Below are 45,836 nucleotides of genomic sequence, written 5' to 3'. Positions count from 1 at the left end.
TCATCGTGATGCTCCGTTCGAGAGTGCTGTGGAAGGTTCACTCGAAGGATCACGCGGTGACCGCGCCTACATCAGCAGGACACGCTCACCACCGTGGTCGTCGTACACCACTCTGGTGGACTCCACTCGGTGGTGTGGCCACCAGCCTGCGGTGCCACGCCCGTGCTGCGGCAACGTACTGGCGCCGCGAGGAGCCCTCGCCACCGCGACTCAAGGGCACGGTCACCATTTCCCGCACGGCTCAGGGGAGTAGCGTCAGTCACTCGGGCATCCTGCGAGTTGCCGCTTGCACCGCCTCCGGAAAGGAGGGCCCAGACGGGGTTGCACGTGGCCACCAGTTGGCCACCACAGCATCGCCAGCGCCGGTGGGGCCGAACAGCCAATGAGGACGGTCAACGGCCCCGCGGTCGGCCTGTGGAAACCCGTGCGGCGTGACTCGCTGTAGGTCGGGCCCTGCGCCCGCCGGCTGTCCGCATACACGGGGCATCAGGGGAGGGCGACGGTGTCGGTCGCCCAGCCTGCGGTCGGTTCTTTGAAGGCATTCACTTTGCTACTTCGAGCGCTCTGCCTTCAAGGAGTTCGGCCCGCCCGTCTCCAGGAGACAGGTTCCGTACATCGCTGTCACGCCGATCAGAGGGAGTTGGCCACGCTGACACGGCCGACAGAAGTCCCGACGGCGGTATCGCGGACAAGTCCACCATTTCCGCACCTGATGGACGGCATGGCAAGGGCTCGGGTGCGCATCGCGGTGCGCCGTCAACTCAGGCAATGACGCTGGTCGGTACGTCCACCACCTCCACCTGGACGCCAGCGGCAGCAAGAACCGCCGCCAGCGGGCTGTCCGGCTCTCGGGTTGTCACGAGGATATCGACGAGGGACAGTTTCCCCAACGAGTAGCTGGACTCTCGTCCGAGCTTGGTGTGATCAGCCACAAGGACGACCTCCGACGCCCGCGCGATAAGTGCTCTCCGAAAAAATGTCTCATTCACCTCGTGAAAGGTCACACCTCGAGCGACGCTGAGGCCACCGCAGCCAAGAATCACTTTGTCCAGAGCGTACGGCTCAAGGGCCGCTCCGGTGTCATGCGGAATTATCGACCCCTCGGCATTGATCTGACCGGCGACACACAGTCGCTGGACCGACGTGTTCCGCAAGACGTGCAGTGCTTCGAGGGAGTTGGACAAGACTGTGACACTGCCCCGGGAATTGAGCTCCTGGGCGACGGCCGTGCACGTGCTCCCGACATCGAGGCCCAAGAATTGGTCGTCTATCACGGACTGGGCGACCCAGCGAGCCATCGCTCGTTTCTCTTCGCGCATGACACCGGCCCGGACAGACGGCTCTTGTCGGCTCGTCGCACCACCGTGCACTCGGTTGATCAGTCCGCGGCTACTCAGGTCTGCCATGTCGCGCCGGACGGTCATCGGCGACACTCCGAGCGTCATTGCGAGGGCACTCACGTCAACCCGCCCCTCCCGGCTGATCGCTCGCAGGATGACCTCTTGCCGCGCTGTCTTACTCGTCGCCATCAGCGTCGTCCACCTCTCCCCGGGCTGCGCGAACGAAGAAGTCAACGCTTCCGATCTGCCCGCCCTTGAGGACGACCTCCAAGCCTCTGTCCTCGCTGATGCCGTGGACCAAGCACAGACAGGTGTCCCGGTCGAGGACCGCCAGAGTCGTCAAGTTGGTCGCGCTCAGGCGGGTGAGGACATCGCCCGAGGTGTCGCCACCAGCGATCACGAGCCTGGCAAAGCGACCTAGCGCTGACCGGACAATGTCCGCGAGCCCTCGAGGGACGCGATCGACCAGGTCAGCCCGGTGGACGTCCGCCGCCGACGTGGCGCCACTGCTGTGCACCAGCACGTGCTGGCCGCGATCAAGCAACCGGCTGGCCTCCGCTGCCACCGCCGCCGCGGGTTGCTCCGGGTCCCAGGTGAGTGTGGTCCACTCGACCAGGTCGGCGACGTGGTCGATCTGGGCTGCTGTGAGCTCCGAGCACGAGCCGGCTACCACAAGGACCGGCCCGGCCGAAGCCTCTGCTTGCGCGTGGTGCATCGACCCCTCCTGCCACCCCAACCCGGCAGCGACGGCCAGGGTGGCCCCACCGGAGCCGATCACGTATGCCGGATGATCGTGGGTCAACACTAACCCGTGGGTCGCGAGGTCTTCGGTGCGCACCACGTCCAGAACGACAAGGCGGCGCCCCGCGTTCGTCTCTCGATCCCAGGCCGCACTGAGGGTCTCGTCCTGGCGCATGTCCTCCAGTGTGATGCTCCCGACGTCCTGGCCGATCTGCTCGGCGAAGTGCAGGCGCAGGTCCGCCTCGTGCATTGGAGTGCTCGGGTGGTTGGCCATCGTCGGTTGTCGGTCCAGGCGGTAGACGGTGCCCCTGTCGTTGGCGAAGTGGTGCGCGAACGCTGTGTAGCGCCGTAACCCTGGCTGACCCACGAGGAGCGCGACCCGCCCAGCACCGCGTTGCAGGAACTGCTCGAACGGGGGTCTTACCGAGCCGCGGGTCGGAGAGGAGTCGGCCGTGCTGCAGATCTTGTACTGCACAACCCGTGGTTCTGTCCTGGCGGCATGCTCCAGGATCCGGAACAGGCCGTCCTCGACCTCGGTCGGCGCTGAGCTGCGGAACGTGGTCGCGACACCCGTGCACGCCCGCAGTTCGCTGCGGTCGGCCGCCAGGAACGCTTGCTCCGACAGGAACATGGTGGCTGGCTGGCCGTACCGAGCCGCCTGGAGCAGCACGTCGACACCGCCGGTGAAGTCGTCCGCGACGAAGAAGATGTCCATCAGCGGCGCTCCGAGAAGTGCTCCACCGCTCTGGCGAGTTCGGGCTCACGCGCTGCCACATCCTCCAGGGGCGTGCCGGCTATGGCGGCGTCCCACGCCAGACGGAGGCTTCGCACCCCCGCGACCGGGCCGTCGGGGTGCCCGTGGATTCCTCCACCGGCGAGCACGAGCAGGTCCTGGGTGTCCAGTGCCTGGTAGGACTCGGCCGCGGTGAGGACCGTCTGAGCCGAGGACAGCACAGGTAGCACGGGAGGGGACACTGGATCCGGGGCGGTCAGGGCCTCCACCGATCCGCAGATGCTCGCGGTGTGCTCCCAGAACTTGCTGCGTAGTCCTCCGACGTGCACCTGATCGGCTCCGAGGAGTCGAAGTACCCTCGCGTAGGCGCGGAAGGACACGCCGACGTCCGCGGAGCGGTCGAGCGCGCCCCACCCGGCACGGTGGGCCTGTAGCACCAGGGACGTGTGGCGTCGCACCTCGGCGAAGGCCTCCAGCCCGACCCAGGGGACGACCACCATGGCGGTGGTACCTCCGAGCGATTCGATGTGCTCTGCGGCACGTCTCATGTGCTCGACCGTGCCCGTGATGTTGTAGGCGTACTGCGTCCCGGGGTTGCCCCGCCGCCCCAGCTCGGCCTGGACGCGGGTGACGCGGTCCAGCAACGGGGCGTGGGGCAGGTCCGCATTGAGCTCGTCGTCCTTGACGAAGTCGAGGCCGGCGGCGGCCAGGACGCCGGTGAGTTCGCTGATCTGTCCGTTGTCCAGGCCGATGGACGGCTTGACGATCGTGCCAAGCATCGGCCCCTCGGGCCGCTTCATCGCCTGACGGCTGCCAGGAACGCCGTGAGGCATCGGCCGCTGGATCCGCCGAGCCAGCGACTCGGGGATCTCCACGTCCTCCAGGCGCACGCCGGCGAGTGCCTTCAGCTCGAACAGGTTGCCGGCGACGACTGTCATCAGGTGGCTCGCCGAGGCGCTGAAGTTGCCTGCCGGATAGGCCACGCGCACGTCGTACTCGGGCACCTGCCTGGCGCCATCGCCCCGATCGTAAGCACGTGCCGCTCCCCGGCCCCGCCCCGTCGCGCGCACGTCCAGCACCCGGGCACCGAAGGTCTCCTGCAGGGCCGGTGTGTCGCCTTCCACACGTGTGAAGGTGCCCGCGGACTGCTCACCGGCGAGCACCAGCGCGGCTGCTTCTGGGTCGCCGTCAACCGCCACGCTGTAGGTGGCGACGACGTAGGTCTGGTCAATCACGATCCACTCCCTGCTACGTGCGAACGAACATTGACTCGCACACGAACGCTACACCCACAGGCGGGTTGACGCAGGAAGCAAACGTTGCTACGGTCCAGAGAGATGTTCGATCGAACAGTCGAACTGCTACCCAGTACACCGCTGTATCCGGAGTAGATTGCGAGGAGTCCGTTGCAGGCCATCGAATTCGCCCAGAACGGCACCGCCAGCGTGGTGGACATGCCCAGGCCCACCGCAGGCCCAGGCGAGGCCGTCGTCCGGGTCACGTCGGCCGGAGTCTGCGGGTCCGACATCTCCGCGCTGCACGGGACACACCCGTTCCGCAAGCCTCCGCTCATCAGCGGACACGAGGTCGGCGGTGTCATCGAGGAGATCGGGCCCGATGCGCCAGAGCCCCTGAAGGTCGGCGCCCGGGTGGTCATCGATCCCCAGTGGCCCTGTCAGACGTGCGAGCTGTGCGTCCGCGGCGACTATCACCTGTGCACCGACAAGACCATGCTGGGCGTCCCGACGTGGCCCGGTGGTCTTGCGGACCTCGTGAAGGTCCCCACGTTCACGCTCGTCCCAGCGCCCGACTCACTGGACTCCAGCCTTCTGTCGTTTGCGGAGCCGGTCGCAGTCGCGGTCCACGCGGTCCGGCGCGCCGGGCAGCTGGGCGGCGTCCGCAAGGCGCTCGTGCTCGGCGGTGGCACCATCGGCACGCTGATCACCGCGGTCCTGTCGACCCAGGCTCCGCACCTCGACATCACCGTCGCCGAGCCTCGCCGGCCCCTGCACGACCTGCTGAGCACCGCCGGGGCCACCACGACCGTGGAGGACGCCGAACAGCTGCCCGGCAGCACCTACGATCTGGTGTTCTTGGCCGCCGGTGTGCCGTCCCTGGTCGGCACTGCCGTCAAGAGCGCGGCCACCGGAGGAACCGTCGTCCAGGTCGCCGTGTTCGGCTCGGCCCACCCCACTCCGATCGGTGACCTGCAGATCCGTGAGATCACGATGACCGGCACCGCAACCTACACCAAGGACGACATCGCCGCAGCTCTGCAGGTCATCGAGGCCAAGCCCGACCTCGTCCAGCGCATGGTCACCTTCACCGAGGACTGGACCGACGCCGCGCGCCTGATCACCAAGTTCGCCGCCGAGGGCCCCGGTGACGTCATGAAGCTCATCGTGCGCCGGAGTGCCGAGCAGTGAAGCGGATCACCGACTTCGTCGCCAACACATTGCTCCTGGTCGCCGGCACGCTGATCACGATCTCGACGGTGTCCCTCCTCATCCAGGTGGTCAGCCGCTACTTCCTCAACTCCCCGACCGTGTGGTCAGAGGAGCTGGCCATCTTCTGCTTCGTCTGGTCCACCATGCTCGTGGTCCCGGTCGCCTTCCTGCGACGGGAGCACATCGTCATCAGCTTTGCCGTCGACGCCCTCCCACACACTCTGCAGCGCATCGTCAACCCACTGACGGACCTGGTCAGCGCGGTGACGCTCGGCGTGGTCGGCTTCTATGCCGTGCGGCTCTTGTCCGCGGCCGAGCGCCAGTCGATGTCCGGCCTGACGATGCTGTTCAACACCACCGTCCCGCTCAGCTACCTCTACCTCGCGGTGCCTGTCGGGTGTGCCCTGAGTGTTGTCCTGATCATCTACCGCATCGTGGTGCCGATCCCCGTGCCGGACCCCGTCGCTCATGCCATTAAGACTCCAGAGACGGATATCTGAACCATGCCCGTGATCCTTGGTGGCGGCTTCGCCGCCCTCCTCCTCATCGGGGCTCCCGTCGCGATCGCCATCGGCGCCGCCAGCCTGCTGTCGATGTGGCTCTCCGGTGGCATCCCGCTCGAGATCGGCGCCCAGCGCCTCGTTGCCGGACTGCGCAGCTTCCCCCTGATGGCCATCCCGCTGTTCGTCATGGCAGGTGCCCTGATGAACAGCGGCGGCATCACACGCCGGCTCATCGACTTCGCCTACGCGGCGGTCGGCAGCATCCGAGGAGGCCTGGCGGCCGTCAACATCCTCACCAACATGATCTTCGGCGGCATCTCGGGATCATCGGTCGCCGACGCGTCTGCCACCGGCAAGATCCTCATCCCGCAGATGGTCGCCCGCGGCTACCCCGCGGGGTTCGCCGCCGCACTGACAGCCCTCGCCTCCACCATCGCCGTGATCATCCCCCCGAGCATCAACCTGATCATCTACGGCGTCACCGCCGAGGTCTCCATCGGGTCGCTGTTCTTCTGGGGCCTGTACATCGGCCTCGGATTCGGGGCCGTCTACATCCTGACCGCCTACGTGATCGCCCGGGTCAAGGGCTACCCCGCCGAGGACCGGGTCAGTTCTCGGCAACTGTTGCGGAGCACCAAGGACGCGTTGTTGGCGCTCCTCATCCCGATCGTCGTGCTCGGGGGGATCCGCTTCGGCGTCTTCACAGCCACCGAGGGCGGCGCCGTAGCGGTGCTCATCGCACTGATTCTCGGCGGGCTCGTCTACCGCGAGCTGACCTGGGGCAGGATCAAGCATGCGATGACCGAGTCGCTCATGCTGATCGCAGCGATCATGCTGATCATCTCCATGGCACAGCTCTACTCCTGGGCCCTTGTCACCGGCGGCATCCCGAGTCTCATCGCCGACTTCGTCCTCGGGATCAGCGCCAACCCCGTGGTGATCCTGCTCGTGGTGAACGTCCTGTTCCTGTTCATCGGGATGGTCCTGGAGGGCAATGCGGCGATCATCATCTTCACTCCGATCCTGCTTCCGGTCGCGGTCGCCGTCGGCATCGACCCCATCCACCTGGGACTGATCATCGTCATCAACCTGGCGATCGGGCTGCTGACCCCGCCCGTGGGCATCTCGTTGCTCATCACCACCCGGATCGCCGGGGTCCCACTGCACGAGTCCGCGCGTGCGGCCCTTCCGCTGCTAGGGGTCGCCCTCGGCCTGCTGGCCGCCGTGACCTACATCCCGTTCCTGTTCTAGAAGCCCTACCCAAAGGAAACCCCATGAAGAACCGTTATGCCCTTGTCAGCGTCCTCGCTGCTGGTGCCCTCGTCACCACCGCCTGCGGCGGCGACAACGGGGAGACTGCAAGCGAAACCGGAAACGAGGAGGCTGGAGGCGCAGAGAACGTCACCCTGCGTCTTGGCCACTCCTACGGCCCGGACAGCCTGGAGAACCGCGCCGCCGAGCGCCTCGCGGACAGTCTCGAGGAGTCGTCCGACGGGCAGCTCACGATCGAGGTCTTCCCCTCCTCGCAGCTCGGCAGCTGGGAGGAGATGCAGGAGGGGCTGGAGCTGGGCTCCGTGGACATCGTGATCGAGTCGATCGGTTCGCTGGAGCGCTACTCCGACCTGGCTGGCATCGAGGGTGTGCCATTCCTGTACGAGGATGCCGACCACTACTTCAGCACCTGGGACAGCGACCTGGGCGAGGAGATGATCCAGGCCATCAAGGAGGACTCCGGGTTCTACCTCGCTGGTCACATCTACCGGGGGCCGCGGGTGCTCAACAGCACCATGCCCATCAACAGCCTCGAGGACGCCAAGGGACTGAAGATCCGCGTGCCCAACCAGGAGACGTACATCCGCACCTGGCAGGCCCTCGGCACCGCACCCACCCCCCTGTCCTTCAACGAGGTGTTCTCCGCACTCGAGCAGGGCGCCATCGAGGCTCAGGAGAACCCGGTCAACGTGGCCCGCTTCAACTCCTTCTACGAGGTCGCGCCCTACATCGCGCACACCAACCACCTCTACGGCAGCAACCACTTCCAGGTGTGGGCCGAGACCTACGACGGCTGGGACGAAGAGACCCGCACCCTCTTCGACGACTCTGTCGCCGAGGTCTCCGAGTGGGCTCGCGAGGTGGCCGTGACGGAGGAGGCCGAGAACATCGCCTTCCTGGAGGAGAACGGTGTCACGTTCGCCGACGTCGACCGCGAGAAGTGGGTCGCGGCCACCAGTGATGTCGTCAACGACGCCGACCCGCAGGTCCAGGAGTGGGTCGAGCAGATCCGCGAGGGCTGATGTCGGCACACGTGAGACGGGGAGCCGTCGCCGACGACTTCACCGGAGCGACCGACCTTGCCGGCAACTGGACGGCCCGAGGCCTCCGGACCTCGGTGCTGCTCGGGCTACCGGACGACACGACGGCGACCGAGGTCAAGGAGGACGACGCCGTCGTGGTGGCGCTCAAGACAAGGTCGGCACCTTCCGCGGTCGCCCGCGACCAGTCCGTTCGGGCGGGACGATTCCTCTTGGACCTGGGAGTCGAGCAGATCTACGACAAGTACTGTTCGACGTTCGACAGCACGCCCGAGGGCAACATCGGTCCAGTGATGGACGAGCTCCTGGCGCTGACCGGCGCCTCTCGGGCGGTCGTCGTCCCCTCCTTCCCGGACAACGGGCGGACCGTCTACCAGGGGCACCTCTTCGTCGGGTCGCAGCTGCTTCACGAGAGCCCGATGAAGGACCACCCGCTCAACCCCATGCGGGACTCGTCCGTGCCACGGCTGCTCGACCCGCAGTCCCGGCACTCGACCGGTCTGGTCCCGCTGCAGGTCGTTCACGAGGGCCCGACGGCGGTGCGTCGGGCGCTGGAGCAGCAGGAGGCGGACGGGCACCGGCTGGTGGTGGTGGACGCCGTGACCAACGAGGACCTGACCGTGATCGCCACCGCGACGCAGGACGACCCTGTCGTCACCGGCGGCTCTGGGCTCGCGCTGGGCCTGCCCGCTCGACCGAGCGAGCCGCGCCTGCTCCCTCGGGTCCCTGGTCACCGCATTGTTCTCTCCGGAAGCGCCTCCCGGGCCACTCAGCGTCAGGTGGCGCAGGCCCAACCGCACATGCCGTACGCCCGGCTCAACGTCGCTGCATACGTGGAAGACCCGGACTCGGAGGTCGATCGCATCGTGGAGCTCGTGCAGGACGCCTGGCGTCGGGACGCGGACCGCCCTGCGCTCGTCTACTCGGTGAGCTCCTCCGACGATGTCTCGACCGCGCGCGCCCTGGGCGAGAACGTGTCACAGCGGATCGAGACGGCGTTCTCGGATCTGGCCATGGCGCTGTCGGAGGCCGGCGCTACCGAGTTCATTGTCGCCGGAGGTGAGACCTCTGGCTCGGTGCTCGAGTCCCTCGGTGTCAGGCGTCTGGAGGTTGGGCAGCAGCTGAGTCCTGGAGTGTCGTGGCTCGCTGGAATGACCTCGGGGGGTCGGCGGCACAACTTCGTCCTGAAGTCCGGGAACTTCGGCACCGAGGACCTCTTCGTGACCGGGTGGAACGGACTGATATGAGTGATCTGCTGACCGAGGCGTGCCAGGGCGGACGCCGCCTGGAGGAACTCGGACTCTCCCCCGGCTCTTCAGGGAACATCTCCGTGCGCATCGGCGACCACGTCCACATCAGCCCCACCGGGCAGCCGCTCGGTGGGCTGGTGAAGGACGGGCTGGCCGTGATGGCTTTGGGGCCTGACGGACTGGAGCACGTCTCCGGGCCACGCCCGTCCAAGGAGCACGGGCTGCACGGTGCGCTCTACCTGCGTGATCCCGAGGCCCTGTGCGTGATCCACCTGCATTCCACCCACGCCGTAGCCGCCTCGTGCCTGCCCCCGTGGACGGAGCACAGTGCGCTGCCCCCGCTGACGCCGTACCTGCTGATGCGAGTGGGCAACCTTCCGCTCATCCCCTACCACCCGCCCGGCGACGCCGCCCAAGCGCAGCTCCTGCGCGAGCTCAGCATCGAGTGCCACGGGGCGCTGCTGCAGAACCACGGCCCGGTGGTCGCCGGGCGCACCGTCTCCGAGGCGGTAGATCGAGCCATCGAGATCGAGCTTGCGGCCCAGACGACGATGCTGGTGGGACAGGTCCCAGGTGTGCGTGTGCTCACCGACCGTGAGACCGAACACCTGACTTCGGCCTACCAGCAGCCCTGGAAGGTTGCGCTGTGAGTGTGCAGGGTCCGCCCATGGACCAGGTCCGGTGGGTGGCGAACCTGAGCGTGCTGTTCACCGAGCTGCCGCTGCTGGCGCGCCCCGCGGCGGCGCGGGCGGCAGGCTTCACCGAGGTGGAGTACTGGTGGCCTTTTGATGGTCAACCGCGCCCCTCGCAGGATGCGGTCGACGATCTTGTCCAGGCGATCAGCGCTGCTGAGGTGCAGCTCACCGCCATGAACCTGTATGCCGGCGCCATGGCGAAGGGGAACCGCGGAGTCGTCTCCCACCCCCACCGGGGACAGGACTTCCGGGACAGCGTGGACATCGCCATCGGCATCGGATCACGACTGGGCACCCGACTCTTCAATGTCCCCTACGGGCGCCGGCTGACCTCAGTCTCCGAGCAGGAGCAGGACGCGGCCGCAACCGAGGCGCTGACCTTCGCCGCGCGCGCCGCAGAGGCGATCGACGCCACCGTGCTAGTCGAGCCTCTCAGTGGCTTCCCGGACTACCCTGTCAAGACCAGTCGCGCTGCGCTCGAGGTCATCGACCGGGTCCGCCGCTACGTCGACCCAGCCAGCATCGGGTTCCTCCTGGACCAGTACCACCTGGCCACCAACGGGGAAGACGTATTGGCGGACCTGGAGTTTGTCGTGCCCTACCTCCGCCATGTACAGGTCGCCGACGTTCCCGGCCGAGGTGCGCCCGGGAGCGGTGACGGTGCGGTCAAGCGCTTCGTCGGGGAACTCCTGGCGAAGGGATACGACGGCGCGGTGGCGCTGGAGTTCGTCCCGAATGGCAGCACAGAGGAGTCGTTGGTCACTTGGCGAACTGAATTCGATCTCACCTAGTCCGGAGCTCACGACGCCCTCATCTTCGAGTCAGGCACGCGATGGCAGGAAGGGCGCTGCCCCGTCTCGGAACACTTCGATCGGGGGGCGGGCCAGCCGTTGCGATACCTGCCAAGCCCCAGCGCGGAAGCGACCACGAGGTCGTCCACAGCAGCTCCTGGCGACGGAGAACAGGTAGTCCCAAGGAGCGACTCGGACAAATTCAGTGTTGACCGTTCGGACATATGCCGTTCCCCAAACAGGATGACTAGAAATGGAGAAGTTGATGCACACTCGGACTCTTGGGCAGGGACTAGAAGTCTCAGCCATCGGACTGGGCTGTATGGGCATCTCCTCGAACTACGGGCCCACGGCGGGCACCCGTGGCGACATGATCACCCTCCTGCGTCATGCCGTCGAACGGGGGGTAACGATGTTCGACACGGCCGAAGCATACGGCCCTTACGTCAACGAGGAACTGGTGGGCGAGGCGCTCAAGCCGCTTCGTGCCGAGGTGCAGATCGCCACCAAGTTCGGCTGGCAGATCGAGAACGGCAAGAGCGTCGGCCTCAACAGCCGACCTGAACAAATTCGAAACGTCGCGGAGTCCTCATTGCGGCGGCTCAAGACCGAGACGATTGACCTCTTCTACCAGCACCGCGTTGATCCGAACGTTCCGATCGAGGAGGTGGCGGGCACCGTCGGGATGCTCATCCAGGAAGGAAAAGTCCGCCACTTTGGCCTATCGGAGGCATCAATCTCGACCGTTCGACGGGCGCATGACGTGTTTCCCGTCACTGCACTCCAAAGCGAGTACTCTTTGTGGACTCGCGATCCAGAAGCCCAAGTTCTCACGACCCTCGCGGAGCTCGGTATCGGATTCGTCGCTTTCAGTCCGTTGGGCAGAGGATACTTGACAGGGACGGTCAACTCCAAGACTCGTTTTGCAGAAGGCGACATACGTGCCACTATCCCTCGTTTCTCAGAGGAGAACCGTGCTGCGAACCAAACGCTGATAGACCAGATCGCACGACTCGCCCACGAAAAAGGGGCGTCGCCGGGACAAATAGCTCTAGCGTGGTTGCTGGCACAACATCCTTGGATTGTGCCGATCCCCGGCACTCGCCACATTTCCCGCCTCCAGGAGAACAGTGACGCAACCCGGGTGCCACTGTCTGCGGACGAGCTTGCAGAGCTTGACACGCTAGCTCAGCGGATGGGTGTGCACGGCGACCGCTATGACGACGCGCTCGCAAGCTATGTGGACCGAAGCTAACGGTCCGCCGGCTACGCTGCGCTGCGGGGGTCAGTGCCGAGCACGTCGCTATAGCAGCCATGGACCCCCACGGATTACCGGATCGTCGAGATTGTCGCCGTGTGGCGCGGCCAGCACATACCTCTCTACGTGCTAGCACCATGCAGTCACTGTCGCGAGTTCATCCGCCAGTCGTCCCTGGATTCTCGGCATGGAGGCCCCCTGCGACGAGCCCGCCCTGCCCCGACTGCTCCCTCAGCGTAGGGGGCAAGGGGGTGGCCACTCGATCGCCGCGCCACCGCACGGAAGTGCCGCGTCCGGCGCTTCGTTCCCTCGGAGGCCGGGAGTGTCGGGCCTCGACAATGGAGGTCACGGCCCTGGGTTCACCGAGCATCGTTGCCCCCTCAGCCCGCAACGGTAGGAGTAGCCACATCCGAGGGCTCCCTGGCTCCCAGGTGCGTTCGCCAGCATGGTCCAACTCCCCCGAAGAAGCTGGAGCGGGCGCCGTGATCCGTCAATAGGTCGGCGTGACCCGCGTTGGCACGGCGCATCGACCACCGGGCTCTCGTCGATGCCCTACCGTCTGTGAATGAGTGCTGGGACGTCTTCGGTCACCCAAGCGACGGGGTCGTGCCGAAACCGCGAACTGACTCAGCTCGCGTCGCGCCACTACAGGCAAGAAGGGTACCCAGTGACCGTCGCCATCGACGTTCAACACCGGCACGTCATCCTCACGCACGCGTGTGGACCACTCGGCAGGGCATCAACGTGATCTCAGGGTTGGCTCGTCCGTCCATGACCGACGAGCTGGCCGAGCAGATCCTGCAGTGGCACAAGTGGCTGGACCAGCACCCCGAGCGTGCGTGGCAGGAGCAGGTCACCACTGCATACCTCGTCCACCAGTTGGAGTCCATGGGGGCACGGTGCCACCAACTGGAGGGTCGCACCGGGGCGATCGTCGAACTTGGGGCCGGTCCCAGATGGGTCGCTCTTCGCGCTGACCTGGACGCGATCTGGATGGGCGGGGAGGACGGGTACGCGGTGCACTCCTGTGGCCACAGCGCCCATATGGCGATCGTCCTCGGCGCCGTCCACCTACTGACGCAGGCCGACCTGCCCGAAGGGGTCGGCGTCCGAGTATTGCTGCAGCCTGCGGAGGAGCCAGGCACCGGCGCACTCGACCTGATTCGGCGGGGGGCACTGGAGGGGGTGTCGCACCTCTTCGGCCTCCACCTGCGGCCCGCCGACGAACTTGGCAGCGGCGACTTCGCCCCGGCCCTGCACAGCGGCGCATCGGAGACCGGCCTCGTCACCGTCGTTGGCCAGGACGCCCACGGGGCTCGGCCGCACCAGGGATGCAATGCGATAGACCCTTTGGTGGCGCTCCACCAGGTGCTACCCACTCTGCGCTTCGCCCCTGGGGAGTCCTACTCGGCCAAGATCACGCGGATCCGCGCCGGCGGCGGCAGCACCAACGTGATCCCGGGTCGGGCCGAGTGCGCGATCGACCTGCGCTCCCAGCGCAACGAGGTCTTGCGGAGCCTGCGGGAAAGGATCACCGCCGCGGCAGCGGGCATTGCCCTCACCTATGACGTGGAGATCGCCATCGAGTGGTGCGAGGACACTCCCGGCGCCGAGGTGCACCCCGAGGCCGCAGAGATCTTCGCATGGGCGATCCGGGACGTAGCCGGTGAGGAACACCTCGCGCCGGAGATCGTCACCCCCGGCGCCGACGACTTTCACCACTACTCTCAGGGCCGGCCAGAGCTGCGGAGTGCCATGCTCGCGGTCGGTGTGGGTCTGCGACCCGGCCTGCACCACCCGGACGTCACCTACGACACCGCGCCACTGCTCACAGCCGCCGAGATCATGGCTCGTGCTGTTCTTCTGGCTGCTCAGCCTCCCCTGCACATCTGACCGCCTCACGTCCCCGCACAGCTCGGTGAGGAGCAGTCCGACGATCTACGGGGCGCACAGGGCCGGAGGTTGGTCACGCTACGGCGGGCAGCCCGGGTCGTCTCGGCCGGTCCAGGGAAGAGAGTGTCTCGGCCACCCTCTCAGGGTCGGACCTCCACGAGGTTGCCCTCCCGCAACCCGTCGATGACATTGTGGTCGACCCGGATTCCCAGGCCTGCTCGCGTAGGCAGATGCACGATCGGCGGCTCGTAGGCGAGATCGCCGACGTCGCGACGGAACAGCAGGGGCCCGGTCAGCTCGGTGGACGTCACGTGTCGGCGTGCACCTGCCACCTGAAAGCCGGCGGCGGAACCGATCGAGGACTCGACCATCGACCCGATCTGCACGGCCAGACCGGCGGCCTGGGCCGTGGCGATCATGGCGAGTGCCGGTTGGATGCCTCCCGTCTTCATCAGCTTGATGTTGACCGCGTCCGCGGCGCGCTGTCGGATGATGTCCAGCAAGGACCGCATGCCGTGCACGGACTCGTCGGCCATGACGGGGATGGACGTTGCGCTCCGCACCTCCGCCAGCCCGGCGACGTCGTCCATGTAGACGGGTTGCTCGACCCATCGGATGTTGAGGCCCTCCAGCTGGCGGATGGCGGGGACCGCCACTGCGGGGGTGCCCCAGTGCTGGTTCACGTCGACGCGCACGCTCGCACGGCCGGCGAGGGCCTCGCAGACCGCGCGGATCCTGGCGATGTCGGTCCGGACGTCCTCAGCGCCAACCTTGAGCTTGATCTCCTCGTAGCCTTCTGCGAGCGCCGCTTCGGCAGACTCCGCCATGGCGGTCGGCTCCCCGAGGCTGATGACGCGCGGGTAGGTGGGTGCCTGACTGGGGTGGCCACCCAGCAGCCGGTGCAAGGGCATGCCGGCGTCCTGGGCGAGGAGGTCCTGCAGAGCGATGTCGACGGCCGCCTTCGCGGCGCTGTTGCCCCTGAGGGCCGCCGACATGCGGTGGTGCACGAGGTCGATATCTCCGGCATCCTTCCCGAGCACGACCGGCACCAGCAGGTGCTCCAGGATGTTCGCCGTCGCTCGGGCGTGCTCGCCCGTCACGGTCTCGTCGGGGACGGCTTCGCCCCAGCCGATCTGGCCGGTGTCGGTCTCCAGCTCCAGGAGCACGGACGGCATGTGATCCCAGCGTGCGTAGGCAACGACGAACGGTTGGCGCAGCGGCAGACGGACCCGGTGTATCCGTGCCCTCACGACGTGCATGGCTGGGCCTGCCGGTCCGGCTCGACATCGGGGGGCCGCAGGACGTAGGAGGAGTCCGCGAAGTCGATGATCTCCCAGCCCTCTGCCATGAGGTCGCCGAGGACCATCCGGACGGCGTCGCGCCATTGCCGTGCCACGTGGGGGTCCTTCGCGCGGAGTATGTCGATGTCCCTGGGGATGGCGACCCGGCAGTGCCTGTTGGGGGTTGTGCTGCTCAGCACAGGTTCGCCGGATGGACCGACGGAGAGCACCGCTGCGGCGGGGTCGGGCGCCGCGGTGGCCGTCCCCCCTGCTTCTGGGGCTTCGAGGTCCCAGTGCACGAGGAGACGGTCGGAGCCGAACTGGCGGTTCAGGCCGTCGCGGAGCTGTCCGTAGTAGTCCCGGTGGTAGTGGATGGGTCGGGCCGCGAGCCGGTGCACGTTCAGCCTGGCGTTGCGGGCCTGGAGCGGGTCGAAGGTCCATCGGACACCGGTGATGTGCCGCTCGAGACACCACACCCGTTGGTGATACTTCAGGGCGGTGCCCGTTCCCGCGGCTGCCGTGCTCGGGTCGACGCCGGTGACGTGGGAGTACAACGTGGTGGGGAACGGTTCGCAGCGAAAGCCGGCTGTCGCCCCCACAAGGGTGCCGTTCCGGTAGGCACCGGCCACGTAGTTGCCGGTGCGACCCAGGGCTGCGAGGAGGGACACGTCCAGCTCGACCGAGCCTGGTGGGTGCCTCCAGACGCGGGCCAGGAGGGCCTCGACGTCGGCCAGGGCGGAGGTTCCCAGCACCGGGCGTACCGTCACGTCGGCTCGCTCCGAGGCGACCTGTGACGCACGGAGCGCTGTTGGGAACTGTCTCGAGGCCCCGTTCATCGATGCGGTGCTACGGGAATCCGGGTGTACGGGTCGGTGCACGGGCGGCCCAGGCACAGGTCCATGCTCCTGTTGACCGGGTCGAAGATAGCGGTGGAGATGGTCTCGGCCTTGAGGTCCTTCCCGTGCTGGCACAGTGAGCCGGCGCGCGTGGTCGAGTTCTCGAACCCGACGTGCGAGCCCGCCAGTTCCCGGACGGCGACGAGGGCGGCGTCCGGGTCGGACGCGACGCTCGCGGTCTTGGAGAGGTGGTCCGCGACGACCGTGGCACGGGCCCGCGAGTTGGCACCAGGCGTCCCGTCTTCTGGTTCGAGCAGGCAGGCGGACAGGACGGGGTGGATGTGGTGGTTGGTGGTGACCACACCGTTGCCGCCCGGGTCTTGGCCGGGACCGGCCCTGGCGACGACCTTGGTGTGGCGGTAGCCGCACTCGACGACGGCGGCGCTGCCTGCGCCGTCGAGGAGGGTGAGGTTCCCCAGTCCCATCTGCGGGGTGCGCCCCAGGTAGTCCAGGGCCTCCTCAGTGGTAGCGCACAGCTCCAGCAGGTGCATCATCGAGGCGAACCGGGGAACTCCTGGACCGACGTCGCTGGAGGGTACGTGCGTGTCGGCCACGCACAGCCCAAGGGCATTCATGCCGGAGGAGTGCACGCCGGGGGCCCCGGCGGTCGTCAGGGCGACCCACGGGTGGCCGGACTGGGGGCGCACCCGAAGGACGGTCTGCATCGGCAGGAAGTGGCGGTCGTTGTCGCGGTTCTTCACCAGGAACGGGTGCTCCCCCGTCACCGCGAACGTGGTGCATCCCTCCGCCGGCCCGCGGGTACGCGCGAGGCTGCGCAGGTAGGTGCCCAGGACGGCTGTCAGCAGACTGTCCCGCGGGATCTCGTAGACCTCGGCCATGCCCTCGATCTGCTCCAGCGTGCCCGGGGTCAGGTCACGCCAGGCGGTGGCCACCTCGTCGATCCTCCGTCGAACGGTCTCGTCGTCCGAGGGGTAGTCGGACACCGCAGCCTGAGCCCACTGGAGAACGTCGTCCCGCATGGCCAGGGATCCGCGGGCGTGCTGGCGGCCGATCTCCAGGTTGCTGCCGTGCGCGTCGATGATCAGCGGTTTCATCCTGGGTTCCTTACGTCAGGAGGAGAACAACGGTGACGTGGGCTCACACCGGCACGTCGTCGGTCCGCAGCTTCTCGTGGCGCGGGTCGAGGGCGTCGCGCAGTGAGTCACCCAGGATGTTCACGGCGAGCACGATCCCGAAGATCGCCAGTCCGGGCAGCGTGGCGAGCCACCACGCGCGCGTCAGGTAGGCGCGCCCGTCGGACAGCATGGCGCCCCAGCTGGGCTCGGAGGCTGAGGCACCCAGTCCGAGGAACGACAGGGATGCCTCGGTGACGATGACGACGCCCACCTCCAGGGTCGCTACGACCAGGATGGGCGCCATGCAGTTGGGCAGGATGTGCTTGAGCATGATCGTCATCGGGCTGGCTCCCAGCCCGCGGGCCGAGAGGACGAACTCGCGTTCTCTCAGCGACAGGGTCTCGCCCCGGACCAGGCGCGCGTAGAGCACCCAGCCGGTGATCACCAGGGCGATGACGATGTTGTCCAGGCCTCGACCGAGCACCGCGACGATGGCGATGGCGAGGAGCAGGAAGGGGAACGCGAGCCACGCGTCCACGATGCGCATGAGCAGGCTGTCCACCCACCCGCCGACGTAGCCGCTGACGAGTCCGACGGCGATCCCGATGACGGCTGAGAGCAGGACGGCGCTGAAACCCACGATCAGCGAGATCCGGGTGCCGTGGATCAGGCGGGAGAGGACGTCCCGGCCCAGGCCGTCGGTCCCCAGCAGGTGTCCTTCCGACAGCGGGGGCTGCAGACGGCCCGCGAGATCCTGCAGGTTCGGGTCCTGCGGAGAGATCCACGGCGCGAACATGCCGACGAGGACGAAGAGGACCACGACCGCCAGGGCGGACATGGCGAGCCAGGAGCTGCCGAGGAACCGGAAGAGCTTCTGCAGACCTGTCATCGGGAACCACCCCCCGTGAGCTTGACGCGTGGATCCAGCCACGCTTGCATGATGTCGGTCAGGAAGTTGACCAGGACGAAGAGGACGGCGAGCACCAGGACGGCGCCCTGAACGAGGGGGAAGTCGCGGTTCTGGATGGCGTCCACGACCAGCCGTCCCAGTCCAGGCCACCCGAAGACGACCTCGATCACGATGGCCCCACCCAGGAGTGAGCCGATCCGCACGCCCATGACGATGACCGTGGCCGGCAGGGCGTTGCGGAGCATGTGCCGCAGGACGGTGGAGAACCTCAGCCCGCGTGCTTTGAGCGCGTCGACGTAGTCCTGGTTCTTGACCTCGAGGAGCCCCGACCTCAGCACGCGGGAGAGCGTGGCGGTGATCGCGGTCCCCAGGGTGACGGCTGGGAGCGCGATGTGGACCAGTCCTGACCTGAAGGCGCCCCAGTCGCCCTGCAGCACGGCGTCGACGAGCACGAACCCCGTGATCTGCGTCAGGCCGGACCCGGCGCCTATCCGCCCGCTGGAGGGCAGCCACTGCAGGCCGACCGAGAAGACGAGGATGAGCATGATCCCCAACCAGAAGCTGGGCATGGAGATGCCGAACAGGGCAAGGACGCTGCCGCCCCGGTCCCAGACGCTGCCCTGGCGGAGGGCCGAGACGACTGCGACCGGGACGGCGATGACGACCGCGACCACCAGTGCGGCCAGCGTCAGCTCGACCGTCGCGGGCACGGTCGAGGCGATGATGCCCGAGACGGACGTGCCACGGCGGATGGACGTGCCGAGGTCGCCCTGGAAGGCACCCAGCATGTAGTTGAAGTACTGCTGCACCAGTGGCTGGTCCAGCCCCAGCTGCTGGCGGTACACCTCCCGCTGCTCGGCACTGACGTTCTCGCCGGCGAACATCACGTCCACCGCGTCCCCGGGCGTGATGTGGATCAGCGAGAAGACGATGATCGACACGCCGAAGAGCACGAGGACGGTCTGCCACAGCCGTCGGAGGATGAACGCAAGCATGACGCTCCCTGCTGTCGGAAGGTGCCCGGCCGCGGCCGGGTCCTGATACGGGCTAGGCGGCGATCAGGAGTCCAGCGACACGCCTGCGACGTTGAACCGACCGATCGGGGACGGCTCCCAGCCCTGCACCCGGGTCGAGACGCCGTAGATCTCCTCGGGGTTCACCAGCGGGACCCAGGGCGCGTCGTCCATCACGATCTGCATGGCTTCTGCGTACAGCTGCTCGCGCTCACCCTCGTCCACCGTGCTGCGGGCCGAGACGATCAGCTCATCGAGGGCGTCGTTGGTGTACCCGGTGTAGAAGGCGCCCTCACGGGAGGGGCTCCAGAAGTGCCTGGCCATGATGACGTCGGCGTCGCCCTCGGCCACTCCCCAGGAGGAGACGTATGCGGTGCTGGCGCCGGACTCGACCCCCTCCACGAACGCCTGCTCCTCCACGACGTTCACCTGGGCGTCCAGGCCGGCGGTCTGCAGCTGACCGGCCACTGCCTCGGCCAGCATGCGCGTGGACTCGGTGGAGTCGATCTCCACGCTGCCCTCCACCGCTCCCAGCACCTCGGCCGCGGCGTCGGCGTCGAACTCGTAGCCCTCGATGCCCTCGGTGTAGCCGACCATCTCCGGGAAGGCCGGCTGGTCCAGGGCCCGGGCCCGCCCCTCGTAGAGAGCGTCGACCAGCGTCTGCTTGTCCACCGCCTGGTTGGCGGCGACGCGGACCTCGAGCTGGTCGAACGGCGCCTCGGTGACGTTCATCGCGAGGAAGAAGATCCTCGTGCCCGGCACGCTCACGGCCTCCGTCTCCCCGCTGAGCTCACCGCTGAGGTCCGGGGGGATCTCCGCAGCGATCTGCACGTCGCCGGACTGCAGCGCAGCCATGCGCGAGGAGACCTCTGGGATGGGTCGGAAGATCAGGGTGTCGACCGAGGGCGCGCCACCCCAGTAGTCCTCGTTCGCGGCCAGGGTCACCGCCTCGTTCGGGACCCAGTCACCGAACGTGAACGGACCGGTCCCGACCGGGGAGGAGGCGAACTCCTCGTCACCCACCTCGGCGACGTACTCCGAGGGGACGATCTCGTTCACGGCCAGCCCGGCCAGGAGCGTGGGCGCCGGGTTGGCCGTCGTGATGAGCACCGTGTGCTCGTCCTCCACCTCCACGCTGTCGATGACCTCCAGCATGGACGCCCGGGGGGACGCCTGCTCAGGGTCCAGGATGCGCTCGATGCTGAACTTCACGTCCTCGGCGTCGAACGGCTCACCGTTGTGGAAGGTGACGTCCTCCCGCAGCTGGAAGCGCCAGGTGAGGTCGTCGACCTGCTCCCACTCGGTCGCCAGCTCCGGTACCGCGTTGAGGTCCTGGCCCTGGTTGACGAGGGACTCGAAGACGGTGTGGATGACGTTCTGGGTCGGACGGTTGCGGTGCATGTGCGGGTCCATCGTGAGGATGTCAGAGCTCTGCGCGATGACCAGCTGACCCGACGCTCCGCCCGCGGCCTCGGTCTCACCACCGGCCTCGTTCCCGTCGAAGGTCTCGCCGTCGCCGGAGCAGGCGGTCAGCGCCAGCCCGGCGATGGGCAGCAGTGCCAGGCGGCGGAGCAGTGAGTGGCGTGAAAGGTTCATGTGAACGATTACCTCCGAGGTGATGGGTTGTCCCGGCGACGCGGGTCTGGGATGGGGATGGCACTCAGAAGAGTCCTGGTGTACTCGTGCTGCGGGTTGCTGTAGAGCTCTCGCGGTCTGCCCTGTTCGACGATCGTCCCGTTCTGCATCACGGCCAGGTGGTCGCAGAACCTCTCGACGATGGCCAGGTCGTGGGCGATGAAGAGGTAGGTGAGTCCCAGGTCGTCCTGCAGCTTCACGAGAAGGGTCAGGATCTGGGCCTGGATGGAGACGTCGAGAGCAGAGACCGGTTCGTCCAGGATCAGCAGTTCCGGTTCGACCGCCAGCGCCCGGGCGATGCCGATACGTTGCCGCTGTCCCCCGGAGAACTCGTGGGGGAAGCGGCGCGCGGCGCTGGCCGGCAGACCGCACATCTCCAGCAGCTCCTGGACCCGGGCACGGTGTTGGACCCTGGTCTTGCCGCGATGGTGGATGCGCAGCCCTTCCCCGACCAGGCTCCCCACCTTCCACCGGGGGTTCAACGAGGCGAACGGGTCCTGGAAGACCATCTGCACCTGACGGCGGGCCCGGTGCAGGTCGCGCCCACGACGGCTGAGCAGCTCGGCACCGTCGAGCTTGACGCTTCCCGAGTCCGCCTCGAGCAGGCGGGCCACGATCCGAGCGGTGGTCGACTTGCCCGACCCCGACTCTCCCACCAGCCCGAACGAGGAACCAGCCGCGACCTCGAAGGAGATCCCGTCGACCGCCACGGCCCGCTCGGCGTTCCCGAACAGGGAGCGGCCCGACTGGAAGGTCTTGACCAGGTTCTCGACCTGCAGCAGCGCCGTCACAGCTCGCCCCTTCCCACGCGCACGCAGCGGTGCCGTCGCTCGCCCTCGCGGAACTCCGGTGGCACGCCAGCGGTGCACACCGCCTCGGCATGCTCGCAGCGAGGCGCGAACGGGCAGGCGTACAGGCCGATGTAGATCTGGGCGGGCGAGCCGGGGATCGCCTGGAACGGGGTGTCCTGCCCGAGACGGGGCACGGACCGCAGGAGCGCGCTGGTGTAGGGGTGGCGCGGGCCGTCGAAGAGGGTGAACACGTCGGCCTCCTCCACCAGCAGACCGCCGTAGAACGTCGCGACGCGGTCGCAGGTCTGGGCCACCACGCCAAGGTCGTGGGTCACGAGCATCACGGAGGCTCCACGACGCTGGCAGACCTCGGCGAGCAGGTCCAGGACCTGCTTCTGCACAGTCACGTCCAGGGCGGTCGTCGGCTCGTCGGCGATGATGAGGTCGGGTTCGGCGATGAGAGCGGCGGCGATGATGATCCGCTGGCGCTGCCCCCCGGAGAGCTGGTGCGGGTAGGAGTCCAGCCTCTCGGCGGGCTTGGGGATCTTGACCTCGCCGAGCAGGTCCGCTGCAACCTTGCGGGCCGCCCTCTTGGAGATGTCGGTGTGCGCCCGCAGCGCCTCCACCAGCTGATCACCGATCGTGTAGACCGGGTCCAGTGCGGCCAGAGCGTCCTGGAACACCAGGCCGATGCGGTTGCCCCGAATCCCGCGCATCGTCTCGGCGGACGCACCGAGCAGCTCCTCACCCTCGAGCTTGACGCTGCCCCGGATGTCGGCGCTGTGCGGCAGCAGGCCCAGGATCGCCTTGGCGGTGACGCTCTTGCCCGACCCGGACTCGCCCACGATGCCCAGGAACTCGCCGCGGTGGACGTCGAAGGACAGGTCGGTCACTGCGGCCACGGGCCCCAGCCGCACGCTGAGGTCGCGCACCTGCAGCAGCGGGGCGGTCGCCGGGTCCTGGGCCGTCAGGCTCACACCGGCCTCCTGGAGAGAAGAGCACGGGAGTCGCGCCCGGGCAGGCCGGGGCGAGGTCCTGACGCACACCGCGAGGTCTGTCGGTCCACGCATCCTCCGTTGGCTTGAGTGGGCGGCCCGGCAAAACTCTGGATATAACCGGGTCCGGTCAACCTAGCATCCGAGAGAATCCGTGGCAAGGGTTTCCCGTCAACACGAGCGCACGGTGGCCTCACCTCCTATGCTGTGGTCCTGACCAGCGGCCAGTGATCCAGCCCAGCAGGCACGGGGCCGCGCTGACGATCCGACGAGCCGAAGGGATGACTGCCCATGGTGTCTCGCACCAGCGCCCAGCCTCTCTACCACCAGGTCCTCGAGCAGATCCGGGCTCGGGTCGCGACCGGGGCGTGGGTAAGGGGCGACCGCGTGCCGTCCGAGCGGCAGCTGGCGGACCTGCTGGGGGTAAGTCGCATCACGGTCAGGCACGCCGTGCGCCTGGCCGCGGCCGAGGGGCTGGTGGAGCAGAGGCGCGGCGTCGGCACCTTCGTGGGGGCTCCGGACCGGCTCGAGCAAGACCTGTCCGAGGTGCGCAGCTTCGAGCGCACCCTCGCTGAGCAGGGCCATGTGGCCAGCACCGAGATCCTCGCCAGCGAACGCCTGATCAGCGACCTCATCCTCGCAGGGACGCTGGGGGTGGACCCGGCCACACCGGTCTTCAACCTCCGACTGCTGGGCCGGGGCGACTCCAGCCCGGTGGTGTACTACGACAGCTACTTCGCCCTGCCGCTCGGGCGCGAGATGGCGCAGGCCGCCCAGCTGCTGCAGCAGGACGGATGCCCCTTCTCCACCCTGGACCTGTACCGGCAGGAGTCCGTGACTCGGGTCCCGAGCACGCTGAGTCAGACCATCGAGGCCGCCTCCGCGTCCCCCGAGCTGGCCAGGTACCTCGCCGTCCGGGAGGATTCCGCCGTCCTGGCCATCGAGTCCGTGATGTCCGACGAGCAGGGACCGCTGGAGTTCCGCCGCGCGTACTACCGGGCCGACCGCTACAAGTTCGCAGTGAAGCGGCGTCTGGTGATCCCGGACTCACCGACGGGGTGTTGACCGCGGACCCTGTTGGTTGGTATATCTGGGTATAACCACCAGACCACCACGTCAGGAGTGTTCCGTGAAGGAACAGCTACGCATCGTCAGCCCCAACGGTCATCTCGGCTTCGCCCCCACCAAGGAGGAGAGCTTCCGTCTGGCCGTCGCCACCCGCCCGGACTACTACTGCGTGGACTCCGGCAGCGACGACATCGGCGCCACCGCCCTCGGGGCCGACCGCTCGGTCAGCATGGAGAGGTGGCAGCGCCACGACCTCGAGCTCATGCTCCTGGCCTCACGTGAGCAGGACGTCCCGATGCTCGTCGGATCGGCCGGCGACTGCGGCAGCAACAGCCGCGTCGACCTGTTCGTCCGCATGATCAAGGACATCGTCGCGGAGCACAACCTCCCCCCGTTCAAGCTGGCCTACTTCTACTCCGAGGTGGACACCGCACAGCTGCGGGAGATGCACGAGTCCGGAGTCAGCATCGAGGGCCTGGACAGCCGTGCTGCGCTGACGCTCGAGGACATCGACGCCACCACCCGCGCTGTGGCAGTGGCCGGTGTCCACCCCTTCATCAAGGCTCTGGAGCTCGGAGCCGACGTCATCATCGGCGGTCGCTCGAGCGACTGCGCGGTGTTCGCGGCGCCGGCCATCTTCGAGGGGTTCCCCGAGAGCCATGCCTACTACGTCGGCAAGGTCCTGGAGTGCGCCTCCTTCTGTGCGGAGCCCTACGGCGCCAAGGAGTCGGTGATCGGGACCGTGACCCACGACGACGTCAAGGTCACGGCCATGGCGCCCTGGCAGCGCTGCACCATCGCCAGCGTGGCCGGACACGCCATGTACGAGCGCTCCAACCCCTACTTCGAGTACTTCGCCGGCGGGCTGCTCGACATGACCGACTGCGTCTACGAGCAGTTCGACGAGCGAACCACGCGCGTCACCGGACACCGCTATGTGCCCGTCCAGGGTCCGGTCACCGTCAAGATCGAAGGATCTGGATGGGTCGGCGAGAAGTATCTCGGTGTCGCGGGCATCCGCGACCCGTACACCATCGCCCACATCGACAAGGTCATCGAGCTCTCCCGGCAGCAGGTGGCCGACGAGTTCCCGGACGTCGACTACCACCTGTCCTTCACGATCTACGGCAAGAACGGCGTCATGGGAGACCTGGAGCCGGTCAAGGAGATCCGCTCCCACGAGCTCGGCATCGCGATCGAGGGGATCGCCGACACCAGCGAGCTGGCCGAGGCGGTCACGCTGTTCGCGACCCGACAGCTCTTCTACGCACGACTTCCCGAGGTCAAGGGGACAGCAGGGACCGCTGCATTCCTGACCGACGAGGTGTTGCCCGCCTCGGCGTCCTACCGCTGGACCATGAACCACATCATCCCCGTGGAGGACCCCATGTCCCTGTTCGAGCTGCACGTGATCGACGTGGAGAACCAGGCATGAGCGACCAGAAGGAGACCCCCGTGCCCGATCAGCAGACCACCACGCTCGGCGAGCTCGCCAAGACCGTCCGCAGCAAGAACGCCGGCACGGACCGGATCACGTTCGACATCATCTTCGCGGACCGGGCCACGTACGACCACGTGCGCACCAGCGGAGCCCTGACTCGCCGGACGGTCCGTGAGCTGTTCGACGTCACCGACGAGCGCATCACCGACTTCGTCGAGTTCGACCCCGCGTTCGCCATCAAGTTCACGCTGCAGCGCACCTCCCCCAGCGGTGGCCCGGGCGAGCGCGACGTGTTCGGCTGCCAGCAGTACCCGCCGCTGCTGTCGGTCCCGGTGCCGCTCCCGAGCACCACCGGCGCCACACACTAGGGTGCGCATGACGGTCGGCCCAGACGACCCGTACCCGGGCGCTCTCGCCGGGGTACGGGTCGCCGACTTCTCCCGGGTGCTCGCCGGTCCGTACGCGACCATGCTCATGGCCGACATGGGAGCGGACGTGATCAAGGTCGAACCACCCGGCGGCGACGACACCCGCCGCTGGTCCCCGCCCGTCGACCCGTCCGGTCGGCCCACCTACTTCGCCGCCGCCAACCGCAACAAGCGCTCGATCGTGCTGGACCTCACCGATGACGGGGATCTTTCCCGGGCACTGGACCTGGCGACCAGCGCCGACGTCGTCATCGAGAACTTCCGGCCAGGCGTGATGGACAGGTTCGGGCTGGACCACCAGTCCTTGACCGCCACCAACCCACGCGTCATCAGCTGCTCGATCACGGGCTTCGGCAGCGGCCCCGGAGCCACCATGCCCGGCTACGACGTGCTCGTCCAGGCCATGGGCGGACTCATGAGCATCACAGGCCCGGTGGACGGTCCCTCCACGAAGGTGGGCGTGGCCGTCGTGGACGTGATCACAGGACTGCACGCCCTCACGGGGATCCAGGCGGCCCTGCTCGAGCGCTCAAGCTCAGGCATCGGCCAACGCGTCGAGGTCAATCTCCTGTCCTCGCTCCTGTCCGGTCTCGTCAACCAGGCGTCGGCAGCTGCGGCCACGGGGGTCTCCCCCACGCGCACCGGCAACGCCCACCCGTCCATCGCGCCCTACGAGACGTTCGCGACCGCCGAGGGCGACCTTGTCCTCGCGGTGGGCAACGACCGCCAGTTCCACCGGCTGGTCGAGGTGCTCGGACAGCCGAGTCTGGGGTGGGACGAGCGTTTCACGAGCAACAGCAGCCGCGTCCAGCACCGGGGGGCGCTCAGGCAAGTACTGGAGCTGCTCCTCGCGGACCGCTCGGCCGTCGAGTGGGGCGACCTCCTGCGGGCCGTCGGCGTTCCGGCCGGACCGGTGCAGAGCATCGGCGAGGCGTTGTCGATGGCCGAGGGGCTCGGGCTGAGCCCCGTCGTGACTCTGACTGCGGAGGGCAGGGAGAGCCGGCAGATCGCCAACCCGGTGACCTTCTCACGGACCCCGGTCCGCTACGAGCGTCCTCCGCCGGACCTGGGAGAGCACCAACCAGCAGACTGGTGGTCGTAGGCCGCCCAGCTCCGCGGAGCTCGCGTCACAGACCCGCCGTCGCGGGAGGACACGCCGGCGCCCGAGTGGTTCGGGGCGCCGGCGTTCGCGCTGGTGTCAGCGGAAGGCGGACTGGCCGGTGAGCGCCTGACCGATCACGAGCTGGTGGACCTCGGACGTGCCTTCGTAGGTCAGGACCGACTCCAGGTTGTTGGCGTGGCGCATCACCGGGTACTCCAGGGTGATGCCGGCAGCGCCGAGGATGGTCCGGGCCTCCCGCGCGATGGCGATCGCCTCACGGACGTTGTTGAGCTTTCCCAGGCTGACCTGGTCCGCGGTCAAGGATCCCTCGTCCTTTAGGCGGCCCAGCTGCAGGGCGAGCAGCATGCCCTTGCCCAGCTCCAGGGTCATGTCGGCCAGCTTGGCCTGGGTGAGCTGGTAGGCGGCCAGAGGCTTGTCGAAGATCTCGCGTTCCTGGGCGTAGCTGATGGCCGTCTCCAGACAGTCGCGCGCGGCTCCGAGGGAGCCGAAGACGATACCGAAGCGGGCCTCGTTGAGACAGGACAGCGGCCCGGACAGACCTCGGGCCCCCGGCAGCATCGCCGTGTCGGGCAGGCGCACCCCGTCCAGGACGAGCTCACTGGTGATGGAGGCTCGCAGGGACAGCTTCTTCTTGATCTCGGGGGCGGAGAATCCGGGTGTGTCGGTAGGCACGACGAACCCTCGTATGCCCTCCTCCGTCTGGGCCCACACCACGGCCACGTCGGCGATGGAGCCGTTGGTGATCCACATCTTGTTCCCGGTCAACACCCAGTCCGCACCCTCACGGACCGCGCGGGTACGCATCCCGGCCGGGTTGGAACCGAAGTCCGGCTCGGTCAGCCCGAAGCACCCGATCGCCTCACCGGCAGCCATCCGCGGCAGCCACTCCTGCTTCTGCTCCTCCGAACCGTGCTTCCAGATCGCAAACATCGCCAGCGACCCCTGCACGCTGACCAGGGAACGCAAACCGGAGTCACCGGCTTCGAGCTCCATGCAGGCCAGCCCGTAGGCGGTCGCAGACGTACCCGCACACCCGTACCCTTCCAGGTGCATCCCCAGCACTCCTAGCTGGCCCAGCTCGGGCGCCAGCTCGCGCACCGGCATCGTCCCCGCCTCGTACCAGTCCGCGATGTGCGGGGTGATCCGGTCCGCCACGAACCGACGGACGGTGTCGCGGATCGCTCGGTCCTCCTCAGAGATCAGCTGGTCCGTGCTGAACAGGGCCAGAGGAAGGGTGGGTGCTGTGCGCTGTGCCATGGATCGCTCTCCCGTTGATGCGAACAAACCTAACAGTGTTAACCAGATAACCATACGGTGTATGGTTAATGCAAGCGGTGCAGCCCGCCAGCCCAGACGCACCGGCCCGACCGCGCCGGCCAGCACGCAGGAGAAGACCATGGCACGACCCTCGACGCCCCTGCTCAGCAGGAACTTGATCCGAGACGGCGCCCTCGCACTCATCGACGCGGAGGGGCTGGAGTCCTTCTCGATGCGCCGCCTAGCCACCTCGCTCGGTGTCACCGCCCCCTCCTTGTACTCCCACTACGCGACACGTGAGCAGGTGCTGGACGACGTGGTCAACCTCGTCATCGCTGACGTGGACACCTCTGCGTTCGACGCGGGCTGGCGCCAGGGTCTGCTCACCTGGGCGCGCTCCTACCGCGCTGCGCTCTCCGCTCACCCCGGCGTCGCTCCCCTGGTCGCCTCCGGGGCCCAGCACCGCGAGCACTTCCTGACGATGGCGGACGCCGTCCACGGCGGTCTCGTCGCCGCCGGGTGGCCCCCCCGCCGGGCCACCGAGATCGCCGGCGCCGTGAAGTTCCTTGTCATCGGGGCTGCCTGCACCCCGTTCGCTGCCGGATTCTCCGACGACGCCACCATCTACCGCGATCACTACCCTCACCTGAACCAGGCCCACCGACTGCGCGCAGAGGCAGCCCGCATCGACCACGACGCCTTCGAGGTCGGTATCACCTCGCTCGTGCGAGGCCTCGAACCCGGCCCTCCGCGACACTGAGCGCAGGCAACCACTCCCCCCCGTCGCTGTCCCTCACCGGCATGGCTGACGGTCGTGACGTCACTCAAGCGCCAAGACTCGGGTGCAGCCAATCAGGTGCCACGGCGCCGCCGCCAGGATTCGGGTGTTGGCCTGCGATCTAGGCGTGTCTCCTAATGCTGCGAACCAGATGGTGACGGCGCGCAGGAGGACGCCAGCTCGGTAGGTGAGCAAGCGCTCCACCTCGTCCTGGGCCGACCCCACGTGGTCCATGCTCAGGATCCGCCGACCCCGCTTGTGCACGATCTGCACCGCCGTCGCCCCCGACTTCGTCCTCACCCGGCGCATGAACGTCCCCACCGGGCAAGACTACCCAGGTGGTTAGTAACCACCCCGCAGCAGCAAACCCGCAGGTCAACAAGTCACGCCCCCACGAAATGCTCGCCCGTGATCAACCTCAGGTCATTGGCGATCACTCCGCCCAGGCCCGCCCGCAGAAGGACCTGTTCTGTCGCGCTGAGGACGGCTGCGCTCGTCCGACTCGATCGCCCCGTGGACGGGGCGAGCGCGCGGGCCGCGGAAGGCTCGCTCCGCCCCGGTGAGCTGTCCCTAGGTCACCCCCGGACCAGGTGCTGCCCCGCCGACACCGCGACGACGGTGTCGCCCGTCGCGACTGCGTCGGTGGCCCAGGCCAGGGCCTGCGCGGTGGCGACATCCAGGACGACGAGATCGCCGTCCACGTCGCTGCCCAGGAGCGTGCCCTGGCCCGAGAGCCGGTGGCGCACACGGCTCGTTGACTTGCGATCGACGGCGACGAACTCTGCTTTTCCCTGGCGGTGTCCAGGCTGTCCTCACCGGACCTCGCGGCAGGCATCGACGTCGGTGTCCGCGCAATCAGCCCGACCCCGTCCTCGTGACGTTCAACGCCTAATGGCTGTCCTGCGTGGCCGCTGCCGGCTGCGCCGCGGCCAGCCGAAGGAGAGTCCCGAGCAGCACGTCGGCACCGTGCACCACGTCCCGATCCCTGGTCAGTTCAGAGGGACTATGGCTGCGGCCGTCCACGCTCGGGACGAAGATCATGCCTGTCGGGGCAATCGTCGCGAGGTTCTGCGAGTCGTGACCGGCTCCCGAGGGGATGTCCCGCGTGCTGCAGCCGAGCGCGGCCGCGGACTCGCGGATCGCGTTGCGGACCGTTTGGTGCATCGGAGCGGCCGGGACCAGGGGTTCCCAGTCGAGGTTCACCTGGAGTTCCCGCTCGCGAGCGACGTCCAGCGCCGCGGCGGAGATGAGTTCCTCGAGCTGTCGAGCCTTCTCGGTAGCGGGGTGGCGGAAGTCCACGACCACCTCCGCCTCTTCCGCTACGACGTTCGACCCCCCGGGGCGAGCGCGGACGATCCCCGTGGTCACGACCGACGCCGCACCTGCCCGGGGAACGAGCGCGGGTAGGCGCGTGATGAAGTCGGCAGCGGCGAGGACCGCGTCCTTCCGCGCGTCCATGGGCGTGGTGCCCGCGTGGTCCGCGCGACCCATGAATCGGACCGTGCCGCCACCGATGGAGACGATGCCGCTGACAACTCCGACGTCGACGCCTTCGCGCTCCAGGACCGGTCCCTGCTCGATGTGCAGCTCGACGCTGGCGTGGACGCTGCCCGGGGTCAACCGGACGGCCGCGGCAGCCTGCAGGTCACCGCCTGCCGCCGCGAAGGTGTCGGCGAACCGGTCGCCGTCCCTTCCCCTGAGCTCCTGCAGCTCGTCGGCCACGAACCCGCGGGTCAGGGCGCTGGAGCCAAGCAGGTGCGCGTAGTTGCCCTCTTCGTCGACGTACACGATCGCGCGAACGGGTCGCTCGAGCGCGACGTGTTCCTCGTGCAGCCGGCGCAGGCACTCGATGGCGGCGAGCGATCCGAGCGGGCCGTCGTACATCCCGCCGTTCGGCACCGCGTCGATGTGTGAGCCCGTCCAGACTGGCGCACGATCGGCGATCCCCTCCTCCAGCGACGGAGAGGAGACGACCAGGTTTCCGATGCCGTCGACCTCGACCCGCAGGCCCGCCTTCACGCAACTCGCGGTGAGCCACGCGCGCGCCGCGAGGTCGGCAGCGGAGAACGAGGCCCGGTCGACGCCACCGGCCCCGTTCCGGCCGAACCCGCCCAGGGTGGTCAGATCAGCCAGGAGCCGATCGGCGTCGACCGACAGCAACCCGCTCACCGCCGCACCAGCGACGCGACCTTGGCTGGGGCGATGAAACCTGCCGCCGCCACCTGGTCGAGGTACGGACGCCAGTGCCCACCGCGCGCGAAGACCTCGGCGAACAGCCTCGCCGCATCCTCGTCGCGGTCGGCCCGGCCGAGGAGAACGGCCTTCCAGAACGCGGCTTCCAGGTTGTCACCCAGGACGGCGCGCGCCGACTCCAGGGCCTCTAACGCTTGTTCGAGCTCCTCGTCGGACACGTTCTCGTACGCGCCGATCATGACGCGTGGGGTGAACATGACGGATCCGATCTTGTCGAACGCGCCGCTCACCTCGGCCAGGCGCGTGATCTCGGTGACCGGGTCCGGATGGTCGTCCACCCGGAGATCCAGCAGCGTCTCCTCCCAGGCGTTGCCACCGCGGTTGCCCGAGACGATCTTGAGCACGGCCGACTGCGACCCGCGCGCGTCACCGCCGGCGTCCTCCCCCGCGCGCAGAGCGGCGAGCAGTCGGCCGGCGAACGTCTGGCCGGACGTCTCCTCGTAGGCGCGCAGCATCGACTCGTAGACCTCGTGCGAAGCGAGCATGTTGCCCTGCACCGAGACCTGGTCACCGGAGAGCGCGCCGGCGGCCTGGACGCACTTGTCCCCCGTGTAGTTGGCGACGCGCCCGTCGACGTCGATGACGGCGAGCTGCCGGTACCCGGGCTGGTCGTCACCCCCGATGAGCGTCGACAGCACCTCGGACGCGGTCGAGCCGTCACGCAGCAGGCCGATGCCTCGCGGACCGAAGCCGACGTTGACGAACGCCTGCGTGGCGATAACGCCCACTCCCGGCTCGAGCCAGCCCACAAGACGTCCGACACCGAAGAAGTGCGTTTCGCAGGCGATGCCGAACGCGCCGGTCGCGGGGTCGCGGGCGATGATCGAGAAAGTCACCGGGTCACCTCCATCAGATCGCCGGTCCTGTCCTTCCGCACCTCGAGGGAAGAGCGGTGGAGGGAGCCGTCCTTCGCGACGAGCACGATTCCACGGAGCGCGGTGATGTCCGCGAGCGGGTCGCCGTCGACGACGATCACATCGGCCGCCTTGCCCGGCTCGATCGTTCCCGTCACCTCGGACAGGCCTGCGTTCAGTGCACCCTCTCGCGTGGCGGAGAGCAGCGTGCGCTGCGGGGTAAGGCCGATCTGCACCATCTGGATCATCTCCTCCACGAGCCCGTCGTGCGGGTTGAGCGGGGTGCCCGCGTCCGTCCCCGCGGCGATGTTCATCCCCGCCTCCACAGCCGCGCTGAACATGGCACGGCTGCGCTCGACCTCGGACTGCGCCTTGTCGACGATCCAGGACGGGATGCCGCCTACCGCACCCTGTGCCACGATGCAGCCCACCGCGGACAGCGTGGGCACGAGGTAAGTACCGCGCTCGATCGCCAGCGCGAACAGTTCGGCGTCGAGGTGGAAGCCGTGCTCGATCGTGTCGACACCCGCGAGGATCGCGTTCTCGATGCCGTCACGGCCGATCGCGTGGGTCGATACGCGGCGTCCGGCGTGGTGGGCCTCCTCGACGATCGCAGTCAGCTCGTCACGTCGGAACGCCGTCTGGGTCGGCTTGACGCCCGAGGTCAGCACTCCGCCGGTCGCCATGGCCTTGATGAAACCCGCCCCCTTCTTGAGTTCGCCGCGCACGGCCTTGCGCACAGCGTCCACACCGTCGGCCTCGACGCCCATGAAGTACCCGTGACCGCCCGTCATCGTGATGACCCGCCCCGCAGCGACGATGCGTGGCCCCGGGACAACGCCGGCCTCGACCGCGCGGCCGAGGTCGATCACGACGTTGTCGGCGGCACCGCAGTCCTTGACCGTGGTGATGCCTGCATCAAGGGTGATCAGCGCGTTCGCGACCGCGCGGTAGGCCGCGGTCGCGGTCGAGTCGTCGCGGACCTGTGCAGCGAGGTCCGCCGAGCCGTCGTTCGCCAGATGCACGTGCGCGTTGACGAGGCCGGGCATGACCGTCCGACCACCCGCGTCGATGACGGCGGCGGCGGGCGGAGCGTCCGCGTCCGGCCCGACCCACGCGATCCGTCCCTGGTCGACGAGGATCGAGTGCCCCTCACGCACTTTGCCGTCAACGCCGTCGAAGAGGGCACCGTCACGGATCAACCAGCGTCCACGCCCCGTCGTCATGACTGGATGAAGGTCGACACGACGTCGAGGTAGGCCTGCTCCTCTTCGCGGGCGAACGGCTCGTGGCCGCTGTCCTCGAACAACACGAATTGCGAGTTGGGGATCGCCTCGGCGATCCGGCGACCCTGGCTGGGCGGCGTCACCCAGTCGTACTCACTGGAGAGCACGAGCGTCGGTACCTGGATGGTCGACAACAGCGGGTACGGGTTGTACTTGGGGATCTCGTTGGCCATCATGTAGCCCGACACCTCGTAGCGCCCGTTGCTGCGCGCCGAGAGCTGGTCGAGCACCTCCTGGTCGGGATGACGGAAGTACAGCGGATAGCACTTCTTCCACCACGCCTCATACTCCTCCTGGCTGGAGATGACGCCGTCGAACAGTTCGCGGAAGATTTCCTTCTGCTCCGGCGTCGCGATGCGCTCGGCGATCGCCTGAGCTTCGTCCCAGAAGCCGTAGTCCGGGGCGGTGTGCGACAGGATCAGCTTCGACAGCGCCCCGGGGTGGCGTAGCGCGAGGACCTGGGCGACGAAACCGCCGTAGGAATGGCCAAGGAAGATGATCTTACCCAGCCCGAGGTAGTGACGGAGGGCCTCGACATCGTCCGCCATCTGCTCGATCGTGTAGGTCTCCAGCGGTGCGTCCGAGGAGTTGCCGGTACCGCGGTGATCGAGGTAGACGACCTGAGCGACCTCGCCCAGCGGGTCGAGCCAGGGACGGAAGTAGCTATGGTCGGCGCCGGGGCCGCCGTGGTGGATGAAAAGGACCGGCTTGTCCTTATCGCCCGAGAAGTCGACGGTCTTTCCCGACGAGATTACGTCGAAGTAGAGATCGACGCCGTTCAGATGCGCGTACATGTGTGCTCCCTTGCCGTGTAGCGGTGGTCTGTCTCGGTGGTAATGATTGGTCAGGTGGACGGCGTCGCGTCGTACGCGGAGGGGCCTTCAAGGAACAGGCCCCCGGGGTCGGGCACGCTGCTCACGAGGATGCGTGTGTACGAGTCGGCGGGCTCGGCGAGCAGGGAGATGTGCCCCTGCTCGACGACGCGTCCGTGGCGCATGACTGTGATGTCGTCGCACATGCGCGCAGCGACACCCAGGTTGTGGGTGATGAAGACGCAACCGAAGCCCAGCTCGTCCTGCAGCCGGTCGAGGAGGTCCAAGATCTCGAACTGGATCGAGGCGTCCAGCGCCGAGGTCACTTCGTCGGCGATGAGCAGCTTCGGCTGCACCGCGATGGCGCGGGCGATGGCGACCCGCTGCCGCTGGCCGCCGGAGAACGAGTGCGGAAAACGGTCGGCGGCGGACGCGTCGAGCGCGACAAGCCCGAGCAGCTCGACGATCCGATCGCGGTGCTGTGCCGGGCGTCCTCCGTTCGGTGCCAGCGCCTCCAGGAGCGTGCGCCCGATCGTCATCCGCGGGTCCAGAGAGGCGTAGGGGTCCTGCGGGATCATCTGCACGCTCCGGCGCAGGGCCCGTCGCTGTGCACCCCGGGCGTGCATGACGTCGACACCCTCGACGGTCACTGTCCCCGAGGCGGCTGCCAGGGTGCCGACGATCACCTTGGCGAGCGTCGACTTGCCGGAGCCAGACTCCCCCACGACGCCCATCGTCTGGCCCTGCATGACCGACATGGAAACGTCGTCGAGGACGCGCGGGCTGCGCCGGCTGAACCCGTACGTGGCCGAGAGGCCCTGCACCTGAAGGACGCTACTCATCCTGGTCCTCCTTTGGTCCCGGCACGGAAGATGGCGTTCTCCAGCGCCGTGCTGGCTGACGCCTCGAGCAGTCTGCGGGTGTAGGGCTGGGTGACGTGACGCTCGCGCAGCTGGGCGGAGGTGAGGTGCTCGATGATCTCGCCCTGGTACATCACGTACACGCGCTCGCACATGGAGGCGATCACGTCGATGTCGTGCGAGATCAGCAGGACCGCCATGTCGTGGTCACGGTTGATCTGCTTGATGAGCCTCAGCACGTCGGCCTGGACCGTCACGTCGAGCGCGGTCGTCGGCTCGTCGGCGATCAGCAGTCTTGGTGTCGTGATCAGCGCCATCGCGATCATCGCGCGCTGCCGCATGCCCCCCGAGAGCTCGTGGGGGTACTGGTGCATGCGGTGCTCTGGCTCGCTGACGCGCGCTTCCCGCAGCTTCTGGACGGCGAGACGCTCCGCCTCTCTCTTCGACACGTTCTTGTGGACGCGGATCGTCTCGGTGAGCTGTGCGCCGAGGCGACGCGCGGGGTTGAAGCAGGAGGAGGGGTCCTGGAAGACGATGCCGAGGTCGAGCGCGAGGGAGGTCGGTGGAACCCCGTGCGGGTCCATGCGGTGCGACGCGACGTCGAGATCGGCGGCCTCCCAGCTGAGCTCGGGCGGAAGCAGCTGAGCGGCTGTCATCGCGGTGATGCTCTTCCCCGAACCCGACTCGCCGACCAGCCCGACGATCTCGCCGGCCGCGACCGTCAGCGACACGCCCTTGACGAGCGCGGCGCCTTCGGCGGTGTGCCCTACCCGGACGTGCAGGTCATGGATGTCAAGCGCCGGTTCGGCCGCCGCGTCGACCGCTGCCGCCGTCTGCTCCTCGATGGTCGCCGGTACCACGGCCGGGGCCGGCTCGGCAAGCAACTTCGTTGGGCGCTTCCCAGCGGGGACCCGGCGCGGCTCGCTGAAAGCGACGAACCCGTCGCCGAGCAGGCTCGCCGAGAGCCCCGTCAGCACGATCGCGATCGAGGGAGCCAGGGCACCGCTCGGGTTCTGGTAGACGTCGCGCAGCCCGCTGGCAAGCATCTGGCCCCAGTCGATGGCGGGCGGCTGGACGCCAAGTCCGATGAAGCTCAGCCCCGACATCGTGACGATAGAGGTGGAGAGGCACACCGAGGTGAGCACGAGGACGGGAGCGGCGATGTTCGGCACGATGTGCCGGACGAGCACGGTCGGCCCGCGCACACCCAGGAGGTGTGCTGTGGTCACGAAGTCCTTGTTGCCGACGGAGTTCGCGAGGTTGTTGGTGAGGCGCGCGAACTGCGGCAAGAAGGCGATTCCGATCGCGATCACCACGGTGACCTCGTCCGGCCGGAAGATGGCGGTGACTGCCAGCGCGACGATGATCGGCGGGAGTGCGAGCCACAGGTCGATCGCCCGAGCGCCGAACCACCGCACGCGATCGCCCGACACGACCAGCAGACCCCCGACGATGCCCCCGAGCACCACGGCGAGCGCGGTTGCCAGAACGCCCATGATGAGGGTGAGCCGCGTGGCGACCAAGGTGCGGAGCAGCACGTCGCGCCCTTGGGAGTCGGTGCCGAACCAGTGGGCTGCGGACGGGCCCTGGCGCACGTCGCCCGAACCTGTCTGGGCGGCGGTTCCCCACAGGAGGGGGGCCACGATCGCGAGGAGCACGATGACGCCTAGCCCGATCGCGCCGATGACGAGCGACAGCGGGTACTTCGCCGAACGGCGGGGAGCGGCGGTCGGCGGCACGACGACACCGGTCATCGGCTGAGCCTCCCCTGCTGAAGCACACGGGGATCGAGGATCCCGAGCAAGATGTCGATGGCGAGGTTGACCAGCGCGGCCAGCAGTCCGAGGGTGAGGATGATGCCCTGGATCGCCGGATAGTCGCTCGAGAGGATCGACCGGACGATCTGGGTTCCCAGTCCCGGGATGTTGAAGACGTTCTCGACGATGACCGTGCCGCCGAGGAGCGCTACGAGGATGATGCCGCCGAGCGTGAGGGCGCTCGTCGCCACGTTCGGGAGGACGTGTCCCACGAGCAGACGTCCGCCCGAGATGCGCTTGCTGCGCGCGGTCAGGATGTACTCATGCCCGAGCACCGCCCGGGTCTCGCCGCGGACGACCCGCGAAATCGCGGCTGCCGGTGCGAGCCCGACGGCGATGCACGGCAGGATGAACCCCTCGACTCCGACGCCACCCTTGGCTGGGAGCCAGCCGAGCGTGAGAGCGAAGACGATCACGAGCACGGTTCCGGTGATGTACTCCGGCAGGGCCCCGACGAGGCCGGCGCCGACGTTGTACGCCCCGGAAATGACCTTTGCCCCGCCTCGCCGTTCGGCAAACGCGACGGCGATACCGATCGGGAATCCGATCAGCAGCACGACCAAGAGTCCGCCCAGGGCGACGGCTCCGGTGATCGGCAGCCGTTGGGCTATGAGGTCGACGACGGGCTGCTGGGTGACGAACGAGTTGCCCAGGTCGCCCCGCACCAGCCCGCTGACGTAGTGCCACGCCTGCACGAGGAACGGGTCGTTGAGTCCGAGCCGGTCGCGGACGATCTCGACCTGCTCCTGCGTTGCGGTAACGCCGACGATGTTGCGGGCGGGATCGCCCGGCACGAACTGGACCAGGAGGAAGGTGATCACCAGGAGGGCGATCACGATGCCGACAAGGCCGCCGAGCCGGCCCAGCAGGTAGCTAATCCACTGCCCGGCCGCGTCGCGCGAGGCGCCGCGACGCCCGGCCGGAGAAGGGGAGGTGGCCACCAGTTGATCGCTCATCATGCGATCCCTTCGTGTCGCCGGCCGGGCACTGACACTGTCGGATTACTCCGAGATCCGGATGGTGCCGGCCCGTACGAATCCCTTGGACACCATGGCAGTCACGCCAGGCGCAAAGACCACTGTGGCCGGCGCCGTCGCGAGGGGCACCACGTCGGTGTTCTCGAGGAGCAGTCGGTTGTACTCCGCGAGCGCCGCGCAGCCCTCCTCGCCCGTGGTCTCGCGGGCGATCGCGAGCTGGGCGTCGGCTTCCGGGTTGGACACTGCGGACAGGTTCGCACCGTTGGGCGGGACATCGCCGGTGAAGAAGTTAGCCCCGGACAGGAGGTTTGAAGACGTGTTCGCGAACACGAGGATCGTCACGTCCCAGTCGTTGAGCGGAGTGAACAGACCGGCCACCCACTGCTGGTTGTTGAGGTTCTGCAAACTGACCTCGGCTCCCGCGTCCTGCAGCGCCGACTGCACATAGGCGTTGGCGTCACCGCCCGCGAGAAGCGTGGTGCCGTTCACCGCGAGGGAGAGGCCACTCAGCACCTCGGAGGCCGCCTCGGGGTCGTACTCCGGCATGTAGTCGGAGGCGGACTCGTCGTAGCACTCATAGGTGGGTTGACCAAGGTTCGTGATCAGCTCACCGGCGCCATAGCTCTGCACCTCGTTGAGGCGCTCGATGTCGATGGCCTGGGCGACCGCCCTGCGGACCTCGGGGTCTGCGGTCGGGTGGCCCTCGGTGTGGTTGAACACGAGGTATGTGTCCGACTGCTGCGAAACGGTAGTCGTCCAGCCGTCCTGCTCGGTCACCCGCTCCCACGCGTCAGTGGTGTAGGGAGCAATCTCCATTTCGCCCGTCGTCTGCAGGTTGGCCCGAGTGTTCTCGTCCTCGGTCACCTGCATGACGAGCGTCGCCGGGCGTGCACCCTCCGTGGGGATACCGTCGAACTCGGGTCCCCAGGCATAGTCCTCGCGCGACGCGAAGGTGTAGCTCGCGCCCGCGACCTGGCTGTCGGCGACGAAGCCGCCGGTGCCGTTCGAGCCTGTCGCGAGGCTGCTCGGATCGGCGACGCCTGCCGAGCACACGATGCCGGTGTACGCGACGGTCAGACCCGAGAGCAAACCCGAGAAGGGCTGCTCGAGCGAGATGGTGACGGCCTGTCCATCGGCGGTCGCGGTCGCACTGTTGCCCGCGCCGATCACGTTGGAAAGAAACGGCGCCGCCGTGTCCGGGGCGAAGAACCGGTTAAGCGAGTTCGCGACGACCTCGCCGGTGAGCTCCTCCCCGTCGGAGCAGGTGACGCCTTCCCGAATGGTGAAGACACCCTCGCTCGCGGTCACGTCCCAGTCGGTAGCCAGTCCGGGGACGAAACTGCCGTCCTCGTCCAGTGCGGCAAGCGTGTCGTACATCGACCAGATCACGACCGCGTCCTGGAAAGACGCACCGAGCACCGGGTCGAAAGAGGTTACGGGACCGTCGAGCTGCATCGTGAGGGTCTCCGTGTCGACGGACGAGCCCGATCCGCCCGAGGAGCAGGCGGTGAGAGCCACGGCTGCCGCGGCGCCAACCGCGACCGGAGCGAGGCTGGAACGTCGCCGCGGCCGGTGGTGCAGTGAGATCATGTCATTCCTTCTGGGGGCGTCGCTGCCCGAGGGACAGAGCAGGAGATGAGAGCCGTAGCACGGTCGTTCAGTAACCTGAACGATGTACACCATAGTGAACACCGACGCGGTTGTCACTACCTTGTGGCTATCCGATTGGAGCCGGGCTCAACGGCACCGAACGCACGGTCGCGTCAGTAGGACGGCGGCGTCATCGCGCCGACGAACACCGCAGGTCGATCGCCTTCGTTGGCGTACCAATGCGGCACGGACGCGTCGTAGGTGAGGGAGTCCCCCTCGGCGAGTTCGTAGCGCTCGCTTCCAACGACGACCACCAGCGAGCCGTCGACCACGAGCACGCACTCCTCCCCCTCGTGCATGAACGGAACGCTCTCGTTGCTCCACCCCGATGCGACCTGCGCGCGGATCATGCCCAGTCGACCGTTCATGCTCGGCGTGATCAGCTCGTAGACCATCTCGCGCTCCGAGAGCAGGAGCCGGCGACGAGAGTCCGCCTTGACCAGCTCGGCAAGCTTCGGCTCGGGGTCATGGCCGCCGAAGAAGTCGCCAACTCGCACTCCAAGCGCGTGCGCGAGCTTGATCAGGGTGTTGTACGACGGGTTGCCATTACCGCGCTCGATCTGGCTGAGCAAGCCTGCGCTCACGCCGGACTCGGCCGCGAGTGCATTGAGACTCAGTCCCGCGTTCGCCCGGAACTCACGCACGATCTGACCGAGCTGAACCTTCGCACCCTGATCCGACCGAGGAGACGTCTCCTCATCGGCGGCGACACCCTGAGCGCGGGTCATCTCATCCCTTCCGCGCTCAAATTACACGCACCGGCAGGCGGTGTCCAAGGAGCTGGCCCATGCGTTGTCCGCATACATCCAGGATCAGCCACGCGAGCAAGCGCGGATGACGGGACCGACCTCCACCGGCGGCACTAATCGCGGGGTTCCTCAGGCCACGATCGGGCTCGTGATCCCAGGGCACGGCCGCTTCCTGCTCCCATGCCTCATAGATCACCTGCAAAGGGTATCCGTCGTGACGACAGGTCAGTCCGCCAGCCGCTGCGTGCAGCCGTGCAGTGCCCCCACGCGTGGTTCGGGGTCGCGGCGCCTGAGTACGCAGCGCCCCTGGTGCGGGGTGGGTGCGTCGGCAGGGCGGTACGTTTGGTGCGGGCGTTCGTGACCCTCGTGCGACAGCACGTCAGCAGTTCGCGGCGCCAAGCAACGCAACGTCCTGAACAGCGCGACCGGTTCGGCCAGGCGGGTTGCCCGCACGGCGCCCTCGAGCCGGGCCCAGTAGCGCTGGAACGAGGACATGTCCGGGCTGCGAGGACCTGGCGCACGTGCTCCTTGATGATGCCCCACGCCACGGCCAGCTCGATGTCCTCGGCCAGGATCTGCTGCAGCCGTTCCCGTTGCCGCACAGAGAGCCTGTCCCCGGCGCAGGTGAGCAACTTGCGGTCGTTCCAGTGTGTGTCGACGGCGAGGCCGCAGCGCTCGTGCAGCTCCCACACTCGGCGCCTTCTCATCTTGGTGACCATCTCGTTCGCCAGCCGGACGACGTGCCAGTGATCCACGCTGATCCGCGGGCCCCGGGCAGCGCCTTGCGGACGGCTGCGCGGAACTCGCTGCTCATGTCGAGGGCGACCAGCTGCACAGGCCGATCGCCACCACCGTGGCCGTGCCGCGAGCCAGGCGGTGACGACCTGGCCGCGACGCCCGTCGACGACGTCGAGGATCGCGCCGGTGTCCAGGTCGCTGAACACGATCGACCACGGCTCAACCCGGCTCACGGCGTGGGTGTCCGGATCGCGCAGGTAGCGCACCGTGCGGACACCCGCTCCGCCAGGCGGGTGGAAACCCAGGCCCGAGCGGGCAGCTGGTCGGTCTCCTGGGTGAACGAGCGTCGCGGACACAACGACTCGGCACACCGGTAGCTCTTCGACGTCCGGCTCGGACTCCTCCCTGCTTCGTCGGTGGCCTCGGGTGCGGCTTCCTCGATCGACGGCGCAGCTACCTGCCGGGGGGTCGGGGCAGTAGCCTCCTCGGTCGGCGGCGCGGCTGAGGGCTCGGTCGGAGCGGCCGCCGCTTCGATCGGCGTCGCACCAACCCACCTCAGAAGCGTTGTCCCCTGCCCCTGACCGGCTCTGCCGCACGCCCAACGACGGCCCGGATCGGAACGTCGCGCCCCCGTGGTCACCAAGGCCGGACCCGAGTTGTGCTGCCATTTCAGGGCAAGGGGGCCGCGCCCGCCTGACTGGCCGCGACCCCACCGAACTCAGTCGAGCGTTGAGGTCGACCCTGCGACCGAGCTGCGCAGCATCCGCTCCACGAGGTCCTGGACCTGCTGCTCGGTCAGGGAGGTGGGGTCAGCTCGGACCGGCCGTGCCTCGCGACGAAGACCCTTGACGGTCACGAGCTCTCCCGCCAGCGGTTGACCGTACCCAGTCGCGCCGAACACTGGCGCAACTCGGCAGGGACTCACCCCTCACCGAGCACCACCCGCAGACCACGCGAATCAAGCCCCCGCGCAGCTCCACCTGCCCTGAGCCGAGCTCCGCCCACGCCCGCTCACCGACCCCGAGCCGAGCACCGCCCGCGCCCGCTCACCGACCCCGAACTCGACAGATTCCGCGCCGCTCATGTCCCACACACCTCTTGCATTGCCGGGCGAGCTATATCGTTGGCACGATAAGAAACCGTGCAGTAGCGACCCACAGGAGGCGCCGATGGACACCACCGCGAGCAGCGTCCCCAGCGGTGGGGACGCTCCCGCCGCTCGTCGCAAACAGGGCCAGAAGATCGTTTGCGGATGGTGCCAGGCAGAGGTGTCCGTGCCTCCTCGCGGGCGCGTTCCGAAGTGGTGCTCTAGCTCCTGCCGCCATCGCGCTTGGGAGCAACGGCGCGCCGCCGACGCCGGCCTATCGGCGGTCGAAGTCGTCGACCGAGTGATCGAGGTCGTGAGAGTTGAGAAGGTCGTCGAGGAGCGTCGCGTGCAAGTGCCGGTGTCGCAGACCCCTCGGTCCGCCCGGGAGTGGGTTGACATGCTGAACCGTCTCGAATGGGCGCTGCAGAGCAACCGCATGGACCTATACGACCTGGCGCAAATCGAGCCTCCCCTAGCTCGAGTAGTCGCCGCCTACCGAGCTCGCGGCGACAAGCTGCACCGACGCCGGGGCCGACAATAGTTCCGCACACCATTGGGAAAAGCCGTCGTCGTCGTCATCACCGACGCCAGCGATTCGGTGACCACCGAGTAACTGCGCGCGACTGGACTGCCTTCGCCATGCTCCAACCACGGATCGCCGCAGGAGCGTGCGACGGGATCGGGACACGCCTGAGCACCAGCTCGGCCCGGACCGCCCGTCCAGCTCACACCCGTTCGACGCGGTCGGCCTGTGGTCCTCGATCGCTCTGTCGCACCTGGTACCGGACCCGATCGCCCTGGTGCAGCGCCTCGGCGTCCCTGAGAACCGACACGTGCACGAACAGGTCCGCGCCTCCCGTGTCCGGGGCGATGAAACCGAACCCCCGCTCCGCGTCGTAGCGCACGACCACTCCCTGGCCGCCGCGCGCCGGGACCTCGGATGCCTCCCGTCGTCCCGACCGGGCGCGGGTCGTCGACTCCGCGGGTGCGCCGCCCCGCGGGGTCGAGCCGCGCACCAGGCGCACGTCGCGAGCCTGCGGGCCCTTCTCGCTCACGACGACGTCGTACCTCACCCGGTCCCCCTCGCCCAGCTCCGGGAGCCCGTCGGCCAGCGCCCGGACGTGGACGAAGACATCGGGACCGCCCGACCCGGGGGCGATGAACCCGAAGCCCTTGCCCCCGTCGAACCAGGACACGGTGCCGTCCGCCCCGTCGGACGCCACGGCCTGCTGGGCGCCCTGGTCCGCCAAGGGGAGCAGATGGTCAGCCTGCGGCCCCTTCTCCCCCTCGACGACGAGGAACGCCACCCGCTGCCCCTCCCAGAGCACGCCGCCCCCCACGACGGCCGAACTGTGCACGAAGATCTCACCACCACCGCCGTCGGGCGAGACGAAGCCGTACCCCTTGGCAGGCTCGTACCAGCAGACCGTGCCGAGCAGGCCCAGCGGTGTATCGGCGGCCTGGTCGGCCGTGACCCGGACGCGGCGTGCCTGCGGGCCGCGGTCCCCCTCGCCGATCTCGAACTCGACCACCTGCCCCTCCCGGAGCAGCTTCACCGCGTCATCGCCGACGATCTCGGACGCATGCACGTACAGGTCCTCCGCCTCCTGCCCCAGGGCGATGAAACCGAACCCCCGGTCGGCATCGAACCAGCGCACGGTTCCCTCGGTCACGGCTGACTCCTTTTCAAAGCTACGGTCGGTGTTCCCCCAGTGTCCCCGACCAGACTGCGACAAGCGCCCGGCGCCCAACAGTGCGCGCACCGTCGTGGCAAGTACCCGACCGCGACATCCACCGCACCCGGCGGCGCGCCCGACGCGGCATGGGCGTGCGCGAGGTTCATGACACGATGGCGCGGTGTCTCTCGCCCGGGGTGGTGCTGGTCGTCCACGGAGCTCGCCAGGACGGGAGCGACGGGCGGTGGTGACGCCGCTGAGCGTCATTCAGCGTCCGGTGATCGATACCGTGTACTCAAGATGCTTCGCCTTCGGTCCTTTGCGGCTGGGAATTGCGGGGGCAACCGCGATCATGCTGGGCGGATCGTGAACGGAAGGGGGCAGTCGGAATGAGCCTTGGCCAGCAGATCGGCCCGGAGTTCGAGGCCTTCGACTTCACGCATGACACGCGCACCTACGAGGTCTTCCGGGGCGGTTCGGGGCCGGCAGTTCTGGTGCTCCATGAGATCCCGGGCTTGCATCCGGGCGTCATCGACTTCGCCCGTCGGCTCATCTGCGCCGGGTACACCGTGTTCTTGCCGTCCCTGTTCGGTCGGCCCGCGGTACCGGCGACGGGCCGCGAGGTCGCGCGATCGATGCTGCGCGTCTGTGTGGCGCGTGAGTTCACCAAGCTGGCCGATCGCACGAGCCCGGTCGTGGGGTGGCTGCGGGCACTGGCAGCGTCGGCCTACGGCGAGTGTGGCGGGCCGGGGGTCGGTGTGGTCGGGATGTGCTTCACCGGAGGCTTTGCGCTGGCGACGGCGCTTGAGCCCTCGGTCGTCGCCTCCGTGATGAGTCAGCCGGCCATGCCGGGGCCAATCGGGCAGCGTGGCCGTGCCGCCCTTGGTCTGGATCCCGAGGACCTCGCCACGATCACGGCACGAGCCACTGACGACCTGCGCGTGCTCGGGCTCCGGTTCACCAACGACCGGGGTTGCCCGCCGGAGAGGTTCGAGACCCTGCGGGCGTCGCTTGGGGCATCCTTCGAGGGAATCGAGATCGACTCGTCGCCGGGCAACGCTGCTGGTATCGCGCCGTCGGCGCACTCGGTCCTCACGATCTCTCTGGTCGACGAGCCGGGGCATCCGACGAGGGTCGCCCTCGACCGGGTCCTGGCGTTTCTGGCCGAGCAGCTGCGAGGTTGACCCTCCCCTTGCGGCGCTCGTGCCGGCGGGATGACGGCCAGGAAATCCTTCCCTATGGCGCGATCTGCTCGTTCTAGCCATGGCCAGCGAAGTTCGACCGGAACCGTGTCCGCACTGCGGTAATTCCGGATGGCCGCAGCGCATGCTTTCTGCGGCGCTATGGCTCGCATACGGGGATGGGGGGCCCTACTCGTCTGCGGCTCTTGCAGTGGAGATCACGTCCAGGTCGCGCGCGGCATAGCGGTGGTGCTCCCACTCCTCCTCCAGGATGGTGCGAAGGCATGAGAGGACCGTCTCCTCGTAGTCCGGTGTGTGGGGATTCTTCCGAGGCTGCGCGAGGACCTCCGGAGTGGCGGCTGCGAGGAACTCGCGGACGATCGTCTACCGGTCGCCGCGCGCCTCCACGACCTCCGCGAATGACGGCGCCTGGGCGGAGAAGACGTCGTCGTCGTAGGCGTCGCTGTCGTTGTCGTCGTTGGGCAGGCCTGCCGGGTGGTACGGCTGCGCCCGCCCGAGGATGGCCTTGCCGAGCCAGGTGTCGGTTGCCATCACGAGGTGGCGAAGTGTCTGGGCAAACGACCACTCGCCGTCGATGGAGGTGTCGATGGTGCCGGCAGGCATCGCGGTGGCGCGGTCGAGGGTCGCCGCCCAGGTCCGTTCGAGTGCGGCCCACGCGGCGCGCAGGCCCTCAGGATCCTCGGCCGTGCGCAGCTCCCGCCCCGGGAAGCGCCGGTTCAGCTCGGCGTCGACCAAGGGCACAACGTTGACACCGTTGACGAGGAGCCTGCTGTCGCCTTCCAGCAGCCAGGGGGAGTCAATCTCCATTCCGGCGACATCGCTTCCGCGTACGATGACATCTCCCAGGTCGCAGCCCACGAATCGCGATCCCCGCAGACTCCTACCCTTGAAGATCCTGTCCCGTAGGACCTCCGGTTCGCTGGCGCTCATGGGGCAAATCTGCCACAGGGCGCCATCGGACCGTCGCGGCCCGCGGCAGACATCCCAGGTTCTGGTTGTGTCAAGCGGCGGTGTTGAAGTGGTGCTGCCAGGCGGTGTTCTCGTCGTAGAGGGTGCGTTGGCGAAGGCAGCCGTGGAGGATGCCGACCCAGCGGTTTGCGAGCTGGCGCAGTGCGGCTTGGTGGCCGATCTTGCGGGCGCGGAGAGCCTTGTAGTAGGCGCGCGCGCCGGGTGAGCCACGAAGGGAGCAGAACGCCCACTGCTGCAGGGCGTCGCCGAGGC

At 68.0% G+C, this 45,836-nt stretch carries 42 protein-coding genes and 1 pseudogene; 15 read left to right on the top strand and 28 right to left on the bottom strand.

The genetic code is table 11. The features are described from left to right. Positions 1–761: 761 nt before the first annotated feature. The 3 genes from ACI3ET_RS14860 to ACI3ET_RS14850 are packed head-to-tail and all read right to left on the bottom strand — an operon-like array spanning position 762 to position 4,049. Positions 762–1,529 (bottom strand): DeoR/GlpR family DNA-binding transcription regulator, encoded by a 768-nt coding sequence (locus tag ACI3ET_RS14860; protein WP_405033853.1) that lies wholly within the window; start codon positions 1,527–1,529, stop codon positions 762–764. Further along, positions 1,516–2,796 carry a four-carbon acid sugar kinase family protein gene (locus ACI3ET_RS14855; protein WP_405033852.1) on the bottom strand — a complete coding sequence of 427 codons (1,281 nt, stop codon included), beginning with the start codon at positions 2,794–2,796 and terminating at the stop codon, positions 1,516–1,518. The genes ACI3ET_RS14860 and ACI3ET_RS14855 overlap by 14 nt, the downstream gene beginning before the upstream one ends. Next, entirely contained in the window at positions 2,796–4,049 is a 1,254-nt protein-coding gene (locus ACI3ET_RS14850; protein WP_405033851.1) for a RuBisCO large subunit C-terminal-like domain-containing protein, read from the bottom strand. Before ACI3ET_RS14850 ends, ACI3ET_RS14855 begins: the two co-directional genes overlap by 1 nt. A gap of 219 nt (positions 4,050–4,268) precedes the next feature. Here ACI3ET_RS14850 and ACI3ET_RS14845 point away from each other — a divergent pair, with 219 nt between their 5' ends. The 9 genes from ACI3ET_RS14845 to ACI3ET_RS14805 all read left to right on the top strand — a co-directional run bounded on the left by ACI3ET_RS14845 (position 4,269) and on the right by ACI3ET_RS14805 (position 13,963). Continuing rightward, complete coding sequence (locus tag ACI3ET_RS14845) at positions 4,269–5,240, top strand: zinc-dependent alcohol dehydrogenase (RefSeq protein WP_405033850.1); 972 nt, start codon at positions 4,269–4,271, stop codon at positions 5,238–5,240. Then, positions 5,237–5,761: a TRAP transporter small permease gene (locus ACI3ET_RS14840; RefSeq protein WP_405033849.1), complete on the top strand. Its 525-nt coding sequence runs from the start codon at positions 5,237–5,239 to the stop codon at positions 5,759–5,761. The genes ACI3ET_RS14845 and ACI3ET_RS14840 overlap by 4 nt, the downstream gene beginning before the upstream one ends. 3 nt (positions 5,762–5,764) lie before the next feature. After that, complete coding sequence (locus ACI3ET_RS14835) at positions 5,765–7,015, top strand: TRAP transporter large permease (RefSeq protein ID WP_405033848.1); 1,251 nt, start codon at positions 5,765–5,767, stop codon at positions 7,013–7,015. A 23-nt stretch (positions 7,016–7,038) separates the two neighbouring features. Further along, on the top strand, positions 7,039–8,058 hold the full coding sequence (locus ACI3ET_RS14830) for a TRAP transporter substrate-binding protein (protein WP_405033847.1): 1,020 nt from the start codon (positions 7,039–7,041) through the stop codon (positions 8,056–8,058). 11 nt (positions 8,059–8,069) lie between these two features. Beyond that, positions 8,070–9,323, top strand: a complete 1,254-nt coding sequence (gene otnK, locus ACI3ET_RS14825) for a 3-oxo-tetronate kinase (protein WP_405033846.1) — start codon at positions 8,070–8,072, stop codon at positions 9,321–9,323. Next, positions 9,320–9,976 carry a class II aldolase/adducin family protein gene (locus ACI3ET_RS14820; RefSeq protein ID WP_405033845.1) on the top strand — a complete coding sequence of 219 codons (657 nt, stop codon included), beginning with the start codon at positions 9,320–9,322 and terminating at the stop codon, positions 9,974–9,976. The genes otnK and ACI3ET_RS14820 overlap by 4 nt, the downstream gene beginning before the upstream one ends. A gap of 17 nt (positions 9,977–9,993) precedes the next feature. Beyond that, positions 9,994–10,812, top strand: coding sequence for a TIM barrel protein (locus ACI3ET_RS14815; protein WP_405033844.1), 819 nt, complete (start codon positions 9,994–9,996; stop codon positions 10,810–10,812). Positions 10,813–11,077: 265 nt separating this feature from the next. Then, positions 11,078–12,067: an aldo/keto reductase gene (locus ACI3ET_RS14810; RefSeq protein ID WP_405033855.1), complete on the top strand. Its 990-nt coding sequence runs from the start codon at positions 11,078–11,080 to the stop codon at positions 12,065–12,067. A 774-nt stretch (positions 12,068–12,841) separates the two neighbouring features. Beyond that, a complete protein-coding gene (locus tag ACI3ET_RS14805; protein WP_405033843.1) occupies positions 12,842–13,963 on the top strand; it encodes an amidohydrolase in 1,122 nt (373 codons plus the stop codon). 140 nt (positions 13,964–14,103) lie between these two features. Here ACI3ET_RS14805 and ACI3ET_RS14800 read toward each other — a convergent pair whose 3' ends face one another. From ACI3ET_RS14800 to ACI3ET_RS14765, 8 genes are all read right to left on the bottom strand, one after another. Then, positions 14,104–15,222: a mandelate racemase/muconate lactonizing enzyme family protein gene (locus ACI3ET_RS14800; protein WP_405033842.1), complete on the bottom strand. Its 1,119-nt coding sequence runs from the start codon at positions 15,220–15,222 to the stop codon at positions 14,104–14,106. Beyond that, entirely contained in the window at positions 15,210–16,010 is an 801-nt protein-coding gene (locus tag ACI3ET_RS14795; RefSeq protein WP_405033841.1) for a hypothetical protein, read from the bottom strand. Before ACI3ET_RS14795 ends, ACI3ET_RS14800 begins: the two co-directional genes overlap by 13 nt. Before the next feature lie 65 nt (positions 16,011–16,075). After that, a complete protein-coding gene (locus ACI3ET_RS14790) occupies positions 16,076–17,194 on the bottom strand; it encodes a C45 family autoproteolytic acyltransferase/hydolase (protein ID WP_405033840.1) in 1,119 nt (372 codons plus the stop codon). 43 nt (positions 17,195–17,237) lie between these two features. After that, on the bottom strand, positions 17,238–18,104 hold the full coding sequence (locus ACI3ET_RS14785; protein WP_405033839.1) for an ABC transporter permease: 867 nt from the start codon (positions 18,102–18,104) through the stop codon (positions 17,238–17,240). Further along, entirely contained in the window at positions 18,101–19,120 is a 1,020-nt protein-coding gene (locus ACI3ET_RS14780; RefSeq protein ID WP_405033838.1) for an ABC transporter permease, read from the bottom strand. The genes ACI3ET_RS14785 and ACI3ET_RS14780 overlap by 4 nt, the downstream gene beginning before the upstream one ends. Positions 19,121–19,183: 63 nt before the next feature. After that, positions 19,184–20,734 carry an ABC transporter substrate-binding protein gene (locus ACI3ET_RS14775; RefSeq protein ID WP_405033837.1) on the bottom strand — a complete coding sequence of 517 codons (1,551 nt, stop codon included), beginning with the start codon at positions 20,732–20,734 and terminating at the stop codon, positions 19,184–19,186. 8 nt (positions 20,735–20,742) lie between these two features. Further along, positions 20,743–21,564 carry an ATP-binding cassette domain-containing protein gene (locus tag ACI3ET_RS14770; RefSeq protein ID WP_405033836.1) on the bottom strand — a complete coding sequence of 274 codons (822 nt, stop codon included), beginning with the start codon at positions 21,562–21,564 and terminating at the stop codon, positions 20,743–20,745. Further along, complete coding sequence (locus ACI3ET_RS14765; protein ID WP_405033835.1) at positions 21,561–22,541, bottom strand: ABC transporter ATP-binding protein; 981 nt, start codon at positions 22,539–22,541, stop codon at positions 21,561–21,563. The genes ACI3ET_RS14770 and ACI3ET_RS14765 overlap by 4 nt, the downstream gene beginning before the upstream one ends. A gap of 309 nt (positions 22,542–22,850) precedes the next feature. Here ACI3ET_RS14765 and ACI3ET_RS14760 point away from each other — a divergent pair, with 309 nt between their 5' ends. The 4 genes from ACI3ET_RS14760 (at position 22,851) to ACI3ET_RS14745 (ending at position 26,598) form a co-directional block, all read left to right on the top strand. Next, positions 22,851–23,624: a GntR family transcriptional regulator gene (locus tag ACI3ET_RS14760; RefSeq protein ID WP_405033834.1), complete on the top strand. Its 774-nt coding sequence runs from the start codon at positions 22,851–22,853 to the stop codon at positions 23,622–23,624. A gap of 64 nt (positions 23,625–23,688) precedes the next feature. Beyond that, a complete protein-coding gene (locus ACI3ET_RS14755; RefSeq protein WP_405033833.1) occupies positions 23,689–25,062 on the top strand; it encodes an acyclic terpene utilization AtuA family protein in 1,374 nt (457 codons plus the stop codon). After that, positions 25,059–25,436, top strand: a complete 378-nt coding sequence (locus tag ACI3ET_RS14750) for a DUF4387 domain-containing protein (RefSeq protein WP_405033832.1) — start codon at positions 25,059–25,061, stop codon at positions 25,434–25,436. The genes ACI3ET_RS14755 and ACI3ET_RS14750 overlap by 4 nt, the downstream gene beginning before the upstream one ends. Before the next feature lie 7 nt (positions 25,437–25,443). Beyond that, on the top strand, positions 25,444–26,598 hold the full coding sequence (locus ACI3ET_RS14745) for a CaiB/BaiF CoA transferase family protein (protein ID WP_405033831.1): 1,155 nt from the start codon (positions 25,444–25,446) through the stop codon (positions 26,596–26,598). Positions 26,599–26,694: 96 nt separating this feature from the next. Here ACI3ET_RS14745 and ACI3ET_RS14740 read toward each other — a convergent pair whose 3' ends face one another. After that, entirely contained in the window at positions 26,695–27,876 is a 1,182-nt protein-coding gene (locus tag ACI3ET_RS14740) for an acyl-CoA dehydrogenase family protein (protein ID WP_405033830.1), read from the bottom strand. A 139-nt stretch (positions 27,877–28,015) separates the two neighbouring features. Here ACI3ET_RS14740 and ACI3ET_RS14735 point away from each other — a divergent pair, with 139 nt between their 5' ends. Further along, a complete protein-coding gene (locus ACI3ET_RS14735) occupies positions 28,016–28,636 on the top strand; it encodes a TetR/AcrR family transcriptional regulator (protein WP_405033829.1) in 621 nt (206 codons plus the stop codon). 60 nt (positions 28,637–28,696) lie between these two features. Here ACI3ET_RS14735 and ACI3ET_RS14730 read toward each other — a convergent pair whose 3' ends face one another. The 14 genes from ACI3ET_RS14730 to ACI3ET_RS14665 form a co-directional block, all read right to left on the bottom strand. Then, complete coding sequence (locus ACI3ET_RS14730) at positions 28,697–28,975, bottom strand: hypothetical protein (protein WP_405033828.1); 279 nt, start codon at positions 28,973–28,975, stop codon at positions 28,697–28,699. A 254-nt stretch (positions 28,976–29,229) separates the two neighbouring features. Continuing rightward, the gene (locus ACI3ET_RS14725; RefSeq protein WP_405033827.1) at positions 29,230–29,400 is read right to left on the bottom strand and encodes a hypothetical protein; all 171 of its coding nucleotides are present in this window, start codon (positions 29,398–29,400) and stop codon (positions 29,230–29,232) included. Positions 29,401–29,542: 142 nt separating this feature from the next. Continuing rightward, entirely contained in the window at positions 29,543–30,823 is a 1,281-nt protein-coding gene (locus ACI3ET_RS14720) for a Zn-dependent hydrolase (protein WP_405033826.1), read from the bottom strand. Beyond that, entirely contained in the window at positions 30,820–31,743 is a 924-nt protein-coding gene (locus tag ACI3ET_RS14715; protein ID WP_405033825.1) for a DUF1028 domain-containing protein, read from the bottom strand. The genes ACI3ET_RS14720 and ACI3ET_RS14715 overlap by 4 nt, the downstream gene beginning before the upstream one ends. Beyond that, positions 31,740–32,987: a metal-dependent hydrolase family protein gene (locus tag ACI3ET_RS14710; protein WP_405033824.1), complete on the bottom strand. Its 1,248-nt coding sequence runs from the start codon at positions 32,985–32,987 to the stop codon at positions 31,740–31,742. The genes ACI3ET_RS14715 and ACI3ET_RS14710 overlap by 4 nt, the downstream gene beginning before the upstream one ends. Then, positions 32,984–33,841, bottom strand: a complete 858-nt coding sequence (locus ACI3ET_RS14705) for an alpha/beta fold hydrolase (RefSeq protein WP_405033823.1) — start codon at positions 33,839–33,841, stop codon at positions 32,984–32,986. The genes ACI3ET_RS14710 and ACI3ET_RS14705 overlap by 4 nt, the downstream gene beginning before the upstream one ends. Before the next feature lie 50 nt (positions 33,842–33,891). Beyond that, on the bottom strand, positions 33,892–34,701 hold the full coding sequence (locus tag ACI3ET_RS14700) for an ABC transporter ATP-binding protein (protein ID WP_405033822.1): 810 nt from the start codon (positions 34,699–34,701) through the stop codon (positions 33,892–33,894). Then, a complete protein-coding gene (locus tag ACI3ET_RS14695) occupies positions 34,698–36,473 on the bottom strand; it encodes a dipeptide/oligopeptide/nickel ABC transporter permease/ATP-binding protein (protein ID WP_405033821.1) in 1,776 nt (591 codons plus the stop codon). Before ACI3ET_RS14695 ends, ACI3ET_RS14700 begins: the two co-directional genes overlap by 4 nt. Next, positions 36,470–37,492 carry an ABC transporter permease gene (locus ACI3ET_RS14690; RefSeq protein ID WP_405033820.1) on the bottom strand — a complete coding sequence of 341 codons (1,023 nt, stop codon included), beginning with the start codon at positions 37,490–37,492 and terminating at the stop codon, positions 36,470–36,472. Before ACI3ET_RS14690 ends, ACI3ET_RS14695 begins: the two co-directional genes overlap by 4 nt. A 45-nt stretch (positions 37,493–37,537) precedes the next feature. After that, positions 37,538–39,103: an ABC transporter substrate-binding protein gene (locus ACI3ET_RS14685; protein WP_405033818.1), complete on the bottom strand. Its 1,566-nt coding sequence runs from the start codon at positions 39,101–39,103 to the stop codon at positions 37,538–37,540. 173 nt (positions 39,104–39,276) lie between these two features. Then, entirely contained in the window at positions 39,277–39,891 is a 615-nt protein-coding gene (locus ACI3ET_RS14680; protein WP_405033817.1) for a helix-turn-helix domain-containing protein, read from the bottom strand. Positions 39,892–40,097: 206 nt separating this feature from the next. Then, positions 40,098–41,318, bottom strand: a complete 1,221-nt coding sequence (locus ACI3ET_RS14675) for a transposase (RefSeq protein WP_405033816.1) — start codon at positions 41,316–41,318, stop codon at positions 40,098–40,100. Between the two features lie 50 nt (positions 41,319–41,368). Next, positions 41,369–41,506: a hypothetical protein gene (locus ACI3ET_RS14670; protein WP_405033815.1), complete on the bottom strand. Its 138-nt coding sequence runs from the start codon at positions 41,504–41,506 to the stop codon at positions 41,369–41,371. 956 nt (positions 41,507–42,462) lie between these two features. Then, on the bottom strand, positions 42,463–43,410 hold the full coding sequence (locus tag ACI3ET_RS14665) for a cold-shock protein (RefSeq protein WP_405033814.1): 948 nt from the start codon (positions 43,408–43,410) through the stop codon (positions 42,463–42,465). 392 nt (positions 43,411–43,802) lie between these two features. On the opposite strand from ACI3ET_RS14665, the gene ACI3ET_RS14660 reads away from it, so the two are divergent. Then, entirely contained in the window at positions 43,803–44,597 is a 795-nt protein-coding gene (locus ACI3ET_RS14660) for a dienelactone hydrolase family protein (RefSeq protein WP_405033813.1), read from the top strand. A gap of 381 nt (positions 44,598–44,978) precedes the next feature. Here the strand turns inward: ACI3ET_RS14660 and ACI3ET_RS14655 are convergent, their stop codons facing one another. After that, positions 44,979–45,545 carry a DinB family protein gene (locus ACI3ET_RS14655; RefSeq protein ID WP_405033812.1) on the bottom strand — a complete coding sequence of 189 codons (567 nt, stop codon included), beginning with the start codon at positions 45,543–45,545 and terminating at the stop codon, positions 44,979–44,981. A 70-nt stretch (positions 45,546–45,615) separates the two neighbouring features. Further along, positions 45,616–45,836: pseudogene (locus ACI3ET_RS14650) on the bottom strand (IS110 family transposase); the annotation flags it as partial.

It is taken from the genome of Ornithinimicrobium jinqii (assembly GCF_045032595.1).
Taxonomy (GTDB): domain Bacteria; phylum Actinomycetota; class Actinomycetes; order Actinomycetales; family Dermatophilaceae; genus Ornithinicoccus.
This window is presented reverse-complemented; position numbering and strand designations above follow the sequence as displayed.

What these genes read in the sequence shown, in the direction of transcription:
- ACI3ET_RS14845 (WP_405033850.1), top strand. Translation starts at nt 4,269, where the DNA reads ATGCCCAGGCCCACCGCAGGCCCAGGCGAGGCCGTCGTCCGGGTCACG.
- ACI3ET_RS14690 (WP_405033820.1), bottom strand. Translation starts at nt 37,492, where the DNA reads ATGAGCGATCAACTGGTGGCCACCTCCCCTTCTCCGGCCGGGCGTCGC.
- ACI3ET_RS14815 (WP_405033844.1), top strand. Translation starts at nt 9,994, where the DNA reads ATGGACCAGGTCCGGTGGGTGGCGAACCTGAGCGTGCTGTTCACCGAG.
- ACI3ET_RS14860 (WP_405033853.1), bottom strand. Translation starts at nt 1,529, where the DNA reads ATGGCGACGAGTAAGACAGCGCGGCAAGAGGTCATCCTGCGAGCGATC.
- ACI3ET_RS14695 (WP_405033821.1), bottom strand. Translation starts at nt 36,473, where the DNA reads ATGACCGGTGTCGTCGTGCCGCCGACCGCCGCTCCCCGCCGTTCGGCG.
- ACI3ET_RS14675 (WP_405033816.1), bottom strand. Translation starts at nt 41,318, where the DNA reads ATGGCAGCACAACTCGGGTCCGGCCTTGGTGACCACGGGGGCGCGACG.
- ACI3ET_RS14660 (WP_405033813.1), top strand. Translation starts at nt 43,803, where the DNA reads ATGAGCCTTGGCCAGCAGATCGGCCCGGAGTTCGAGGCCTTCGACTTC.
- ACI3ET_RS14855 (WP_405033852.1), bottom strand. Translation starts at nt 2,796, where the DNA reads ATGGACATCTTCTTCGTCGCGGACGACTTCACCGGCGGTGTCGACGTG.
- ACI3ET_RS14800 (WP_405033842.1), bottom strand. Translation starts at nt 15,222, where the DNA reads ATGCACGTCGTGAGGGCACGGATACACCGGGTCCGTCTGCCGCTGCGC.
- ACI3ET_RS14810 (WP_405033855.1), top strand. Translation starts at nt 11,078, where the DNA reads ATGCACACTCGGACTCTTGGGCAGGGACTAGAAGTCTCAGCCATCGGA.
- ACI3ET_RS14835 (WP_405033848.1), top strand. Translation starts at nt 5,765, where the DNA reads ATGCCCGTGATCCTTGGTGGCGGCTTCGCCGCCCTCCTCCTCATCGGG.
- ACI3ET_RS14790 (WP_405033840.1), bottom strand. Translation starts at nt 17,194, where the DNA reads ATGAAACCGCTGATCATCGACGCGCACGGCAGCAACCTGGAGATCGGC.
- ACI3ET_RS14775 (WP_405033837.1), bottom strand. Translation starts at nt 20,734, where the DNA reads ATGAACCTTTCACGCCACTCACTGCTCCGCCGCCTGGCACTGCTGCCC.
- ACI3ET_RS14700 (WP_405033822.1), bottom strand. Translation starts at nt 34,701, where the DNA reads ATGAGTAGCGTCCTTCAGGTGCAGGGCCTCTCGGCCACGTACGGGTTC.
- ACI3ET_RS14745 (WP_405033831.1), top strand. Translation starts at nt 25,444, where the DNA reads ATGACGGTCGGCCCAGACGACCCGTACCCGGGCGCTCTCGCCGGGGTA.
- ACI3ET_RS14735 (WP_405033829.1), top strand. Translation starts at nt 28,016, where the DNA reads ATGGCACGACCCTCGACGCCCCTGCTCAGCAGGAACTTGATCCGAGAC.
- ACI3ET_RS14750 (WP_405033832.1), top strand. Translation starts at nt 25,059, where the DNA reads ATGAGCGACCAGAAGGAGACCCCCGTGCCCGATCAGCAGACCACCACG.
- ACI3ET_RS14705 (WP_405033823.1), bottom strand. Translation starts at nt 33,841, where the DNA reads ATGTACGCGCATCTGAACGGCGTCGATCTCTACTTCGACGTAATCTCG.
- ACI3ET_RS14830 (WP_405033847.1), top strand. Translation starts at nt 7,039, where the DNA reads ATGAAGAACCGTTATGCCCTTGTCAGCGTCCTCGCTGCTGGTGCCCTC.
- ACI3ET_RS14805 (WP_405033843.1), top strand. Translation starts at nt 12,842, where the DNA reads ATGACCGACGAGCTGGCCGAGCAGATCCTGCAGTGGCACAAGTGGCTG.
- ACI3ET_RS14780 (WP_405033838.1), bottom strand. Translation starts at nt 19,120, where the DNA reads ATGCTTGCGTTCATCCTCCGACGGCTGTGGCAGACCGTCCTCGTGCTC.
- ACI3ET_RS14680 (WP_405033817.1), bottom strand. Translation starts at nt 39,891, where the DNA reads ATGACCCGCGCTCAGGGTGTCGCCGCCGATGAGGAGACGTCTCCTCGG.
- ACI3ET_RS14820 (WP_405033845.1), top strand. Translation starts at nt 9,320, where the DNA reads ATGAGTGATCTGCTGACCGAGGCGTGCCAGGGCGGACGCCGCCTGGAG.
- ACI3ET_RS14760 (WP_405033834.1), top strand. Translation starts at nt 22,851, where the DNA reads ATGGTGTCTCGCACCAGCGCCCAGCCTCTCTACCACCAGGTCCTCGAG.
- ACI3ET_RS14685 (WP_405033818.1), bottom strand. Translation starts at nt 39,103, where the DNA reads ATGATCTCACTGCACCACCGGCCGCGGCGACGTTCCAGCCTCGCTCCG.
- ACI3ET_RS14710 (WP_405033824.1), bottom strand. Translation starts at nt 32,987, where the DNA reads ATGACGACGGGGCGTGGACGCTGGTTGATCCGTGACGGTGCCCTCTTC.
- ACI3ET_RS14740 (WP_405033830.1), bottom strand. Translation starts at nt 27,876, where the DNA reads ATGGCACAGCGCACAGCACCCACCCTTCCTCTGGCCCTGTTCAGCACG.
- ACI3ET_RS14785 (WP_405033839.1), bottom strand. Translation starts at nt 18,104, where the DNA reads ATGACAGGTCTGCAGAAGCTCTTCCGGTTCCTCGGCAGCTCCTGGCTC.
- ACI3ET_RS14655 (WP_405033812.1), bottom strand. Translation starts at nt 45,545, where the DNA reads ATGAGCGCCAGCGAACCGGAGGTCCTACGGGACAGGATCTTCAAGGGT.